This is a genomic window from Nesterenkonia alba DSM 19423 (assembly GCF_000421745.1).
In the GTDB taxonomy this organism is placed as follows: Bacteria; Actinomycetota; Actinomycetes; order Actinomycetales; family Micrococcaceae; genus Nesterenkonia; species Nesterenkonia alba.
In genome coordinates this window covers 115,344-171,998 of record NZ_ATXP01000005.1, presented here as the reverse complement: position 1 = coordinate 171,998, position 56,655 = coordinate 115,344, and the positions used below count along the sequence as shown (strand labels likewise).

General features: G+C 63.7%; 55 protein-coding genes (2 of these 55 running past the window's edge). 18 read left to right on the top strand and 37 right to left on the bottom strand.

Annotated features, from left to right (window positions below):
* From H578_RS0105880 to H578_RS0105865, 4 genes are all read right to left on the bottom strand, one after another.
* Positions 1-380, bottom strand: partial view of a dihydrodipicolinate synthase family protein gene (locus H578_RS0105880; RefSeq protein WP_245554925.1) — the 5' end (the start) only. 511 nt of this gene lie to the left of the window's left edge; the window shows 380 of its 891 coding nt (coding positions 1-380); the start codon lies at positions 378-380; its stop codon lies off the left edge, out of view.
* 133 nt (positions 381-513) lie between these two features.
* Entirely contained in the window at positions 514-1,353 is an 840-nt protein-coding gene (locus H578_RS0105875; RefSeq protein ID WP_022872765.1) for a carbohydrate ABC transporter permease, read from the bottom strand.
* Positions 1,343-2,296: a carbohydrate ABC transporter permease gene (locus H578_RS13670; protein ID WP_022872764.1), complete on the bottom strand. Its 954-nt coding sequence runs from the start codon at positions 2,294-2,296 to the stop codon at positions 1,343-1,345. Before H578_RS13670 ends, H578_RS0105875 begins: the two co-directional genes overlap by 11 nt.
* A complete protein-coding gene (locus H578_RS0105865) occupies positions 2,296-3,456 on the bottom strand; it encodes an ABC transporter substrate-binding protein (protein WP_156837228.1) in 1,161 nt (386 codons plus the stop codon). The genes H578_RS13670 and H578_RS0105865 overlap by 1 nt, the downstream gene beginning before the upstream one ends.
* A 375-nt stretch (positions 3,457-3,831) precedes the next feature.
* Between H578_RS0105865 and H578_RS0105860 the strand changes: the two genes are divergently transcribed.
* On the top strand, positions 3,832-4,518 hold the full coding sequence (locus tag H578_RS0105860; RefSeq protein WP_022872762.1) for a GntR family transcriptional regulator: 687 nt from the start codon (positions 3,832-3,834) through the stop codon (positions 4,516-4,518).
* A gap of 10 nt (positions 4,519-4,528) precedes the next feature.
* Here the strand turns inward: H578_RS0105860 and H578_RS0105855 are convergent, their stop codons facing one another.
* From H578_RS0105855 to H578_RS0105845, 3 genes are all read right to left on the bottom strand, one after another.
* Positions 4,529-5,437, bottom strand: coding sequence for a glycoside hydrolase family 43 protein (locus H578_RS0105855; protein WP_022872761.1), 909 nt, complete (start codon positions 5,435-5,437; stop codon positions 4,529-4,531).
* Positions 5,438-5,485: 48 nt separating this feature from the next.
* On the bottom strand, positions 5,486-6,952 hold the full coding sequence (locus tag H578_RS15230) for an MGH1-like glycoside hydrolase domain-containing protein (protein WP_425411256.1): 1,467 nt from the start codon (positions 6,950-6,952) through the stop codon (positions 5,486-5,488).
* 326 nt (positions 6,953-7,278) lie between these two features.
* Complete coding sequence (locus H578_RS0105845) at positions 7,279-8,583, bottom strand: ABC transporter substrate-binding protein (protein ID WP_022872760.1); 1,305 nt, start codon at positions 8,581-8,583, stop codon at positions 7,279-7,281.
* A 187-nt stretch (positions 8,584-8,770) separates the two neighbouring features.
* On the opposite strand from H578_RS0105845, the gene H578_RS13660 reads away from it, so the two are divergent.
* Positions 8,771-9,355 (top strand): LacI family DNA-binding transcriptional regulator, encoded by a 585-nt coding sequence (locus H578_RS13660; RefSeq protein WP_022872759.1) that lies wholly within the window; start codon positions 8,771-8,773, stop codon positions 9,353-9,355.
* 200 nt (positions 9,356-9,555) lie between these two features.
* The gene (locus H578_RS0105835; RefSeq protein WP_022872758.1) at positions 9,556-10,848 is read left to right on the top strand and encodes an ABC transporter substrate-binding protein; all 1,293 of its coding nucleotides are present in this window, start codon (positions 9,556-9,558) and stop codon (positions 10,846-10,848) included.
* Positions 10,849-11,022: 174 nt separating this feature from the next.
* On the opposite strand, the gene H578_RS0105830 is transcribed toward H578_RS0105835, so the two are convergent.
* Entirely contained in the window at positions 11,023-12,483 is a 1,461-nt protein-coding gene (locus H578_RS0105830; RefSeq protein ID WP_022872757.1) for a sodium:solute symporter family protein, read from the bottom strand.
* 92 nt (positions 12,484-12,575) lie between these two features.
* Between H578_RS0105830 and H578_RS0105825 the strand changes: the two genes are divergently transcribed.
* Positions 12,576-14,105 (top strand): amidohydrolase family protein, encoded by a 1,530-nt coding sequence (locus tag H578_RS0105825; protein ID WP_022872756.1) that lies wholly within the window; start codon positions 12,576-12,578, stop codon positions 14,103-14,105.
* A gap of 67 nt (positions 14,106-14,172) precedes the next feature.
* Here the strand turns inward: H578_RS0105825 and H578_RS13655 are convergent, their stop codons facing one another.
* From H578_RS13655 to H578_RS0105805, 4 genes are all read right to left on the bottom strand, one after another.
* Positions 14,173-15,066 carry an NAD-dependent epimerase/dehydratase family protein gene (locus tag H578_RS13655; protein WP_022872755.1) on the bottom strand — a complete coding sequence of 298 codons (894 nt, stop codon included), beginning with the start codon at positions 15,064-15,066 and terminating at the stop codon, positions 14,173-14,175.
* Between the two features lie 3 nt (positions 15,067-15,069).
* Positions 15,070-16,425 (bottom strand): Gfo/Idh/MocA family protein, encoded by a 1,356-nt coding sequence (locus H578_RS13650; protein ID WP_022872754.1) that lies wholly within the window; start codon positions 16,423-16,425, stop codon positions 15,070-15,072.
* Positions 16,426-16,584: 159 nt separating this feature from the next.
* Entirely contained in the window at positions 16,585-17,433 is an 849-nt protein-coding gene (locus H578_RS0105810) for a carbohydrate ABC transporter permease (protein ID WP_051130809.1), read from the bottom strand.
* 130 nt (positions 17,434-17,563) lie between these two features.
* A complete protein-coding gene (locus tag H578_RS0105805) occupies positions 17,564-18,499 on the bottom strand; it encodes a carbohydrate ABC transporter permease (RefSeq protein WP_022872752.1) in 936 nt (311 codons plus the stop codon).
* A gap of 352 nt (positions 18,500-18,851) precedes the next feature.
* Between H578_RS0105805 and H578_RS0105800 the strand changes: the two genes are divergently transcribed.
* Positions 18,852-20,009, top strand: coding sequence for a mandelate racemase/muconate lactonizing enzyme family protein (locus H578_RS0105800; protein ID WP_022872751.1), 1,158 nt, complete (start codon positions 18,852-18,854; stop codon positions 20,007-20,009).
* Positions 20,010-20,045: 36 nt separating this feature from the next.
* On the top strand, positions 20,046-20,606 hold the full coding sequence (locus H578_RS15520) for a DUF4190 domain-containing protein (protein ID WP_022872750.1): 561 nt from the start codon (positions 20,046-20,048) through the stop codon (positions 20,604-20,606).
* On the opposite strand, the gene H578_RS0105790 is transcribed toward H578_RS15520, so the two are convergent.
* A complete protein-coding gene (locus tag H578_RS0105790; RefSeq protein WP_028463988.1) occupies positions 20,603-21,154 on the bottom strand; it encodes a gamma carbonic anhydrase family protein in 552 nt (183 codons plus the stop codon). The two genes, H578_RS15520 and H578_RS0105790, sit on opposite strands and share 4 nt — an antisense overlap.
* A gap of 95 nt (positions 21,155-21,249) precedes the next feature.
* On the opposite strand from H578_RS0105790, the gene H578_RS15515 reads away from it, so the two are divergent.
* Positions 21,250-21,561, top strand: a complete 312-nt coding sequence (locus H578_RS15515; protein WP_022872748.1) for a hypothetical protein — start codon at positions 21,250-21,252, stop codon at positions 21,559-21,561.
* A 92-nt stretch (positions 21,562-21,653) separates the two neighbouring features.
* On the opposite strand, the gene H578_RS15225 is transcribed toward H578_RS15515, so the two are convergent.
* Complete coding sequence (locus H578_RS15225; protein WP_022872747.1) at positions 21,654-22,886, bottom strand: pirin family protein; 1,233 nt, start codon at positions 22,884-22,886, stop codon at positions 21,654-21,656.
* 123 nt (positions 22,887-23,009) lie between these two features.
* On the bottom strand, positions 23,010-23,435 hold the full coding sequence (locus H578_RS0105775; protein ID WP_022872746.1) for an organic hydroperoxide resistance protein: 426 nt from the start codon (positions 23,433-23,435) through the stop codon (positions 23,010-23,012).
* A gap of 172 nt (positions 23,436-23,607) precedes the next feature.
* Here H578_RS0105775 and H578_RS0105770 point away from each other — a divergent pair, with 172 nt between their 5' ends.
* From H578_RS0105770 to H578_RS15510, 4 genes are all read left to right on the top strand, one after another.
* Positions 23,608-24,966: a galactokinase gene (locus tag H578_RS0105770; RefSeq protein WP_022872745.1), complete on the top strand. Its 1,359-nt coding sequence runs from the start codon at positions 23,608-23,610 to the stop codon at positions 24,964-24,966.
* A gap of 173 nt (positions 24,967-25,139) precedes the next feature.
* Positions 25,140-25,355 carry a hypothetical protein gene (locus H578_RS0105765; protein ID WP_022872744.1) on the top strand — a complete coding sequence of 72 codons (216 nt, stop codon included), beginning with the start codon at positions 25,140-25,142 and terminating at the stop codon, positions 25,353-25,355.
* Between the two features lie 42 nt (positions 25,356-25,397).
* Positions 25,398-25,811 (top strand): hypothetical protein, encoded by a 414-nt coding sequence (locus tag H578_RS0105760; protein WP_156837227.1) that lies wholly within the window; start codon positions 25,398-25,400, stop codon positions 25,809-25,811.
* Between the two features lie 594 nt (positions 25,812-26,405).
* Entirely contained in the window at positions 26,406-27,254 is an 849-nt protein-coding gene (locus H578_RS15510) for a hypothetical protein (protein ID WP_022872742.1), read from the top strand.
* A gap of 88 nt (positions 27,255-27,342) precedes the next feature.
* Here the strand turns inward: H578_RS15510 and dnaB are convergent, their stop codons facing one another.
* Positions 27,343-28,704 carry a replicative DNA helicase gene (gene dnaB / locus H578_RS0105750; RefSeq protein WP_022872741.1) on the bottom strand — a complete coding sequence of 454 codons (1,362 nt, stop codon included), beginning with the start codon at positions 28,702-28,704 and terminating at the stop codon, positions 27,343-27,345.
* A gap of 447 nt (positions 28,705-29,151) precedes the next feature.
* On the opposite strand from dnaB, the gene H578_RS13625 reads away from it, so the two are divergent.
* Positions 29,152-29,331, top strand: a complete 180-nt coding sequence (locus H578_RS13625; RefSeq protein WP_156837226.1) for a hypothetical protein — start codon at positions 29,152-29,154, stop codon at positions 29,329-29,331.
* A gap of 206 nt (positions 29,332-29,537) precedes the next feature.
* Here the strand turns inward: H578_RS13625 and H578_RS0105740 are convergent, their stop codons facing one another.
* The gene (locus tag H578_RS0105740) at positions 29,538-30,392 is read right to left on the bottom strand and encodes an alpha/beta fold hydrolase (RefSeq protein WP_022872739.1); all 855 of its coding nucleotides are present in this window, start codon (positions 30,390-30,392) and stop codon (positions 29,538-29,540) included.
* A gap of 66 nt (positions 30,393-30,458) precedes the next feature.
* On the opposite strand from H578_RS0105740, the gene H578_RS13620 reads away from it, so the two are divergent.
* A complete protein-coding gene (locus H578_RS13620) occupies positions 30,459-31,871 on the top strand; it encodes a condensation domain-containing protein (RefSeq protein ID WP_022872738.1) in 1,413 nt (470 codons plus the stop codon).
* A gap of 123 nt (positions 31,872-31,994) precedes the next feature.
* Complete coding sequence (locus H578_RS13615; RefSeq protein ID WP_022872737.1) at positions 31,995-33,128, top strand: LLM class flavin-dependent oxidoreductase; 1,134 nt, start codon at positions 31,995-31,997, stop codon at positions 33,126-33,128.
* Here the strand turns inward: H578_RS13615 and H578_RS0105725 are convergent.
* The 15 genes from H578_RS0105725 to H578_RS15900 all read right to left on the bottom strand — a co-directional run bounded on the left by H578_RS0105725 (position 33,105) and on the right by H578_RS15900 (position 47,175).
* Entirely contained in the window at positions 33,105-33,794 is a 690-nt protein-coding gene (locus tag H578_RS0105725) for a GntR family transcriptional regulator (protein WP_022872736.1), read from the bottom strand. The two genes, H578_RS13615 and H578_RS0105725, sit on opposite strands and share 24 nt — an antisense overlap.
* 47 nt (positions 33,795-33,841) lie before the next feature.
* Positions 33,842-35,578: an acetyl/propionyl/methylcrotonyl-CoA carboxylase subunit alpha gene (locus H578_RS0105720; protein ID WP_022872735.1), complete on the bottom strand. Its 1,737-nt coding sequence runs from the start codon at positions 35,576-35,578 to the stop codon at positions 33,842-33,844.
* Positions 35,575-37,227 (bottom strand): 5-oxoprolinase subunit B/C family protein, encoded by a 1,653-nt coding sequence (locus H578_RS13610; protein WP_022872734.1) that lies wholly within the window; start codon positions 37,225-37,227, stop codon positions 35,575-35,577. Before H578_RS13610 ends, H578_RS0105720 begins: the two co-directional genes overlap by 4 nt.
* Complete coding sequence (locus H578_RS0105710) at positions 37,224-38,360, bottom strand: DUF2891 family protein (RefSeq protein ID WP_022872733.1); 1,137 nt, start codon at positions 38,358-38,360, stop codon at positions 37,224-37,226. The genes H578_RS13610 and H578_RS0105710 overlap by 4 nt, the downstream gene beginning before the upstream one ends.
* Positions 38,357-39,007, bottom strand: coding sequence for a pyroglutamyl-peptidase I (locus tag H578_RS13605; protein ID WP_022872732.1), 651 nt, complete (start codon positions 39,005-39,007; stop codon positions 38,357-38,359). Before H578_RS13605 ends, H578_RS0105710 begins: the two co-directional genes overlap by 4 nt.
* A gap of 27 nt (positions 39,008-39,034) precedes the next feature.
* The gene (locus tag H578_RS13600; protein ID WP_022872731.1) at positions 39,035-39,970 is read right to left on the bottom strand and encodes an ABC transporter permease; all 936 of its coding nucleotides are present in this window, start codon (positions 39,968-39,970) and stop codon (positions 39,035-39,037) included.
* Complete coding sequence (locus H578_RS0105695; RefSeq protein ID WP_022872730.1) at positions 39,967-40,899, bottom strand: ABC transporter permease; 933 nt, start codon at positions 40,897-40,899, stop codon at positions 39,967-39,969. Before H578_RS0105695 ends, H578_RS13600 begins: the two co-directional genes overlap by 4 nt.
* Before the next feature lie 114 nt (positions 40,900-41,013).
* Entirely contained in the window at positions 41,014-42,612 is a 1,599-nt protein-coding gene (locus H578_RS0105690) for an ABC transporter substrate-binding protein (RefSeq protein ID WP_022872729.1), read from the bottom strand.
* A 48-nt stretch (positions 42,613-42,660) separates the two neighbouring features.
* Positions 42,661-43,689 carry an ABC transporter ATP-binding protein gene (locus H578_RS13595; protein WP_022872728.1) on the bottom strand — a complete coding sequence of 343 codons (1,029 nt, stop codon included), beginning with the start codon at positions 43,687-43,689 and terminating at the stop codon, positions 42,661-42,663.
* A 10-nt stretch (positions 43,690-43,699) separates the two neighbouring features.
* Entirely contained in the window at positions 43,700-44,728 is a 1,029-nt protein-coding gene (locus H578_RS13590) for an ABC transporter ATP-binding protein (RefSeq protein WP_245554919.1), read from the bottom strand.
* Positions 44,729-45,056: 328 nt separating this feature from the next.
* A complete protein-coding gene (rplI, locus tag H578_RS0105675; protein ID WP_022872726.1) occupies positions 45,057-45,512 on the bottom strand; it encodes a 50S ribosomal protein L9 in 456 nt (151 codons plus the stop codon).
* Positions 45,513-45,543: 31 nt separating this feature from the next.
* Complete coding sequence (gene rpsR / locus H578_RS0105670; protein ID WP_022872725.1) at positions 45,544-45,786, bottom strand: 30S ribosomal protein S18; 243 nt, start codon at positions 45,784-45,786, stop codon at positions 45,544-45,546.
* A gap of 73 nt (positions 45,787-45,859) precedes the next feature.
* Positions 45,860-46,438 (bottom strand): single-stranded DNA-binding protein, encoded by a 579-nt coding sequence (locus tag H578_RS0105665; RefSeq protein WP_022872724.1) that lies wholly within the window; start codon positions 46,436-46,438, stop codon positions 45,860-45,862.
* A gap of 51 nt (positions 46,439-46,489) precedes the next feature.
* Entirely contained in the window at positions 46,490-46,789 is a 300-nt protein-coding gene (rpsF, locus tag H578_RS0105660; protein ID WP_022872723.1) for a 30S ribosomal protein S6, read from the bottom strand.
* Between the two features lie 173 nt (positions 46,790-46,962).
* Positions 46,963-47,175: a helix-turn-helix domain-containing protein gene (locus H578_RS15900; protein ID WP_245554917.1), complete on the bottom strand. Its 213-nt coding sequence runs from the start codon at positions 47,173-47,175 to the stop codon at positions 46,963-46,965.
* A 216-nt stretch (positions 47,176-47,391) separates the two neighbouring features.
* Here H578_RS15900 and H578_RS0105650 point away from each other — a divergent pair, with 216 nt between their 5' ends.
* From H578_RS0105650 to H578_RS0105635, 4 genes are all read left to right on the top strand, one after another.
* Positions 47,392-48,405 carry a Bug family tripartite tricarboxylate transporter substrate binding protein gene (locus tag H578_RS0105650; protein WP_084709963.1) on the top strand — a complete coding sequence of 338 codons (1,014 nt, stop codon included), beginning with the start codon at positions 47,392-47,394 and terminating at the stop codon, positions 48,403-48,405.
* Positions 48,402-48,902 (top strand): tripartite tricarboxylate transporter TctB family protein, encoded by a 501-nt coding sequence (locus H578_RS0105645; protein ID WP_084709961.1) that lies wholly within the window; start codon positions 48,402-48,404, stop codon positions 48,900-48,902. The genes H578_RS0105650 and H578_RS0105645 overlap by 4 nt, the downstream gene beginning before the upstream one ends.
* A 3-nt stretch (positions 48,903-48,905) precedes the next feature.
* Positions 48,906-50,456 carry a tripartite tricarboxylate transporter permease gene (locus H578_RS0105640; RefSeq protein WP_022872719.1) on the top strand — a complete coding sequence of 517 codons (1,551 nt, stop codon included), beginning with the start codon at positions 48,906-48,908 and terminating at the stop codon, positions 50,454-50,456.
* 83 nt (positions 50,457-50,539) lie between these two features.
* Positions 50,540-51,808, top strand: coding sequence for an ATP-binding protein (locus tag H578_RS0105635; protein WP_028463982.1), 1,269 nt, complete (start codon positions 50,540-50,542; stop codon positions 51,806-51,808).
* A 164-nt stretch (positions 51,809-51,972) separates the two neighbouring features.
* Here the strand turns inward: H578_RS0105635 and H578_RS0105630 are convergent, their stop codons facing one another.
* From H578_RS0105630 to H578_RS0105610, 5 genes are all read right to left on the bottom strand, one after another.
* The gene (locus H578_RS0105630; protein WP_022872717.1) at positions 51,973-53,310 is read right to left on the bottom strand and encodes a M18 family aminopeptidase; all 1,338 of its coding nucleotides are present in this window, start codon (positions 53,308-53,310) and stop codon (positions 51,973-51,975) included.
* 13 nt (positions 53,311-53,323) lie between these two features.
* A complete protein-coding gene (locus H578_RS0105625) occupies positions 53,324-54,100 on the bottom strand; it encodes a response regulator (RefSeq protein ID WP_022872716.1) in 777 nt (258 codons plus the stop codon).
* A complete protein-coding gene (locus H578_RS13585) occupies positions 54,097-55,542 on the bottom strand; it encodes a sensor histidine kinase (protein ID WP_022872715.1) in 1,446 nt (481 codons plus the stop codon). The genes H578_RS0105625 and H578_RS13585 overlap by 4 nt, the downstream gene beginning before the upstream one ends.
* A 72-nt stretch (positions 55,543-55,614) precedes the next feature.
* The gene (locus tag H578_RS0105615) at positions 55,615-56,463 is read right to left on the bottom strand and encodes an ABC transporter permease (protein ID WP_022872714.1); all 849 of its coding nucleotides are present in this window, start codon (positions 56,461-56,463) and stop codon (positions 55,615-55,617) included.
* On the bottom strand, positions 56,460-56,655 hold the end of the coding sequence (locus H578_RS0105610) for an ABC transporter ATP-binding protein (protein ID WP_022872713.1). 740 nt of this gene lie beyond the right edge of the window; only the last 196 of its 936 coding nucleotides appear in the window; its start codon lies beyond the right edge, outside the window — the gene reads right to left on this strand; the stop codon is at positions 56,460-56,462. Before H578_RS0105610 ends, H578_RS0105615 begins: the two co-directional genes overlap by 4 nt.

Here is a 56,655-nt window from a genome sequence, read left to right as displayed (position 1 = left end):
TCCGGTACCACCTCACTCACGGCGACGTTGTATTCCACCCATCCACGGCCCGAAAGGTACGGATTAACCGGTTGGTGGATCATCACGGCATCAACACCGAGATCTCTGGCTCTCTGGGCCTCCCTGCGGGCCGTTCCGATGTCTAGACCCACACCGGAGACCAGGAAGCCATCCGTACTCATACCCGCTCGTGCTGAGACAACGACTTTCTCGCGCTCTTCAGGGGTCAAAGTGTAGAACTCACCTGTATTGCCGTTGATCGTCAGAGTCCTGATACCGGACTCGCACAATCGCCGCACGAGAGATGACAAGAGACTGTGGTCGATTTCCCCGCGCTCATCGAAGGGGACCACGGGAATCCCGACGACACCAGAAATCATGCTGCGAGCCCAGCTAAAGTCCATGATCTATTTCCTCACCATTCTCTATGCTTTGTCCCTCAGCTACGAGGACACCATCAGTTGATGACATTCCCCCTCCTGGGGTGCAGTCGTTCGCTCTGCTCGAGACGATCTACCCCTTCACTGAACCCCCTGTCAGGCCAGCGATCAGATGCCGCTGCAAGAAACCAAAGATGAGGAGCATCGGAATCAACGCCACCAGGGATGCCGCCATGAGGTCGTTCCAGAAAATACGGTCCTCACCGACCAAGTTCCCGATCCCGACTGACACTGGACGAACGTCGTCGGTCTGCGTCAGCACGAGAGCGAAGACATACTCGTTCCAGCCTTGAATGAAGGCGTAAATAGCTGTAGCTGCGAGACCCGGGAGTCCAAGCGGGAGAATAATGCGCACAAAGGCACCCAGGCGCCCCAAACCATCAATCGAAGCGGCTTCATCGAGCTCCACCGGGATTCCCTTAAAGAAACCCCACATCATCCATGTACACAGCGGGATAGTGAACGTGCTGTAGGTGACGATAAGAGCCAGGAGCGTATTGATGAGCCCCAGGGACTGCATGATGCTGTAGTAAGGAATCAGGAGCAGAATCGAGGGGAACATCTGGGTCATGAGCAGGAACAGGAGAAACGCGCCACGGCCTGGAAACGTGAACCGAGCAATCCCGTAACCGGCAAAGGATGCAAACCCCACCGCAATGATGGTTGCACTGAGCACCACAATGATGGAGTTCTGAAAATACTGCAGGAACGGGTACTCGGTCCAAATCCGCAGAAAGGACTCGAAGGTGAACTGCTCGGGGAACACCGATGGCGGCGTAGAGAACAAGTCAGTGTCATCTTTGAAAGCCGTCGAGATGAGCCACATCAAGGGAAGTAAGACGACGACCAGAGCAGCACTCAGCACAGCATACGAGAAGTAGCGGAAGGCAACTCCGCCAACGTTACTTGCCATCTCGAACGAACCTCCAATAGAAACCCGCAAAAATTATGCACAATATGAATACAATGGTGGCGTATGCTGCGGATTGGCCGAAGTTGAAGTATTGGAACGCTTCTCGATAAATAGATATCGATACAACGTTCGTTGCATTCACAGGACCGCCGGCTGTCATCAGCCAGACGATAGTGAAGTGCTTGAAAGACCACACTGTCTGCAAAATCAAGGTCACAACAAGCACAGGCGCCAGACCCGGGAGCGTGATGTGAATGAATGATGTGATCCGTCCGGCTCCGTCAATACTCGCGGCCTCATAGAGCTCTGCTGGAATGGACTGCAACCCTGCCAGCAGCAGCACCATGACCAGAGGGAAACTCGTCCAGACCGATGCTCCAACAACCCCCATGAGGGCCAGACGCGACTCTTCCAACCACACCAGCGGCTGACTCACGATATTCAGGGACATGAGAATGTGGTTAAGGATCCCGTACACCGGGTTCAGGATCCAGGACCACAGCAGTGCGACCACGACCTCCGGGAAAAGCCACGGCAGGATCAGCAGCACTCTGAAGACCGAGAATGCTCTCCCTTGTCTGTTGAGAAGTAAGGCGAGGCCAAGCCCCACCACATGTGTTCCGAGCACCACCAGCCCTGTATAGATCGCGGTGATTCCGATGCTGCGCAGGAAGGCCCCTGAGGTAACCGCCGCCTCATAGTTGGCGAGCCCGATGAAATCCCAACGATTGATGAGGTTGGTATTGAAGAACGAGATGTACAGGCCATAGCCCAACGGGTAGGCAATGAGAAGGCCCATAAAGATTGCGCCCGGGGCCACGAACGCCATCCCGGCTCGGCGGTCACGTGCACTTTTCCTGGTTCGCCGCGTGGTGAGCCTCATGCGCCGGCTGATGGGGGGTTGCGTCGTCGTCTTCTTCTTCTGATCTGCCGCGACCGTCATCACTCGTTACTATCAATCAGTTGTTGGGTCGCATCGGCGGCATCCTGGGCTGCCTCCTCTGCCGTCTTCTGGCCATCGATCACTGCTTGGTAGTTCTCTGCAGCGATGGTCTGGAGACGCTCGTAATAAGACACAGTGGGCATGGTGAAGACATACTGCTGTGCTTCGAGGAACCCTTCGAATTCCGGGTTATCGGACACCACGTCTTCCGCGGCGTCTGTTCGTGCAGGAAGGCGTCCGGTGGCTTCATTCCACGCGACTTGGCTCTCGTAGTTCAGGACGTACTCGATCCACAGCGCCGCCTCCTCTTGATACTCGCTACTGGAGGACACAGACATACCCAGCATTCCAGACGCTGATACCGGCTCGTTGTCTCCGTCGATGGGAAGCGGAACAGCCGCAAGGGTGCCTTCTAAGTCTGGGTTCTGATCCACAATGGCGCCCATGGAGTGCGAACCTGTGACAGTCATGGCGGTGGTGTCGTTGGCCATGTAGTTCATCGACTCGGAGTACGAGGTCTGCAGGGGGCCAGGCGGCACCACGCCTGAGTCAACGAGATCCTTGTACAACTGGAACGCCTTGGCGGCTTCGTCCGTGTCGAACTCGGTGACCCAGGTGTCACCGTCTTGACGAAGTTCTGCAGCCCCGAAGGTTCGCATGATGGGAAGGAAGCGCGATCCGCCGGACCCATCGTTACTGCCAACCAGGGCGAAGCCGTAGCGCTCATCAGTAGTCAGCTCTTCTGCGACCTCCTTGAACTCGTCCCAGGTCTCCGGGGGTTCGAGCCCGGCTTCTTCGAAGAGGTCTGCCCGGTACAGCAGGGCCAAAGGAATACTGAAGTGTGGGACAAGCTGGAGACTGCCGTCCAAGCGCGCCTGTTCAACGAGATTGGGATCAAGCGCCTCGATGAAGTCATCGTCCAACAGGTCATCAAGCGGCTCCACAATGCCCATATCTGCTGCCTGCGCAAAGAACTCTGGCGTATTGGTGAACACATCGGGCACATTGCCGCCGGTTGCCATCGTTGTGAGTTCGGAGTACAGCTCATTCATGGGGGTGCCGAGGAACTCAATCTCGATGTCCGGGTGCTCTTCCATAAACCCCTCGGCAATCTCCTCCATCACCCCTGCCTCGGGATTCTGCACTGTGGCAGTAGTCATCACTCGCAGAACAACGGGACCTTCGTCCGCCTGGGCCCCACACCCACTCAAGAGCAGTCCACTGGCGAGACCTAAAGCAACGAGCTTGGCTGGCCGGTTGTATTTCACGTTTGCCTCCTTCAGTCCGGCGTGGCCGAAAGATCAGATTTCATATCTGATATACCACGCATGGTGTGAAGTCTGTCACGGCATGTGATGTGCGTCAACTACCTGAGGGGAAGGCGCCGGGAGGCTTTCCGCACTTTCGAGGCGAGCAACGAGGCGTCCACAAGAGAGCTAAGGATGAAGCTGCGTATCATGTATGAGATAAGAGTTTCGACCCGGGTGCTACCGTGACTGGAGCGGCGTTGGACCCAGCACAGAAGGAGCAAGTTTATGGCTCTTGGCGAATCTGCAGTCCCTCGTATCACGCTGCCAAGCTCACGAATTGACATCGTTCTCGACGAAATCCGAAAGTCCATATTGACCCGGCATTTCGAGCCCGGCCAACCGCTGGTCGAGGCTGAGCTTGCCAAGAACCTCGGAGTATCAAAGACCCCAGTGCGCGAGGCGTTGAAAATCCTCGCCTCATCCGGGCTCGTGACATTCGAACCTTATAAGGGCGCCAAGGTACGTTCTGTTAACGAGGGATTTGCCCGAGATGTCTACGAAGTCCGGCTCTCCCTTGAACCAGAAGCCGTGCGGCGGTCGGTGTCGAATGCCTCTCAAGCTGATTTGGATGCAGCCGCGGTGCTTCTCGAAGACGCTCGGCGGGCAGGTGAATCGGGGAACTACGGCCAGATGAGTATCCTGAACCGGAAGTTCCACGCCACCTTGTACTCCGCGTGCGGCAACGAACTCCTTGTCGACCTTCTTGATAATCTCCGTGACAGATCCGCCCTCATCAGCCTTGCCGCCTGGGAGCAAAAACCCACGTGGGGGAAGGAATGGAGCGAGCACCAGCGAATGCTCGATGCCGCGATGCGCGGAGAGGCCGAAGAAACAGCCCATCTCGTCAAGCAGCACATCGAGGATTTCCTCGAAAGAGCAGTGCTTGCGCTGCGGGAGTCCGAGACGGTCTAGGTCCCCTCCTTTAGGCAGGCGTGACCCGAAGGGAGCCCTGGTGCTCTTCCACAGGGATGAAGATCGCGCGTTCCTCGGGGGTGCGGTTAGGGGTGTGGAGGGTCAGCATTAACTCGCCCTGCAGCGTCCGGAAGAGCATGCCGTGGCCACCGTCGGAGGCATAGAGCGGTTCCGGCTCGTGCCGCCAGGGGCCGGTGATTTGTCCACTGTCGGAGACAGCGATCCCTTGAGCGTAGCGTCCGCCACGGAAACTGGCCCACAGCATCAATAACGTGCCCTGCGTGGTCCGATGCAAGTACGGCCCGTCGGTCACCCACGCTTGCTCCCCTTTACTGGTGGTGAGCTTCTCCACCCAGGGAGCGGAAGAGGCTGCAAAGAGCGTGACCGGGTCCCCGTGGGCAGCGCGGAGGTCGTCGGTTAACCGCACAGCGCAGACTTCGCCATCGGTGATCTGTTTCCACTCATGGCAAAAGACCATCCAAGGGGCGCCGTCGTCGTCGATATGTAGCGTTCCATCCAGACACTCCCACTCCCGGGGGGTCACCGGACCATCACTGTGGGGAACGAACGGACCCACCGCGGAGTCCGACGCCAGGATGGCGGTGCCGCGGCGGGGCACACTTCTGCCAGGGCCGAAGGTGGCGAACATGTAGAACCGATCCCGGTAGGGGTGCACCTCCGGGGCCCAGTAGTTCGTCTGCGACCAGAACCCCTCCGGGGGGCGGAACGCCGGATACGGCCCGGTCCACGTACGCAGGTCAGTTCCCCGATAGACGTTGAACCCGGTGGCCTGCCCTCGCCAGATGTTCGGATCGGTGGACCCGTAGAGGTAGTACTCGCCGTCGTGGGTGAGTACATAGGGGTCGCGGACCTGGATCTGCTCAGTGTCGACACGCTCAGTGGTGACGGTGTTGGTCATGGTGTCCTTTGCTCTGAAGTAGCTGAAGTAGGAGGCGTAGTTGACCGCTCAGCCGGTCTGCGGGGGTACGAAGCCGATGCTGCGCCGGGAAGTCTCCCGCATGCCCTCCAGCTCGACACGGTCGTTGGGACCCAGGGTGAGACCGATGCGCTGCCCCGCGTATGTCAGCTCGCCGCTGACCGGGCGGGGAGTCAGCCCGACGACGGCAGTCGGCTCACCCAGCCGGTCGGTTTCCACTCGCCACCCACGCGGGAAGCTCAGATGCTCGACGCCGTCACGGAAGGTAAGAGTGTGCTCATCATCAGCTGCGAGCTCGAAGTGGTGCTCCCCCACCGTGCGCGCATACGCCACCGCCTCCGCGGCATCAGCATGACCATCCGTTGGACGAGTGGGAGGCAGCCCAGTGAACCAAATACCATTCTCACCATCTTCATCGGTCCAGCTCCTAGCAACCCCGGTCACGGGCAGAATGCCGCAATACCGCTCAATGGCGTCGAGATACCACAGAATCGCCGGTGAGTAGACAGAGGTATAACCGTCTGTTCCACTCCACGGGTCCAGGCACTGCGGAAAAGTCTCTGCATGGGCGAAGGCAGCAAGGACGGGTCTGCTCGCCGCAGCCAACTCCGCTGTGCGCCCCCGATGTTCAAAGGCGTGGGGAGCACGGATTAAGCTCAGCGCATTGACTGGGCCGCCCCACGAATTCCGGGTGTGGTCGGCGTCGAACCGAGGATCGTCCATGGCGATCGACGTAAACCCATAGTGAGCGAGGAACTTCGAGGTATTCATCAAGTACTTCCGCAGCACTGTTTCGAAAAGCTCCTCATCACCCACTTCGCTGGCGACGACTCGCAAGAGAACATCGGACTGAACCCTCACGAGGTGCCCAGCGGCATCTCTGTCATAGAAGAAGTCGTGGTCCGGATCGAAGCAATACTCGAAGAGCGCGTCAATCGACGTCTCCCATTTGGTTTTCCACGGGGATGGATCGCCTCCAAGCTCTTCGGTGATCCGACCCAGGTACTCCCGCTGGCAGGCAATATTGGCGGTGAGATCAGGGGCCAGGTACGGAATCGTCGGAGATTCCGGATCGTACTTCGTCGCCTCGTTATCCCGACACCGGTCAGGCGCAAACCAGAAGCGGGGAGAAAGGTCATGTCCGGTATCAAAGGTGCAGAACGCCTCAACCGCTCCTGTACCCCGCGTGTTCCGATACTCCATCAGCCAATCGTCGTAACGCGCCATGGCCAGGTACATCGTTTCCAACCATTCCCGACCGGGCTGATTGAGCTGATAGTGATTCCACACGGCGCGGGCTAAAGGGCTGACCAGCTGGATCTGGCTGAAAGCCGGTCCCGTGTCCGCCAGTTTGTATGGAATCATCCCGTCGCTGCGCTGATGTTCGGCAAAGAGTGACAACGTAGCCGAAGCAACCCCAGGGGCAAATCGAGCCAACACCTCAGTACTGACCGTGCCCGTGGATTCTAACCACGTCCCGTAAGGGGCCGCCTTCATTGAGCACTGGGACAGACGACGTCGCCCCCTCGCCCTGACCCAGAGGCTTGACGCACTCCTGCAATTCCTTGAGCGCTTGTAGCCATCGCTGCTCGTACGTGCTGCCCAGCGCAGCGAAGTTCACTCCCGAGGATGCAAACTCTGCTGCCAGCGTCTTGCCCAAGCCAGCACGGCCAGCCGCCGACCCAGCGTTCCTGAGGCGGTCCAGGACCGCCGGGATGTTCCCCATCGATTCGTCCTCTGCTCTTTTGTCTATACGTATTGGCGACACAGCGGTGGGACGGAGCTGTGGCTCCGTCCCACCATCCTTGCAGGGTTAAGCGTTTCTATTCGATAGCCGCTTCCATCTCTGCCTTGACCTGGCTAGCGGCTTCCTCAGGGGTCAACTGCTCGAAGTAGAGCTGATCCTCGTACCGGAACATAATGTCCTGCAGTGCGGAGAATCCCAGTGCGGGCACCGGCTCCGGACCAGCGAGTTCGTCTTCGATTTCAGCGATGAACTCGGCCGACTTCAGGTCCTGTCCTTCGATCTCTTCAAGCACAGCATCCCGGACTTCCTGGTTGGAGGGGAGCCCACGGTCGGTCATACCCAGCAGCCCAGCATCGACATCGTTGACCATGAAATCGATGAAGAGCTTAACCTCCTCCGGGTGGTCTGTCTCAGCTGCTGCGGAGACGAACATCGAGGATTTATACCAGAGGCCGTTGTCCTCCGCCTGGCCGGTCTTGGACGGGAACCGCAGCAGCTCCATTTCCACGCCGGCAGACTCAGAAATGCCGGCCAGCGAACTGGTCCACATAGGGGCCAGGGCCACGCGTCCGGTGTGGATCAGCTGCTGCTCCGGGTCAGCGCCTCGGTTCTCCGACATCACATCGGCCGGGGGCATACCGCCGGCATGCATCAGATCGAGCCAGTACTCGTAGTATTCGACGAGGTCTTCTTCATCGAATCCGAGCTCACCTTCGTCCGTGGTTAAGTGCTTGCCATCTTGGCGCAGCCACACCTGAAACCCACCCGGCTCGTTGGTTTCGTTCGTGCCGTAGGCGTCGTCGAGGTTTTCACTTAGTTCCGTGGTGATCTCAGCGAAATCGTCCCAGGTCCACGTGGTGTCATCCGGGATCTCCACCCCAGCTTCTTCGAACAGGTCTGGGTTCAAACCGAGTGCCAGAGAGTTGATTCCCGTTGTGATGCCGAAGAGTCCATCTTCGGTGCGGCCGTTATTAATAGAGTCTTCATCGAACTGGGAGACATCGACATCGGAAAGGTCGAGCAATGTCCCACGATCGGCGTACTCACGGAGGTACTTGTCGTCCATCTGGATGATGTCCGGAGTATCACCTCCGGCCGTTTGGGTAGCCAACTGGTCCCAGTGGGCGCCGAAATCAGAGTACTCACTGGAGATCGAAATGTGCGGATATTCCTCTTCAAAAGCTTCGATGATCGCGTCCGTCTGCTCGACACGGAGGCCGCCACCCCAGTAGGCGAAGCGCAGTTCCACCTCTTCCTGGGCTTCTTCCCCGTTGCCATTGGTGTCGGCATCGGCTTCGTCATTGCCACTACACGCTGTAAGGGCCAGAAGCGCGGCAGTTGCTGCCGCTGCTATGGGGGTGGCCTTGAGCCGGTAAGCCATGAAATTCTCCTTGGTCCGAGTGGTGCTGGTAGCACGACCTATGCGAGTCCCCTCGTAGTGTCGTAGCTCACAGACTAATCGCGAGAAACCGGTTTCTCAAGGGGGTTGTGGAGGCGAGTTTGGTGCCATGGCTCCAGTAGCCCAGGTAGTCTCTGGGCTTGGATGAGGGATGAAAGGGCGCTGAGACATGGCACGAGCGAGGAAAAACGGCACCACTATCGGTGATGTCGCCACCGAGGCCGGGGTCTCGCGTGCCACCGTTTCCCGGGTGATGAACGGCGCCTCCAGTGTGGATCCCGCCATCGCCGAACGAGTTCGCGCCGCCGCAGAGAAACTCCACTACCGACCCAGCACGCTGGCGCGCAGCCTGTCGTTAGGCACCACCGGCAGCATCGCCGTCTCCGTCCCCGACCTGGAAGACCCCTGGATCCGCCAGTTGCTCACCCGGTTGAACTCCGCCGCCGAGACCGATGGTTACCACCTGCTGATTTCCATCACCGGCCGACCCCCCACCGGTGAAGCCCAACACAGCCTGCAGGCCCGCACCCGCTGCGACGGACTCATCCTGGTGCGCCCGGCCATGGATGAGCCCACCCTGCAGGGCACCCTGGAGGCGGCAACCCCCGCCGTGGCAGTCATCCCCAACTCGCACCAGTCACCTGCAGCGGACCCCACTACCCTTGCGGCGGGGGCATGGTCGGCTCTCCATGCCCAACTCCACGGCAAACCCCCGTCACCCTCTGCCGGCATCGTGCTCGCCACAGCGATCTGACTCCCAGGACCCGCTGAGCCACCCGATACGCCCGCAATCGGCCAGCACCTCACCCATGCAGCGCTGACCGGGGACCAGTCCTTCACCGCATCGCTCGATAACACTCCCATAACGGTTCACTGAAACAGTAGCCGTGACGTAGATCACGCATTATGTTGTGTCATGCACCACAAAGACGTGTCACCACTTGAGGAGATCGCATGTCACGAATCACTGCACCGCATCTGCGCACTGTCGGCGTCGTCGGCATCGCCGCACTGACCCTGACCGCCTGCGGAGGCGACGCCGACGGCGAAACCAACGGCAACGGAGAGGAAGACGTCAGCCTCTCCTTCACCTGGTGGGGCGGGGACACCCGCCACGAATACACCCAAGAGATCATCGAGATGTTCGAAGCCGAATACCCGCACATCTCCGTCGAACCGCTCTACGGCGAATGGGACGGTTATTGGGACCAGCTGGCCACCCAAACCGCAGCCCAGGACACCCCGGATATCGTCCAGATGGACCTGATGTACTTACGCGAGTACATCGAAAACGGCATTCTGCTGGAACTCGACGCCATCGACACCGGCGAATTCACCGAGGAACTGCTCGACACCGGCCGGCTCGACGGCGCCCTCTACGCCATGCCAGTGGGTCAGACCGCTCTGACCTTCGCGGCCAACTTAGACCTCTTCGAAGAAGCCGGCCTCGAGCGGCCCGACGACGAATCCTGGACCTGGGACGATCTGCTCGAGGCCGCCACCGAGGTCTCAGAAAACACCGACGCCTACGGTCAAGCCGGGTCCTTCGGTGACGCCGGCTTCGAAATCTGGCTGCGCCAAACCTACGGCGTGAGCAACCTCGACGAAGACGGCCAACTCGCTTGGGAACCAGAGGACGCCGTGCCGTACTTCGAACTGCTCGAACAGTTCCAGGAAGCCGGGGCGATCCCCTCCGCCGCTGAGATCTCAGAGGAACGCGGCATCACCCGCGAACAGACCCTCATCGCCACCGGCGGGGCGGCACTCAGTGAGGCCTGGGATACCACCCTGGTGGCCCTGTCCTCCAATGAGGGGGTGGACCTGCACCCGCTGATGCTGCCCAGCGAGACCGGCAACGCCGCTGACGCCGGCATGTACTACAAGGCCTCCATGTTCTACTCCGTCTACGCCGGAACCGAACACCCGGAGGAGGCCCAGCTGTTCGTTGACTTCCTGGTCAACAATGAGGAAGCCGGCCAGCTGCAGTCCCTGGAGCGCGGCATCCCGGGCAACGAGAGCGTCCGTGAACTCATCCGCGACGACCTCGACGATGTCCAAACCCGAATCCTGGAGTTCTCCGAATCCCTGGAAGAGGTCGTCGGTGACTCCCCGCCGCTGCCCCCGGAAGGCTTCGGGGCGGTGCAGGAGATCATCTGGCGCTACGAGGAGGAGTTCCTCTTCGGCCGACTCTCCGCGGAGGAAGCCGCCGAGGGGATGCACGGTGAGATCGACAGCTCCGTGAACTGAAGCCCCAGCGGGTTTCCGGCCCCTCTCGACGCGTGTTTCCCACGGAATGGACGCGTGTTTCCCACCGAAGTTGCTCCTTCCCACTGGAATTCCCGTGGGAAACGGTAATTTCGGTGGGAAACACGTGGGGGTGGGGTGGGGTACGACGGCGCCACCTCACCGGGCGGGGAACCTCTAGCCCGAGCGGGTCTCACCCTCAGCGGCGGAGGCTTCAGCCGCGGAGTCGGCGTCGTCGGTTGCCAGCTCGTCCGGCAGCACCGTGGTGGCCGGCTTGGTCACCAGGCTCACCACCACCAAAGCCACCAGCGCCACTGGCAAGGAGACCACTACGGCGTTGAGATCACTGTCGGCAGCCTGCTCCCACACGATGGTGACAATGACACCCAGGGCCATCGAGGCCAGCACCCCCGGGGTCGTCGCCCGGCGCCAGAAGAACGCGGAGAACAGGGCGGGCACCAGCGCCACCCCGTAGACGGTGTAGGAGTACATCTGCAGCTCCAGCACGGTGGGGAAGAACGTGCCCAACACATACGCGATCACCGCGATGACCAGGATCGTGATCCGGTGAATGGTCACCCGGGCCTTGTCTCCCAGCTCCTTGCCGAATCGGTTGAACCCGTCGTAGACGATGTTGCCACCGACCGACAGCAGGAACGACGATCCGGTGGTGATGATGAACGCCAGGGCGCTGGCCAGGATGATTCCACCCAGCACCACCGGGAGGATCCCGTGGCCAGCCAGGCCGAGGACGGCGTCGTCGGCGGTCTCCAAATCCGGCAGGATGCTGATCGAGGCGGTCGCCAGAACCACCACTGGCAGGTAAATCAGCCAGGAGGCGAAGAACATCCCGGCCATGGATTTCCGGGCTGCAGCGGCGTCACGGGAAGCACCCAGACGCTGGTACATGTTCTGATCGGCCAGGATGAGCAGGAAGGTCGGCAACAGGTACCCCAGCATCGCCAGCCAACCCAACCCACCGGTGGCGGTGGTCTGATCCGGAGCCAGACCGTCCCACCAGCCGGTAAACCCATCGGTCTGCCCCAGCACCAAGGGGATGGCGATCAGCAGTCCGGCAATGATGACCCCCGCGGAGAAGAAGTCTGACCAGGCCACCGACTTCAGTCCACCGCCTAAGGCGAGGAAGGTGATGATGACCGCGGCGATGATCGCCCCGGTGCCGGCGTCGAGCCCGGTGACCATCCCGATGATGTTCCCACCGCCGGTGAACTGGTAGGCGGTGATCCCCACGTAGGCCAGGATCGTCACCACCGCGGCGAGCATGCGCACCGAGACCCCGAAGCGCGCTTCGAGGATCTGCGGCACGGTGTAAGACTCCGCGTTGCGGATCCGCTGGGCCAGGAAGTACAGCACGATCATGCCCACCGGCGCGGAGGCGAAGTAGATCAGCCCGGCCACCGGACCGTAGGCGTAGACGAAGCTGGCTCCACCGATGATGGTGCCTGAGCCCACCCATGTGGCGATGAGTGTTCCGACCATGACGATGACCGGCAACCGCCGCCCGGCGAAGACGAAGTCGTCACCGGTAGCGACCTTTTTCGAGCGGCTGAACCAGATGCCGGTAGCCACCAGACCGAGTAAGTAGAGAACGAGGATGACGACGTGCGTGGTTTCCACTGGGGCCCTCCAAGGTGGTCGGCGTCACTCAGGTAGTGTGTGACATAGTACGCCTGAGCGATGTCGCCTGTGTTGCGCGAAAGGAATCAATCATGCCCTTCGCATCCAAACCTCAAATCGCCGCGCCGGATCGCACGGCCGGAGAAGGACCCCACGAGCGGCTCATTCTCCGTGGCGCCACGGTGATCGACGGTACCGGTGCCGCTGCCTACGGACCCGCCGACATCGTCATCGAACACGGCGAGATCACTGGCATCTGGGAGGCCAGCCACTCCCGCACTCTGCTGGAACCGCCCTCCGGTGAGGGTGCGGTGGAGATGGACCTGACGGGGAAGTATCTGCTGCCGGGTTTCTGTGATTCGCACGCCCATATCGGCAACTGGTACCAGGCCCCCAATGCCGAGTACGTCTACAAGCTCTGGCTGGGCCACGGGGTAACCACTGTCCGCGAGCTGGGTTGCTTCAACGGGCTCGACTGGACAGTGCAGGAGGCACGCCGAGCCGAACGCGGGGAGATCACCGCCCCGCGGATCCACCCCTACCCCGCCTTCCAACCGGGCCCAGCCGGTGAGGACCCGATTCTCACCGCCGACGACGCCGTCGCATGGGTCAATAACGTCGCTGAGCGGGGTGCCAAGGGAGTGAAGTTCTTTGCCCCCACACCGGAGGCCTTCCGCGCCGGACTCTCGGAGATCAATTCCCTGGGGCTGGGCAGCGCCTGCCACCACGACCAACGTCGCGCTTCACAGGTGCACGCGCTGCAGTCGGCCCGGTGGGGTCTGGCCAGCATCGAGCACTGGTACGGCATGCCGGAGGCCATGTTCCGCGACCGGACCGTTCAGCACGTGGGTCCGGGCTACAACCACAACGACGAACCGCAGCGCTTCGAGCAGGGTGCCCATCTGTGGCTGCAGACCGCTGACCGAGGCTCTGCCGCCTGGGAGGAAACCCTTGAGGAGTTCCTGTCCTTGGGCACCACGCTGAGCCCCACCCTGAACATCTACATTGGCTCCCGCGACGCCGCCCGGGTGCGCACCTCCGAATGGCACCAGGAGTACACCGCCCCGCAGCTGTGGGAGTTCTTCCAGCCCTCGGCGGTGAACCACGGCTCGTATATGGGCGACTGGGGTACCGAGCAGGAGATCGCCTGGCGCCACGCGTACCAGAAGTGGATGAGCTTCGTGAACGACTACAAGAACCTCGGCGGGCGGGTCACCGCTGGCTCGGACTCCGGGTTCATCTACAAGACCTACGGGTTCGGGTTCATCGAGGAACTCGAGCTACTACGCGAGGCCGGCTTCCACCCGCTGGAGGTCATCCGGGCCGCCACCTTGGACAGTGCCGCTCTGATGGGGATCGACGCCGAGGTCGGTTCCATCGAGAAGGGCAAACGGGCTGATCTGCAGATCATCGACGAGGACCCGCTGGCCAATCTCAAGGTTCTCTACGGCCATGGGCACCTGCGGCTGACCCCCGAGGGTCTGCAGCGGGTCGGCGGGGTCAGCCACGTGCTGCGCGACGGGGTGGTGTACGACGCCGTCCAGTTACGTGAGGATGTCAAGCACCTGGTCACCACGGAGAAGGAAGCGATCGCCGAGGGTCGGCCGCTGCACGCGCACTGACCCTCACAGGCCCAGTGCGCGGCTTCCGCGATCCGAGGTTGGTGCCCATGGGCCCATGCCAGCACCGTCAGTGGTTCAGCTCAGTCCTCCAGGAACGTTTCGGCTCCCATCCGAGCACCTCTTTGGCCTTCTGGATGGAGAACGCCGGCGCATCCCCGGTGAGCCCTTCGGCCAGATGAGCCAGCTCCGGGAAGTGCTCAGGCACCAGTTCGGCCAAGGGCCGACGTGCCAGAGCATCCTTGGCGCCAACGAAGAACACCGCCCCGTTCTCCACCCGGTGGATATTCGCCAGGGCGGTGAGCAGGAAGTCGGTGACATCCCGGGCGTCGACGTAGTTGAACAACGCCACCGCGGACAGCGCCGGGTCGTCGAGCCGCTCCCGGACGGTATGCCCCTGCTGGGTCGGAGCACCGTCCCACTCTTCGGGGGCGATGACGTAGCAGGGCCGAAAACTGATGAACGTCACCTCGGAGGTCTGCTGGGCGAACATGCTCGCCACCTGTTCGGCGACGTACTTGCTCAGCCCGTAGGCGTGCCACGGTGTGGGAGTGACCTCCTCGTCCAGCGGCAGTCGGGGCGGTACCCACCCGGCCGGGGAGCCATACCCCATGATCGACGGTGAGGAGGCAATGATGACCTTCTTAGCCCCCGATTCGACGGCCGCGGCGGTGACGTTGTGCGCAATCGCCGCATTGGTTTTCAGGATGACGTCCTCCGGGGCGCTGAACGGCACTGCGATCGCCGCCAGGGAGACCACTGCGGTGGGTTGCAGCTGCTGAAACAACGACGACGTCGCCTCGGCATCGAGTAAGTCGATGCTGCGGTAGTCGACCACTTCAGTGGGGTGTTCAGGAAGCTCCCGGTCGATGCTGATGACCTCGTGCTCGGTCTCAGCGAAGCCGGCGACCACGCTGCGACCCAGCCGACCGGAGCCTCCGGTGATGATGACGCGCTCAGCCATGCGCTACTCCGCAGCCTCGGCGGCAGCACTCAGACCGAGGTCGACGTTCTTGACCTCCACCGGTCCGCGGGAGATGAGTGACTTGTTCCCGCAGATACCCACGGCGATGGCGTGAATACCGTCAACCAGCCCGGCGGGTCGCTTGTACGGGTCGTTGCCGGGGCCGTAGAAGATGTCATCGAGCAGCAGTTTGTCACCGCCGCCGTGGGAGCCTTCGCCTTCGACGATCTCAATCTCCTCAGCCTCCTGCCAGTGGCGCTGCAGCACCAGGCGCTCACCCTTGGCGCGCACCTGGTTGGAGCGTGCGTCATCGGTGATGGAGGGGTCCACCGGCACGCCGCCGGTGGTCAGCGGCTGCACGGCGGCTCGCTCGACGACCTCAAGTTCCAGACGACCTTCGGTGCCGTTGACGGCCACCTGGTAGCCCTCCCAGGGGGCGTGGGCGTTGAGCGAGTAGTTCAGCACTGCACCGCGGGAGTAATCGGCGATGATCGCCAGGTTGTCCTCCATGGTGATTCCGGGGCCGAAGACGTCCTGGTCACGGAGGTAACCGTCGTGGTGCTCGTTGTCGAGGTAGAGCTTCTTGATCTTCTCGTCGGTGCGCATGTCCAGGGCGAAGGGGTCCTTCTCCGCGTCATCGCGGGTGCCGCGCAGGTGCGGGGTGATGCCGCGCTTGGCGGCGTTCTCCGCGCCGTAGAACTTCAGCCCACCGGAGGCGTAGATCCGTTCGGGGGCATCGGCCAGCCACCAGTTGACCAGGTCAAAGTGGTGGCTGGCTTTGTGGATGAGCAGTCCGCCGGAGTTCTCCTTCTGGCGGTGCCAGCGGCGGAAGTAGTCCGCGCCGTGGACGGTGTCCAGCACCCAGGAGAAGTCAATGGAGGTGACCTCCCCGATCTTGCCCTCTTGGATGGCGGCCTTCAGCGCGGTGTTCCGGGGGGAGTAGCGGTAGTTGAAGGTGACAACAACTTCCTTGCCGGTCTCCTTGACGGTCTCAGCAATACGGGCCGAGGACTCGGCATTGACCGTCAGGGGCTTTTCCACCACGACATCGGCGCCAGCCTTCAGCGATTCGACGATGTAGTCGGCGTGGGTGAAGTCCGGAGTGGTGATGATGACCCGGTCGATGTTCTTCGTCTGGATGTATTCGGTGAGTGCGGCGGGGTCGAAGGTGTCGACGTCGACGTCGTAGTCAGTTTTGGCCTGGTTGACGTAGTACTCCAGCCGCCCAGGGTTGATATCCGCCAGGGCGACCAGTTCCCCGGCGTCAGCGTGGGTGGTGCACAGGGCGGTGATGTACATGGTGCAGCGGCCACCGGTGCCAATGACGACGTATCGGGTGCGTGCGTTCTCCGTGCTCACAGTGAGTCACTCCTCTTGAGGATCCAGTGCCTCCCACCGGGTGCGGGCGGCGCGTCGGTATTGCGTGATGTGGTCGGGGCATAGGCCCCGAGCGCGCCGAAAGCGGCTGCCCGCCGGGAGTTACCCGCGGACAGCCGCTTCCAGCTGTGGCACCAAGGACTACTTGATACCGGTGGTCACCATTCCCTTGATGAGGAATCGCTGACCCACCAGGAAGATAATGAACAGCGGCAGGATCGAGATGATCGACATCGCGAACATCCCACCCCAGTTCGATTCACCGGTGGAGTCAATGAAGGCTGCCAGCGCCAGCGGAACGGTGTAGTTGTCCGGGCTGGTCAGGTAGATGAGCTGGCTGAAGAAGTCGTTCCACGTCCACATGAACGTGAAGATCGTCGTCGTCGCCAGCGCCGGGGTCATCAACGGCAGGATGATCTGCACGAAGATGCGGATATGCCCGGCCCCGTCCACGCGGGCCGCCTCGTCCAGGTCCTTGGGGATACCGCGGATGAACTGGACCATCAAGAAGATGAAGAAGGCGTCGGTAGCCAGGATCTTCGGCACGATCAGTGGCAGGAAGGTGTTCACCCAGCCGAAGTTCGAGAACAGGATGTACTGGGGAATGATCACCACGTGCACCGGCAGCATGATCGACATCAGCATCAGTGCGAACGCGGGGATCTTGAACCTGAAGTCCAACCGGGCGAAGGCGTAGGCCGCCATCGAACAAGAGACCAGGTTCGCCAGAATGGAGCCGAAGACCACGATGAACGAGTTCAACAAGAAGTGGTGGAACGGGTGGCTCAGCGCGTTCCAGCCGGAGATGTAGTTATCGAAGTGGAACGTGGTCAGCAGGATGCCTGCTTCGCGGAAGATCAGCTCGTTGGGTCGTAGCGAGGAGACGACCATCCACAGCAGCGGGTAGATCATCACCAACGAGGCGATAATCAGCAGCAGGTGCTTAATGGTCGACTTGACCGCCTTCTTGGCCGGCGTCTCGACCTTCATCTCCTCCGGTTTGGTGGAGATGAGGACCTCTTCGTTCGCCAGCGCGGCGGCGGCGTCGCGCTTCTCCTTGTTGATGCCCTGAGCCATGCCGACGGTCTGGCCGTCAGTGGGGGTCTGCGTCTTGGGGGAATCAGTCATCGTAGTGAACCCAATACTTTGCGAGGAAGAAGTTAATGGCGGTCAGCGCGGCGATGATGATCACAAGCAGCCAGGCCATAGCCGCGGCGTAGCCCATGTCGAAGCGCCCGAAGCCCTGTTGATAGAGATACAGGGTGTAGAACAACGTGGAATCTGCCGGCCCTCCTGACCCGCCGGAGACGATATATGCCTGCGTGAAGTTCTGGAACGCACCGATCAGCTGCATGATGAGGTTGAAGAAGATGATCGGGGTCAGCAGCGGGATGGTGATCGTCGCGAACTGCTTGATCTTGCCGGCACCGTCAATGGAGGCAGCCTCGTAGTACATATCCGGGATCTGCCGCAGACCGGCCAGGAAGATCACCATCGGGGCACCGAAGGTCCACACGTGGAGGATAATCAGCGTGCTCAACGCGGTGTCTGGACTGGAGACCCAGCCGCGGCCTTCAATTCCCACCATGGCCAGCAACTGGTTAATCAGTCCGCTGTGGCCGAAGATCTGGCGCCACAGCACGGCGATGGCCACCGATGAACCGAGCATCGAGGGCAGGTAGAAGACTGACCGGTAGAAGGCCAGACCCCGCATACCGCGGTCGAGCAGCATCGCCACCGCCAGGGAGACGACCAGCTGCAGCGGCACACCGACGAAGACGTAGGTGAACGTCACCTCAAGCGAGTTATGCAGCCGCGAGTCGCTCACCATGCGGGAGAGGTTGTCCATCCCGATCCATTCGGGCGACTGCAGCAAGTTGTAGTTGGTGAAGGCCAAGTACAGCGTGGCCGTCATCGGGATCAGCGTGATCGCGAAGAACCCGACAGTCCAGGGCAGCAGGAAGAGGTGGCCGGCCAGGTTGTCCTTGTACCGGCGCTTACCCTTTTGGCTCTTGGCCTGCTTCCTGAGCTTGCCCAGCTCTGCTACGGCGCTCATGGGGCCGCCTTTCTGCCCTCAACGCCGCTGGGCAGCGAGCGGTCGGGCGTGCTCATCTGGGGCATTACTGCCTCCTCAAGGTGGGAAAACACTTTCCAGCGCGATGCGTCAACAGTAAGTAGGGTCACATTGTGACGTCAAGCACAAGACACACCGGTTTGGGTCGAATGCCCGCGGTTCGGCGGCGTGGCGCGGGTAAAACGATTCAATGGACAAGGCGCTCGATCCGCCATTTGGCGCGCCTTCCGGGCCTAGACTACACCCCGGCCACAGCCAGTGATACCTGTTATGCATCACTGAATGCGACTTTTCGCGTGGACGGTATGACTCGGCTCACATAGGGTCGGGGAGCGTGACGACGCCGCCTGTTTCCTCGCCCTCCCCTGTCCCCTCGATCGCTCGTATCGAGCTGCTGCTGACGACGATGCCGTTCTCCGCCGCCCGGCGGGTCATCGGCGAGGAGAGCATCGATGAGTACAACGCCTCCTCCCATACCTTCACCCAGATGCAGGCGCTCATGGTCAAGATCACTGACGCTGACGGCGTCGTCGGCTGGGGGGAGGCCTTCGGCCACAAAACCAATCCTGCCAGTTGGGCGGCCGCCGAAGAGATCGTCGGCCCGTTCTTTCTAGGCAAACCCGCTGAACCAGCCGCCGTGCGGGCTGAGGCCGAGTACGCCTTCCATGCCTTCGGCCGGACCGGGCCGGTGCACTTTGCGCTCTCCGCAGTGGACACCGCCCTCTGGGACCTCGCCGCACAGCGGGCCGGGGTGCCGCTGCGCAAGCTCATCAGCCCCGAGGCGGCCGACACCATCGACTGCTACGCCTCCTTGGTGCACTACGGGGAAGATCCGGTGGAGGTGGCCCACCACATCAGCCGGGCCCAGGATGCCGGCTACCGGGCGTTCAAGCTGCACGAGTCCACACCGGCGGCCATCGCCGCGGCCCGTGAGCAGGCCGGGCCACAGGCCGATCTGATGACCGACGTCAACTGCGCCTGGGATGAAGCCGGTGCCGCCCAGGCCCTGCGGGACTTCGCCGCTGCGGATCTGCTGTGGCTGGAGGAACCGGTGTTCCCGCCCGATGACACCGCCGCGCTGGCACGTCTCAACAGCGAATACGGGAAGATCTCCGCCGGGGAGAACGCCTCCGGGGTCTATGGGCTCATCGAACAGATGCGGGCCGGTGCCTTGGCATTCGCCCAGCCCAGTGTGGGCAAAATCGGCGGGATCTCCGGGATGCTCGACGTCGTCGCTGCGGGGAAAGCACACGCGGTCACCGTGGTGCCACACTGCTTCTACTATGGACCGGCACTGAACGCCTCCGCCCACCTGTGTGCCGCGATTCCCGGGGCTCGGCTGGAGGTCCCCTTCCTGCAGTGGCCACAGCAGTTACACGCACTGCATGGGGCAGGACCCCAGATCACCCTGGATGAAACCCCCGGGCTGGGCTTCACCCCGGATGAGCAGGTACTCAGCGACCACCTGGTCCGCAGCGTCACCCTGGGGTGATATCCAACCGGTCAGTACCCACGGTAGGGTGAGGCCGTGAGCGAATACCCCTCCCAGCGACCCGAGGACCGCGACCGGGCAGCCAACCCCGGCGAGTCGGCGTCGTCGTACCCCAGCGCCCCACACTCGCCCGACCAGGCGCCCTCCCCCGACCACGCCGGACCGGGCAGCTATCCCAGCCAAAACCCTTCCGGCTACAACCAGGCCGGCCAACAGCAGGGCTACCCGCCGCAGCATCCAGGGGCCGGGCAGTATCCGCCCCAGGGTCAGCACCAGCAGCCCTATCCGGTGTACAGCTACAGTCCGCCCGGTCAGGGCAATGCGACCACTGGAATGGTGTTGGGGATCATCGGCCTGGTCAATGCGGTATTCATCTCTCTGTTCCTGTGGATCACCGGGCCGCTGTCCATTGTGTTGGGCTGGATCGCCGTGCATCAGGGCAATAAGGCCTCCCGGTTAGGTGCCAATGGGATGGCCGGTCAGGTCATGGGGTGGATCTCCATCGCGCTGGGCGGCCTGTGGCTGCTGGGGTTGCTCGGGTTCCTCATTTTCTTTGTGTGGATTTTCTCCGAGGCCACCACCCACCAGGGCTTCTAGCCGTGATCTGGCCCTGAGGTCTGGTTGTGCTCGTTGAGTGCCTGCCGGTGGGCCTCTTTGAGCCTGAGGTAGCGCTCGGCGTTGGCGTGCAAAGACTCGATTTCCTCGTGACTGAGTTCGCGCTTGACCTTCCCCGGCACACCCATCACCAGGGATCGGTCGGGGATCTGTGCGCCTTCGGGGACCACAGTGCCGGCCGCGATGAGGCACTGCGACCCGACGACGGCACCGCTGAGCACTGTGGCGTTCATGCCCACCAGGGTTCGATCCCCAATGGTGCAGCCGTGAACCACTGCCCCGTGTCCCACAGAAACCCCGCTGCCGATGTGACAGGGGTTGGCGGCGTCTACATGAACCACCACATTGTCTTGCAGATTGGTGCGCTCCCCGATGACGACCCGGTTGGTGTCTCCCCGCACGGAGGCCCCGTAGAACACACTGACGTCATCACCGAGGGAGACCTCTGCGGTGATCGAGGCGCTCGGCGCCAGAAAGACGCGCTGACCCACCTGGGGAACCGCACCATTGACGCTTAAAACGTACGCCATGCCATCAACCTCCATCACTGGTAGTCTCCCGTGCCACGCGATAAGGTAATCACCGTCCATCGTGACGGAACATAGAGAGAACGGGGAAAACCGCCATGACGCAGTATCCATCCTCCGACCCCTACCATCAGGGAGGACAGCCCGAGGACGCCGCCGGTAGCGCACCGACACTGGCGCTGGTCTTCGGAATCCTTGCCATTGTGGTGTTCGGTCTGATCTTCGGCCCGCTGGCTATTTGGCAGGCCAACAAGGCGAAGAACGCCGGGGTGAACAATGGAATGGTGACCGCCGGTCTGGTCCTGGGGTGGATCGGTCTGATTCTGTCGGTGGTCGGTATTCTGTTCATCATTTTGGCTGCCTGCGTGGCTGTCGTGGCTGAGGCCGGGCTGGCCCTGCCGCTGGTCTGAATCCGTCACACGCAAAGAGCCCGCCGTCCACATCAGTGGGGCGGGCTCTTTGCGTGCCCAGGATACGTGGCAGACGGCAGGTGGCCAGCCGCTCAGCCGCGGGGCTTCATCCGGGTATTCGGCAGCGCAGGCGCCGGCAGCGGGGGGTGCTGACCGGGCGGGAAGTCGCCGAACTGCGGGAAGGGCCGCCCGTCGCTGTACTGGGCGCCACGTAACTGATCGCGCAGCTGGCCGCTGAGCGGTTCACCGAGGGCGCCGGGTTCGACGTCGACCTGGTGCTGGGTGCCATCGGCGTGAGCAGCTCTTTCCTGAAGTGAGGTGGTCTCTGCCGGGATCTGACCCTTCAGCGGAGAGGCGTCGTCGGGCGCTTCGAATCCCATCTCCGACTGGTAGGCGGCACGGTAGGCGGCAATCTCTTCATGGCTGCGGCCCACGAAGTTCCACCACATCACGATCTGCTCGCCGAGAGGCTCGCCACCGATGAGCAGGGCGAGGACGGGTTCACCACCGGCGGTAATGCGCAGGCTGGTGGCTCCGGGGTCGACGACGGCTAGGTGGTCAGCAGGGACATCACACCCGTTGAGACTGACCGCGCCGTTCACGTGGAGCAGACCGTGTTCGTGCTCGGCGGGGACCTCGATATCCAGGGAAGTACCGGGCTCTAGCCGCAGCTCCACCCCGGTCAGGGGAATGTAGGTGTGCACCGGGGAACGCGAGCCCAGTAGTTCACCGAGGAACACGGTGGCCTGCCAGCCAGGACCGGTGACCGGTTCGGGGGTGTGGGTCTCCAGGCTGGGCGGGCTGAAGCGGTGAGCCTCGGGGAAGGCGTACCAGAGCTGGGCACCATGCAGCGTGCGCGTATCCGCAGTGGAGTATTCGGAGTGGCTGATGCCCCGGCCGGCGTTCATCAGAGCGACCTCTCCGGGACGGACGGTAGCCCAGTTCCCCGCGGAGTCGAGGTGGTCGATCCGTCCGGAGAACAGCCAGGAGCAGGTGGCCAATCCGGTGTGCGGGTGACGCGGCACCCGCATGGGGGTTGACTCGGTGAGGTCGTCGGGACCGTAGAAGTCCAGGAAGCACCAGGCCCCCACCAGTGAGCGGGCCCGTTGAGGCAGGGTGCGGCGCACAGTCATGGCCCGGGGGCCACCCAATGGCACCTCACGGGGTTCCAACAGTTGCACCCCGGCATCAGTGTGGGTGATGCCGGGACTCAATTCCCCGGAGGCGGGCACCCGTCTGGCGCGGGCAGGGCCGGGCAGATTATCCGGCGTGTAGGGCCCGTTGATGCACACCTGCTCTTCGGGCTGGGTCTCGGTGCTGCTCATCAGCCCTCCATCCGGCGTGGGGAACGGTGACTCGCCCTAGTCTTTCAATATTGAACGATTCCGTACAGGGCCCGTGCTCACCGAGCGCCCGCTGACCGGACTGGCCCTTCACTGCCTGACAGCTCAGTCCTCGGCGACGATGACCTCGACGTCGATATTGCCGCGGGTGGCCTTGGAGTAAGGGCAGAAGTCGTGGGCCTTGGCGGCCAGCTCCTCGGCCGCAGCCTTCTCCAGGTTCGGCAGGATCACCTCAATCGTGGCTGCCAAACCGAATCCGCCGGCGTCGTCGGCTCCAATGCCCACTTGCACGCCGATGGAGGCGTCTGTGGTGTCGTAGTCATCCCCAGCAACCTTCTTCAACGCACCCAGGAAGCAGGCGGCCCAGCCAGTGGCGAAGAGCTGCTCAGGGTTGACCCCTTCCCCGGAGCCGCCCATCTCCTGGGGCGGGGCCAGGGTGACATCGAGGGCGCCGTCCTTTGTCTTGGCCTGACCCTCGCGGCCGCCGCCGGTGGCCAATGCCTCTGCGGTGTACTTCACGTCAACTGCCATGATCGTGCTCCTCTCGATCGGGACCTTACTGCCACTGTTCTGATACCACTCGTCAGTGATCCCACTGTCCGGTGCCAGTGTTTAGGACACCACATGCAGCTGAGAGTTTCCAGGGTTCCGGCCCACCCGTTGCTGGTCTTCTCTCCTGTGTTCAGGTGGCAGAATGGGCCCAATGTCAATCAGCAGCTCACGGTGGGTCTCGGCGGGGGATCCGGCATCGATCGCCACCATGTTGACCGATCAGTTCCGCGTTGAATACGGCAGGGACTCCCACGGGGTGTGGTTCGCCCCGGGTCGAGCCAACCTCAACGGCGAACACATTGATTTCCATGGAGGCCGGTGCCTACCCATGGCTCTGGCCCATGGCACCTATGTGGCCGCGGCCCCACGCACTGACGGCGTCCTGCGCCTACGCACGCTGGAATCCAGCCTGGACTCCGGTCCGGTGGAGATCGACGCGGATGCGGTCACACCTGCCGCTGACCGTCAGCAGCACTTAAGCCGCGCTGAGGACCACGACGACGCCCACAGCTGGACCCGGTACGTCTCCGGAGTGTTCTGGGCGTTACGTCAGATCGAGGACCCCCAGCTGCGCATCGCTGCCGGCTTCGGCGCCGATATCCTCATCAGTTCCACCCTGCCCATCGGCGGGGGGCTGTCCTCTTCTGCGGCTTTGGAGTGCGCTACCGCACTGGCCTGCGTGGCTCTCGGCGCTCCCCTGGGCACCGACCATCCGGAGGAAGAGCTCACGCGCGCGTTGACCGATGCCCGCCGGGCGGCCCTGGCGGCTGCGTGCATGCGCGCTGAAGTGGAGGTCGTCGGGGCCGGCACCGGGGGACTGGACCAGACCACCAGTTTGCGCTCTGCTGAGGGCAAACTCATCTCCTTGGACTGCCGGGACTTCACCCTGACCCGGGTGAATATTTCCTTCCTGCTGCGCGGCTACCGGTTGTTCGCCGTGGACACTGGACAGCCCCATCAGCTGGCCGCCGCTGCCTTCGGTTCTCGCCGAGCCGACTCTGAGGTGGCTATGCGGATTCTCTCGGCCGACCGGCTGCGGGACACTCTGCCGGCACGCCCGACCCTCAATGACGTGGACCTCGTTCTGGCCCGTTTCGATGAGCTGGCCGGCACCGCTGACTTCGCAGGCCGTGAGCCGCTTGCGGTGCGGCGTCGGCTACGGCATGCGCTCACCGAGATGGTCCGCTCCGAACGGCTGCACCGGCACTTCGCCGATGAAGCCCGCGGGGTGGACCACACCGCCGCGGATCTGGGGGAGACGATGACCGCCGGGCACAACAGCATGCGCGAGGACGCTGAGGTCAGCTTCCCTCTGGCGGACCGGATTGTCGATGCGGCCTTACGCCGCGGAGCCACCGGGGCGCGACTCATCGGCGGGGGATTCGGCGGCTCCGTACTGGTCCTGGCTCCGGAGGCCTCCGTGGAACAGATCACGACCACACTTGCTCACCTTGATGCCGGTATCCGCTTCATCGAGGTGGTCCCCTCCGGTCCCGCTCACGCGCTCTGACCGGGCCTGCCACCAGGCTCACTCCGGCAGCGCTCTCAGAGCGTTTCCAGGCTGAATCGAAGGCCGAGGGGAAGTTTTACCTGTTGCCAAGGTGTCTTCCAGCGTAGGTACTTACAGTCAACTCAGACCAGACCGCAGACGAACGACCCTATACCGCAGTAGCGGAGGTCCGCATGACGTCCCAGGAGTCCGAACACGACACCCGCCTTGAGTTCCGCTCCCCGCCGCGAGCCCGGGAGCGGCAACCGAAGCATCCCCCGTCCCGCGACGGTGCCGAGGATCTGGACCTTGGCCTGTCCGCATCCAACCGCGCCGTAGGCATCACGCTGGCCATCGGCGTGGGGCTGATGTTGCTGGTGCTGATGCTGCCCTATCTCAGCGGGTACTGACGCACCGACCGTGTCACCGCCGGGCGATAAGCTGGCCCGGCGATGAGCAGGAAAAAGAAGAAGCCCACGGCGTCTCCACGCCGACAACGCACTGCGGCGGGCTCAACGAACCCGCGGAATACCAGCCCACGCAACCCTCAGCACCAGGGCCGCAGCAAGCTCACCTACGCCCGCTACCTGTGGGCGGTGGTCACTGCCCTCATCATCGCTGCCCTGCTCTTTGAGGCCACGATGATTATGTGTATCGGCCTGGGTGTCTACATGCTCAGTTACTTCGAGTGGACCGGGCTGTGGTTCTTAGTCGGCGGTTATATCTTGGCCTGCTTGCCGGCCGCCTTTGGGATGCTCATCGCCACTGGGCAGTTCTGGCGCAGCCTCACCCATGCCCTGTGGATCGGTTTTCTCTACGGAGCCCTCGGTTTTCTTTTTCTTGACCAGATCATCGCCGCCCTGTAAATCGTTACCTGCCGTCCAGACCGCATCCAGTAACCGTTCAGTCCCGTTAATAGGGTTGCTCATAGCTCCCCGTGAGTAACGAGCACCTAGAACGGAGTACTTCAGATGACCGAAGAGTACGGAAGCAGCGGATCTGCCAACCCTCAGCAGGGCTCCGGCCCGCAACACAACGGGGAGCAATCCTTCGGGGCCCAGCGCCCAGGCCCTGGCCAGTCCCCCCAGGGTCACGGACAAAACCCCCCAGCTGAGAACCAGAACCCCCAGGGACAGAATCCTCAGGGCCCCAGCGGGCCTCAGGGTCCCGGGGGCCCAGCGCACAGTGGGCAACCACACAGTGGGCAACCCGGCCCGCCGACTCAGGGACCACCGCAGCATCAGCCACCCCAGGGGCAGCCGCCGTATCCGCAGCCGGGTCAGCCCGGGTATGGCAGCCAGCCGCACGGAGCCCCTCCGGTCGGCCCTGGCGCTCCGCTGGGTCCTCCTGGCCCCTACGGCCCGGGCGGGCCAGGGGGTGGACCCGGCGGGCCCACCGGACCGGATGGTCAACCCGGTGAGCCGAAGAAGAAAAACAACCTCGTCTGGATCCTGGTCGGCGTGCTCGTGGTCGCCCTCATCGGCGTCGTCGGGCTCATCATCGCGCTCTTCGCCTTCCTCGGCGGAGACGACGAGGAAGACGGCACCCCGGTGGAGGAGGGTCCCGCCGAACCCGTTGAGGAGGACGACGAGGACGACGACACCGACGAGCTGCCTGATGACGAGGATGACAACGGCGACGAGGATGACGAGGATGAAGGCGGCTTCGGTGATGATGAAGACGAGGACCAAGACGACGGTGACGAGGACATCGACACCAATGAACCGCTGACCCAGCAGCAGATCGAAGAACTGCTGCTGGAGGAGAACGAGATGCCCTCTGACGTCACCAGCCACCAGATCAACACCGGCACACAGTGGTTCCTCAACTGGGTTGAGGGCTGGCCCGACCAGCAGACCGTCGATGACGCCCGCGAGGGTGCTGAGCAACTCGGCGACCCTGACGCCGAGCAGTTCGTCGACTGCAGCGACACCACAGTCCCGCTGGGTGATATGAACACCAGCGAGTCCGCCGCAGCCGATGTCGACGCCTTCTACGAGGGTGACAGTTACATCAACATCGGCATTGTCAGCCTCAACGAGGCACCGGAGACCGACGCCATCTGGGATGACGCCGCTGAGTACTGCGATGTCTCCGTCGACGAGCTCGATGTGGAAATCGGCTTCATCGAGATCGACGGGGTGCGAGGTGTCGCCGAACGCGAGCCCGGTGCCGATGTCTGGGAATACGTCAGCCTCTCCATGGACATGGGGGAGAACCTCGTGTGGGTCACCGCAGTGGATGTCACCGACGAGCAGCTCGAGGACGTCATCGGCGAGCAGATGGACAAGATCGAAGCCGCCAGCTGAGCAACACCCAGCCGCATGGCTTAAGGCCCAGCGGGAATGGTCCGGGACATCCAAGCCGGCATAGGAGCCAGTCTCCTTATCAGTCGGCTCAGAAGTCCCGGGCCATGTCCTGGAAACGCTGGTAGTGACCCTGGAAGGCGACGACGACGTCACGGGTGGGCCCATTACGGTTCTTCGCCACGATGATGTCGGCCTCCCCGGCCCGCTCGGTCTCCTTGTCGTAGACCTCCGGGCGGTGCAGCAGCATGACCATATCGGCGTCCTGCTCGATGGAGCCTGATTCACGCAGATCCGAGACCTGCGGTTTCTTATCCGGACGCTGTTCGGAACCGCGGTTGAGCTGGGAGAGCGCGATGATCGGGACGTCGAGTTCCTTGGCCAAGAGCTTCAGCGTTCGGGAGAACTCCGCGACTTCCTGCTGGCGGGACTCCACCCGCCGGCCGGAAGCCATCAGCTGTAGGTAGTCGACCACCACCATCTTCAGCCCGTTGCGCTGTTTGAGTCGGCGGCACTTGGCCCGGATCTCCATGAGCGAGAGATTCGGGGAGTCGTCGATGTACAGCGGCACGGAGTCAAGCTTGTCCACCGCCTGGGAGATCTTCTCCCAGTCAGCGTCCTGGAGGTTGCCCTTCCGTAGGTCTCCAAAGAGCACTCGGGATTCGGCGGCGAGCAACCGCATCACGATCTCCGTTTTCCCCATCTCCAAGGAGAAGAACGCCGTGGGCAGGTTATTCGCCACCGCCGCCGAGCGGGAGAAGTCCAACGCCAGTACGGATTTACCCATGGCCGGGCGAGCGGCGATGACGACCAGCTGCCCACCGTGGAAACCGTGGGTCAGCTCATCGAGGTCCCGGAACCCGGTGGGAATCCCGGTGAGCATCCCATCGGAGGCGGCGTTGGTCTCGATTTCCTCGATGGTCGGTGCCAACACCTCAGAAAGCGGCAGGTAATCAGTGGCCTGCCGGTTCTCCGCCACACTGTAGATCTCAGCCTGGGCCTGGTTGACGATCCCCTCGACCTCACCATCAGCGGTGTGCCCCAGCTGCACGATCTTGGTCCCGGCCTCCACCAGCCGCCGCAGGATCGCCCGATCCCGGACGATCTCAGCGTAGAAGGCCGCGTTCGAGGCCGTGGGGACAGTCTGCGAGAGGTTGTGCAGGTACGCCGGGCCGCCAATGCGCTGCAGCTGCTGCTTCTTTGTCAGATCATCGGAGATGGTGACGACGTCGGCGGGTTCCCCCCGCCCGTAGAGGTCGACAATCGAATCGAAGATCATCTCGTGGGCCGGACGGTAGAAATCCCGACCCCGCAGAATCTCCACGACGTCGGCAATGGCGTCCTTGGACAGCATCATCCCGCCGAGCACTGACTGCTCGGCAACAATGTCCTGTGGCGGAGTGCGGGACTCCGCCCCAGCTCCGGTGGAGGGATCGTAGGTGTCCAGGCTCACGCGGCGGTGACCTCCTCGAAGCAGTGTGGTGGGCTCAAGCTGAAGGGACTGTCCAATGTACCCCCGCAGCCTGAGACACCTCCGGGTCGGCGACTGATGGGGGACTGACGTGGGGCGTTGCTGGTACACCCGCGGACAGAGCGCGCTCCCCAGCATGTGGATTGCCTGTGGAAAACTTTCCGGGCCGTGGTGTCCCTGAGGAATCTATACACCCCCGAAGCCCGCTGAGCAACTGTCTGACACCTGGCGAAATCTACCGCCAAAAAAGTTGAATGCACAGGCGCGAGCCCGCAAAACTGCTGGTCAGCGCCAGATATCACCTATCTGTGGATAGTGGTCCACAGGTGTTCCCCCAGGTAGTTCACAGGACACGCCGCGCAGTTCACATTTTCTCCACAGGGCGTGTGAGATGAGGTATTGCTCCAGTGCCGGAAGTGGACCTACAGTGTGAGGCGTCCCTCCACTGGGCGGGTATTGGCTGGCACCATCTGCCAGCGCGCATCCGCCCCACTGGTCGAGCCTCATGACCGGACTGAGAGCCATCAGATGGCGGCTCTCGAGGGACAGGGCAGCTGTGGCGCCCACGATGAGGACGCCACGATCCGGATCGCCGGGGACTCGGCGTAGGGAAGGGGATCACGGCCCCGCCCACACACCGGCGTCGTGATCCTGCCGGGTACGCCGGACCTGTTCGCGGGCCTCGGCGGCCCGGCGATCCGGCCCGCCTCAGCCTGGGCTCTGAACCCCGGCGGCGTACCCCTGCCGTGCACTGAGCCGATCTACACATTCCTCTGCAGAGCCCTGTGCGGCGTGCCGGCTCAGGCGCTGGTGCATCAGCTGTACTGTTCCACGAACCGGGCAGTCCGCCGTGGCCAGGTCTGCAGATCCTCTGGGGTTTCGGCGATGCTCAGCTGGGACACCGGCAGCAGCCGGTGCAGTTCCTCCGCCGTGGAAACCGGGTGGGCGTGGTCATCGACCCACGCAAGGATCTGAGCCGGAATCCGAAGACCGGCCACCTGCTCCTTGGGCGGCAGATCGGTCATCGCCGCCCCCCGGAAGATCGAAGGCAACAGTTCCTGACTCACCGCAGGGACTTTCTCCTTGGGCCGGTCGGCCAGTGCCGGGGGCGGCAGCACACTCTGACTCACCCGCACAAAGGCACCGATCCCTTCCTCCTCCACCAGATCCGCTGAGGCCCGGTAAGACTCGCTTTGAGCGAGCCGGGTCTCCCAGGCGGTGGGCGGGACCATCAGGGTGACAGTGGCAAAGCGCTCCGGGTCCGCCAACGCGGCGTACAGCAGAGTCGCGGTCCCCATCGAGGGCCCGGCAGCATGGACCCGCTGATCGGGGGCCACGTGGTCCAACAGAGCAAGCAGATCACTGGCCAGACGCGGCCACACGTAGTCATACGGCACCGGGCGCCCGGTGGAGAAACCATGGCCACGGGCGTCGTAGCGCAACACCCGGCAACCGGTCAGCTCCCCGGTGACATCGAGCCCGGCCCGGTGTTCCCGCCAGGCCGAGGAGGTCAGCCCGTGCATCTGCACAAAGACCGGCGCAGAGTCCCCCAACCCTCGGGAGTCGAGCTCATAGGCCAGCTGGGCACCCTCAGTCTGGAACATCCCCACAGTCGGTGTCACCTTCTTCAGCACCCGCACCGGCAGCTCCGGTGCAGTGGTTCGTCCCACAGAGTGTTACTCCGGCGTTGCACGCCGGTCATGTTCACGTCGTTGTCTGCATCTACACTACGCCGCATGCGGCTGACCAACGTCTCCCAGATGCGCGTCCAGCCCGGGAGGTTGTTCAGCTACGCGCTCAGCACCACGGCCCCGGGACCCGACTCAGTGCGCCTGCCAGTCTCCTTCGACCAGGCCCGGCACGTGGGCTTCGGCTCCCGGCATGCCTCCTGGATGGCAGTCTCCTTCAAACTGCCGGTTCACGCCCCCCTCGAGCTGATCGCCGAGGCCTGGCATCATGTCCTCTCCCGCCATGGCACGTTGCGGACGGTGTTTTTACCCGGCGAGGCCTCGGCGTCGAGCGCTCCAGCAGCTGCGCAAGCCCACGACGACGACCCCGGCACCCAGTGCGGTGGCCCGCAGACCGATCTGCAGTTGGTCGGGGTTGAGGTCCTCGGTGGTGCCTGGGAAGAACTTGCCGATGACGAGCCGCTCACCCCGGATGAGATTCGCCGCACGCTGCAGGAGCACTTCGACACCGCCTGTGACTGCTTCGCCCGACCCTCCCACCGGTTGTGCGTGGTACTGGATCCGGCCGGACAACGCAGCCCGCAGATCGTCATCGGTTCCGACCACGCCCATGTGGATGCCTGGTCCTTGTTGGTGCTGGCCCGGGATCTCTCCGCCTGTGTGGAGGATCTACGCGCCGGCCGGCGTCCCGGGCGTGGGCTACCGGCCGCAGAGTCCTTCGCCGCGCATTCGGCCCATCTTCAGCAGCGGCCCTTCCCGCCGGTTGAGGTGGTCACCCGGTGGCGGGAGATCCTCGATGCCGGGGGAGGCTCCATGCCGCAGTTCCCCCTGGAGCTGGGGGCGCTTACCCCTGCCCCACCGGAGGTGGTGGAGATCCGCGATGTCTTCGATGCCGAGGAGCTGGCCCATGTGGAGGCCTACGCGGCTGAACATCAGGTCCGGCTCATCGCCCTGGCGGTCTCGGTGATGACCCGGTTGGCCGCAGAGCTGAGCGATCAGCCGTTGCGGGCGGTTTTCCCGGTGCATTCCCGCGACGATGCCCGCTGGTACGACTCAGTGGGGTGGTTCATTACCAATTCGGTCTTAGAGAACGACGACGCCGGCTACCGCGCCTCATACGCCGCAGTGAAGGAGGCGATCCGGCTGGGATCCTACCCCCTGGCGCCCATTATGCGGCCCTATGGCGGGATGCCGCAGTCGCCAGGGATGTTCGCCATGTCCTGGCTGGATCACCGCAAACTGCCGGTCAACGTCGATGAGCACCTCGAGCCCCAGCACGTCTCAGCGGTGACACATACCGACGGGGTAATGATTTGGTTTGTCATCAACGCCTCCGGTCTGCATTTGCGCTGCCGCTACCCGGATACTCGGCAGGCCCGCCGGTCGATTCGCACGTGGCTGGCCGGGCTGGTCTACGGGTTGCGGGCTCCGCTGGAGCGCAGCGGCTTCCCCGGCAGTTAAAGCCAGGGTGAGGCGGTCGCGTCTCAGGCGCGCTGGTAAGTATTTCAAATTTGAAGTACTCTGGTGGGGCGACGTCGTCGTCCTCTCCCTTTCTGTCTCCCCTCACCTTCTCAGGAGCGTTCTGTGCAGTTCGGCATCTTCTCCATCGGTGATGTCACCGAAGACCCCACCACTGGGCGCGTGCCCACTGAGCACGAGCGCATCCAGTCCATGGTCGCCATCGCGAAAAAGGCCGAAGAGGTTGGGTTGGATGTTTTCGCCGTGGGCCAGCACCACAACCCGCCATTCGTGGCCCCGGCCAACCCGCCGATCTTCATGGCGCATATCGCCGCGCAGACCGAACGGATCATTCTCTCGACGGCGACTACACTCATCACCACCACTGATCCGGTGCGCATCGCCGAGGATTACGCCTATGTGCAGCACCTGGCCCAGGGGCGGATTGACCTGACCCTGGGGCGGGGGAACACTGGGCCGGTCTACCCGTGGTTCGGTCAGGACATCCGGGCCGGTATCCCCCTGGCCGTGGAGAATTACGCCCTGCTGCACCGGCTATGGCGTCAGGAGGAGATCGACTGGTCGGGCCGGTACCGCACCCCGCTGCAGGGCTTTACCGCCACGCCCCGACCGCTGGATGGCACCCCGCCGTTCGTCTGGCACGGTTCGATCCGCTCCCCGGAAATTGCCGAACAGGCTGCTTACTACGGCGATGGGTTCTTCCACAACAACATCTTCTGGAACAAGGAACACACCGGCCGGATGGTGGACCTCTACCGCCAGCGGTTCGAACACTACGGCCACGGCACCGCCGAGCAGGCGATCGTGGGACTGGGTGGGCAGGCGTTCATGCGGCGCACCCGGGAAGAAGCCGTGCGCGAGTTCCGTCCATACTTCGACCGCGCCCCGGTCTACGGTGGGGGACCGTCCCTGGAGGAGTTCACCGAGATGACCCCGCTGACAGTGGGCACCCCGGAGGACGTCATCGCCAAAACCTTAAGCTTCAGTGATTACGCCGGGCACTACCAGCGTCAGTTGTTCCTCATCGACCACGCGGGCCTGCCGTTGAAGACGGTCTTGGAGCAGATCGACATGCTCGGCGAGGAGGTCGTACCGGTGCTGCGCAAGGAGGTCGCCGCCCGGCAGCCGGCCGGTACCCCGGCCCCACCGACCCACCAGTGGCTCACCGAACGCCGGGCTGCCGGTGAGGAACCCGTCCCGGGTGGGAAGCAGCAGTCAGGGCGCGACGTCGCCGAGTAGCTCGTTCTCCGCGGTGACGAGGTAATCGATGAGGTAGTCCTGAGCGGTGTCCCGCCGGCCGGCGGCCAGCAGCTCGGTGAGTTCACCGTTGCGACGGACGTAGTCGGTATGGAAGTGCGGCTCGGAGTGCATCCCGGCGAAGGTCAGCCGCATCCGGGCCAGGATCTGTTCCATGAGCCCGGAGAGCAGCTGGCTGTGGGCGGCACTGATGAGCGTGCGGTGGAATTCCTGATTGGCCTGCGCCATGGCGGTGACTTCCCCCGCGTCCCGGGCCGCACGGGCCCGGGTGACGATGCTGCGCAGTTCATCGAGGGTCTCATCGGTCAGCTCCACGGCGCGGACCGCACCGGTTTCGATGATCCGCCGGACCCGGTAGAGCTCCCGGATGTCTTCGACCGTGGGCTGGTGCACGAACACTCCCCGGTTGGGGACCCGGTCCACCAGTCCTTCAGCGGCCAGGATCTGGAAGGCCGAGCGCAAGGTGTGCCGGGAGACATCGATGCCTTCACAGATCAGCACCTCGGGTAGTTTCTGCCCGGGCAGGATCTGGCCTTCGGCGATCGCCTGCCGCAGGGTCGCGGCAGCGCGTTCGGCGGCATGGCCGTGGTCCTGGGCCTCACTGACCGGCCGCAATGCCGCCCAGGGGTTGTGGGGTCTCTCACGCACAGGACTTAATGTAGCCCTCCCGGGCGCCTCCGGGAATGCGGAGGTCATCATGCGATATGCCCCAGGGTGGCTCCGCGCTCCACGGCAGCTCCGATCTCCACCTCTGCCCGGTGGAAGGTCCCGGCCCGTGGTGCGGTGACCGTGGATTCCATCTTCATCGTCTCCAGCACCGCCACCGGGGTGCCGGTCTCCACGACGGTGTCGTCCTCAGTCTGCCAGCTGATGAGGGTGCCGGAGAAAGGGGCGGTGACTGTCCCGGCGTCGGGCGCGGGTTCTACAGGTGCCTGGCTACTGGCGGTCCCGAACAGGGAGGTCAACGCACTGGGCAACCCCAGCTGGACGACTCGGCCGTCGATCTCCACCACGGTGCGGCGGATTGCGGTGTCCCGGTGCCGCACCGCGCTGGCTAGATGCTCGGAGGCGGCCAATTCGGCGGCGAAGTCAGTCTCGATCCACCGGGTGTGGACGGTGAAGCTCTCGGCTCCTGCGGCGGCGATGAACGCGGCCGACTCGACCGCTTGCCGGTGGAAGCTCAGCACCGTGGGGATGCCCTCGATCCGTAGTTCGGCCAGGGCACTGCGGGCCCGCTGCAAGGCCTGATCCCGGGTGTCCCCGGTGACGATGAGCTTGGCGAACATCGAATCGAAGGCTGCGGCGACCTCATCCCCGGCGTGCACCCCGGTGTCGATGCGCACGCCGGGACCGGTGGGCATCCGGAACTGTTCGATCCGGCCGGGTGTGGGCAGAAACCCCAGGGCCGGGTCCTCGGCGTTGAGCCGGAACTCGAAGGCGTGCCCGCGGGCCAGAGGATCGGTGGTGAGGCTCAGCGGGAGGCCTTCGGCGATGCGCAGTTGCTCGGCCACCAGGTCCACCCCAGTGGTCTCCTCGGTAACGGGGTGTTCGACCTGCAGCCGGGTGTTGACCTCCAGGAAGCTGAGCAGCCCGTCCCCGGAGAGCAGGTACTCCACGGTGCCGGCGCCGGTGTAGCCGGTGGCGGTGAAGATCGCCCGCGCGGAGGTGTAGATCCGCTCCTGCTGCTCGGCGGTGAGGAAAGGGGCCGGGGCCTCTTCGATGAGTTTCTGGTTGCGCCGTTGCAGAGAACAGTCCCGGGTGCCGACGACGACGACGTTGCCGTGGGTATCGGCGAGCACCTGGGCTTCGACGTGCCGGGGACGGTCCAGGAACCGCTCCACGAAGCACTCCCCTCGGCCGAAGGCCGCCTCTGCCTCCCGGACCGCGGAGGTGAAGGCCTCCTCGATGTCTTCGCTGCGGCGGGCGACCCGCATCCCGCGGCCACCTCCGCCGTGGGCGGCTTTGATCGCCACGGGCAGGCCGTGTTCGGCGGCGAAGGCGCGCACCGCCTGCGCATCGGCGACCGGCCCGTTACTGCCCGGCACCAGGGGAGCGCCGGCCTCTACGGCGATCTGCCGGGCGGTGACCTTATTTCCCAGCTGGGTGATGACCTCCGGAGGGGGACCGATCCAGGTCATGCCGGCCTGCATCACCGCCCGGGCGAAGTCGGCGTTCTCGGAGAGGAACCCGTACCCGGGGTGGACGGCATCGGCGCCGGCGGTGCGGGCTGCGGCGATGAGTTTCTCCGCGTTGAGGTAGGTCTCCGCCGGTGTGCTGCCCTCCAGCGCGACCGCGGTGTCGGCGAGTTCGGTGTGCAAAGCAGCGATGTCCTGGTCGGCGTACACAGCCACGGTCTGGTAACCGGCCACGTGGGCACTGCGGATAATGCGGACCGCGATTTCGCCGCGGTTGGCGATCAGGAGACGTTTCATACATCAGCTTTCGTGGTCGGACTCTGCTCCGCGGGGCGTAGCCAGATGGTGTCCCCCGGGGCCAGCTGGGCGGCGGCGGGGAGGTCCTCATCGACGACGACGCCGATCACCGGGTAGCCACCGGTCACCGGGTGATCGCGGAGGAACACCACCGGCTCACCCGATGGCGGCACCTGCAAGGAGCCGGGCATCACGCCCTCACTGGGTAGTTCGCCCCGGCCGGTGCGGTGCAGACCCCGGCCTCCCGGATCGCCGGGGTCGGGGCTCAGGCGCAATCCCACCCGGTCGGCGGCGGCACTGACGGTCCACCGCTGCTGGGCCAAGCGCTGCTGCTCCGCAGCAGGGAACCAGTCATCCCGCGGGCCGTAGGTAAACCGCAGCACTGTGATGCCCTCCTCAGCGGGCTCCGGCAGGGTGCTGGGTTCTGGGTCCGTGACCGGAGCTACCGCGTCATCGGCGGCACTCAACTGGTCCCCGGGCCGCAGGGGGGCTGGACCCAGTCCGGAGAGCGTGTCGGTGCTGCGGCTGCCGAGGACCTCTTCGGCGGCGAACCCGCCGCGCAGTGCCAGCACCGAACGCAGGCCACGGCGAGGCGGAGCCAGGGTCAGCGTCTCCCCGGCGAGCACAGCGAACGGTGTGCATCGCTGCGGATGGCGCGTGGCGCCGTCGCCGTCGGTGATCTCCAGCTGTGTCTGGGCACCTGTCACCGCGAGCACCGCGGTGGCCTCGGCCTGCAGGGTGATTCCCCCGATGATTTCCAGCACGGCCGCCTCCGGGGCGTTGCCCACCAGCCGGTTGGCTTGTCCAGCGGCGGGTGCATCGGCCACCCCGGAGACGGGTACCCCCCATCCGGTGTACCCCGGCCGTCCGCAGTCCTCGATGAGAGCCTGCAGTCCACAAGCGAGCACCCGCAGCACCGGTGCTGCTGTCGGTTCACCGGCTGGTCCGCCCGTCCCTGGTGCCGGGGTAGGTGGGCGCTGTGTGGTGAGGTGTTCGCGCACCGGCCGGTAGTGGACCCGGTCCCCGGGGGCCACGAGCGCCGGCTTGGTCCGCGTGATGTCCCACATGCTCGCCGCAGTGTGGCCGATGAGCTGCCAGCCGCCCGGGGAGGATCGGGGGTAGACGGCGGAGAACTCCCCACCGAGGGCCACTGACCCCGGCGGTACCGCGGTACGGGGGCTCTGGCGCCGTGGCATGCTTCGGGGTGCTTCCTCAGCCACGGTGTAGGTGAATCCCGGGGCGAAGCCACCGAAGGCGCCCCGCCAGCTCTGCCGACTGTGCCAGTCAATGAGCGCTTGGGGGCTCATGGACAGTTCACCAGCTAAGGGAACTAAGTCTTCACCGTTGTAGACGACCTCGATCGTCACCTCATCGGCTTCTGTCGGCGCATAGGGGGCCGTGGCCGTGGTGGCCAATTGTGTGGCGGCCTGTGCCCGGGCCTCAGGCGAGACGAACCGCAGCAGCACGGTGCGGGCCGCAGCAACAGCGTCCTGCTGGCCGGTCAGCGGATGACGGCTGAGTTGCTGGTGGGCGGCCATGACCTCCTCGAGGCTGCCGAACTCCAACAGGATGCCGCGGGTTCCCGCCGCACGCAGCCCAGCTGCGGTCTCCAGCAGTGTGGTGGCCACCGGGTGTTCTCGGGTTCTCACCCCACCTCCGCTGCAGTCTGGCCGCCTCGGCGCGGGGTGGGCTGACTCCGCTGGGACTGGCTGTCCTCCGGTTGGCTCTTCTCCGGCTGGCCCTTCTCAGGCCGACTCTGATCGATGGCGATGATTCCGAACTGTGGTACCCAGTGGGAGACGTCGTAACCGCCGGAGGAGTGCTGGTCGAAGTCGGGGTGGGCCAGCACCTGGTCCTGAATGAGCCGGACATAGTTCTGCTGCAGCTCAGTGCGGCCGGTGCTGGCTCCCAGGTGCCACAGGGCGTAGGCGCGGCTGAAGGTCAGCCCGTAGGCGTGGACCGTCTGCGGGTCACGGACCGGCTCCACCTGCAGTGCCGCGGGCAGACGCTGCGTGAGGTAGTCGGCAATCTCCCCCGCTGTATGCCCGTGCCCTGCGGCACGGGCTTCTGGTGCGAAGATCTCGGCGATGGCGGCCAGGCGCATCAACGCCGGGGAGAAGAACTCCCGCGGCGGGGAGTCCAACTCGCTCTGCACCGAGAGCACCGCGTCGGTCTCCGGGTCGAAGAGGATCTCAGCGGCCCTCTGCCGCAGCCAGCCGGCCAGCTCAGTGTCACCGGTGTGCCCAGCCCAGTGGTGCAGGCGAATGAGCGCCCAGGTGAGGTTTCCGTGGCTATCGATGAGCACCCGGCGTCGTGCCTCATCCCGGTCCAGTGAGTCGATCAGTGCCCGCAGCCGGGTCTCGGCGAAGGCCGCCAGCGGGGCCAGGTCGTCACGTCCTGCTGTGGTCTGCCGTTCGGCGGCCAGGGCGAGCAGCCAGGCGAAACCGTAGGGGTTCTCCCGGGGTTCCACGGTGCGCATGTACTCAGCCTCGGCGGCCACCGCACCGGGACGGTTCTTGGTCTCAAAGACCTCAACGAACCGCGTCTGACCGGTCTGTCGGGTCAGGATGTGCAAGCACAGGGCGGCGTGAACAGCCGAGTGCCAGTCGAAGGAGCCGTCAAAGAGCGTGCTGCCGGCGTCGAGTTCGTCGTGCTGGAGGTAGGAGTGCTCCACCGGGGGGATCAGCCGGCTCAGCAGCCGGTTGCGCTGCTGACCGAAGGGGTCACCTGCTGTGTGGTTTTCGCCGACGACGCCGGCAGCGGCAGGGATCTGGGCACTCACCAGGCGGCCCCCGAACCTGAGGCGGGGTGGGCGGCGGACTCCGGGTCGCTGAGGGTTTCTAAGCACACCCGAATCGCAGTGGTGAGATCCGCCTGGCTCCAGCTGGGAAGGTTGCCGTGCCGTACGGCGAGGTCGTGGGAGGCCGGCACGTGGATGAACCCACAGGGCCCGGTGTTACCGGTCTGCTGGAAGCTGCGCAGCCCCCGGTACATCACGTGGTTGCACAGGTAGAGCCCCGCGGTGTTGGAGATCTCCGCGGGCAGCTGGGCTTGCCGCAGTCGGGCGACCATCCCACCGATCGGCAGGCGGGAGAAGATCCCGTCGGGACCGGTGGGGTCGATCTTCTCCCCGGCGGGGACCCGACCGGTGTTGTCCGCCGGACCGTCATTGCAGTTGACTGCGATGCGTTCGGGGGTGATGTGCTGCCGTCCGGCTGCTAATCCAACCGACACGAGGGCCTCCGGTTGGATGTTCTCCAGGTGTTCTTCCAGCCGCTGGCCGCTGGTGCTGTAGTCCACCGGCAGCACGCGCGCGACGACGTCGTAGTCGCCGATGCGCGTACCGTCGAGTTCTTCAGCGATCACCGCGGTGGGGTTGGTGGGGTAGTCGAGGAACGGCTCGAAGCCGGTCAGCAGCACAGTGGGCACGGGACTTCTTTCGTTCAGGTGGTTCTCTCAGGCTTTGATGTTGGGGTCCAGGCGGTCGCGTAGCCAGTCACCGAGGAGGTTGAACCCCAGTACGGTCAGCATGATCGCCACACCTGGGAAAACGGCGGTCCACCAGGCGGAGTCGATGTAGTTGCGACTATCGGAGAGCATCCCGCCCCAGGAGGGGATCGTGGGGTCCACCCCCAGCCCGAGGAAGGTCAGGGATGCCTCCAGCAGGATGAACTCGGCGGTGAAGAGAGTGGCCAGCACCAGCACGGAAGAGAACACGTTGGGGAAGATGTGCCGCAGCACGATGCGCAGCCCGGTGGAGCCGGAGGCTTTGGCCGCTTCGACGTATTCGAGTTGTTTCAGCGCCACAACTTGTCCGCGGACGATGCGGGCGAAGCCGACCCAATAGGTGATGCCCAGCAGGACGACGATCACCCAGATCCCCCCGCCGAGCACGCTCATGATGATGATGGCGAAGAGGATGAAGGGAAAGGCCAACTGCACATCGGCGGCCCGCATGATGAAGTCATCGAACCACTTGCCGACGTAGCCGGCGATGAGCCCGAGGATGGTGCCCAGCACTGCGGCGATGAGCACTCCGAAGATCCCGACCTGCAGGGAGATCCGGGCTCCGTAGATGATCCGGCTGAGCAAATCCCGGCCCAGCGGGTCACCGCCGAGCAGGTAGCGGGATTCGCCGGTCTCATCGGCGAAGATCGGGTCGGCGAGGCGTTCGCCGAGGCTGGCTTCGGTGGGGTTGTAGGGAGCGATCCACGGGGCGAAGACCGCGCAGATGACCACCGTGCCCACCAGGATCATGCCGAGCACTCCCGAGGGGTTCTTGCGGATGAACCGCCAGAATCCTCCGGCACGGAGTCGTTGGCGGGCCGGCACCTCGGTGCCGGTGCTATCTTTGAGGTCCTCGGTTCCGGGGACGGTCTGCTGAAGACTCATGAGTCGCTCCCTCCGGCTTTGATGCGGGGGTTGAGGATGCTGTAGCTGAGGTCGACCAGCAGGTTGACCGCCACGGTGATGAGAGCCAGGACGATGACCCCGCCCTGGACCACTGGGTAGTCGCGGGCGTTGATCGCGTCAATAATCATCCGTCCCAGTCCCGGCCAGGAGAAGACTTGCTCGATGATGACGGTTCCGGCCAGCAGTCCGCCGAACTGCACACCCATGAAGGTCACCGTGGGGATGAGTGCGTTGCGCAGCCCGTGCCGGAAGATGACCACCCAGCTGCGCAGGCCTTTGGAGTGCGCGGTGGCGATGTACTGCTGGTTGAGCACCTCGAGCATGGAGGAGCGCACCAGACGGGAAAGGATCCCGGAGAGGATCAGCCCCAGGGTGATCGCCGGTAAGACGAAATGCTGCGGGGTGCCGTAACCGGAGGCGGGGAACCAGCCGAGCATGACCGCGAAGATGAGGATGAGCATGATGCCCAGCCAGAAGTTGGGGAAGGAGATCCCGATCAGGGAGAACATCCGGCCGCCGAAGTCCAGCACGGTGCCGCGTTTGACCGCGGAGACGATGCCCACGGGGAAGGCGATGAGGATCGCTACCGCCATGCCGGCGGCGGCCAGCAGTGTGGTGGGGCCGATGGTGGCGGCGACCATGGAGCTCACTGATTGTCCGGTGCGGAAGGAGGTGCCCAGGTCGAAGGTGATGAGGTCGCGCAGAAAGATCCCGTACTGGACCCAGATGGGCTGGTCGAGTCCGAGTTCTGCGGTGAGGTTGTCAATCGCCTGCTGACTGGGCTCTCCGGCGGCGAACATCACGGCGACGGGGTCACCGGTGAGCCGGATGGAGAAGAAGATCAGCAGGGAGATGACGAAGACCACGATCACGGCGTGGAAGAGGCGCCGAAGGATGAACTTCGCCACAGGGTCTACCCCCTCTTGGGAACGGCTGGCGGGTCAGGTGCAGTGAGTGGACTTTCCAGGCGGGGCAGGCCGGTGTGCCGGTGCCCCGCCTGGAAAGTGCCTGATGTGCGGGCTTTAGTCGACGGTGACGTCTTCGAGCTGCAGGCGGTCATCGTGCGGGGACTGCCAGTTCTGCACCCGCTCGTTGATGGCGTACAGGTAGACGTCGGCATAAAGCGGCGCATCCGGGTTCAGTTCCTGCAGCACCTCGGTGAGCTCGTGGAAGATTTCCTCGCGCTCCTCTTCGGAGACGGACTCCCGCTGGGCGTCGAGCAGTTCCTGGACCTGGTCGTCAGCGAAGCTCGGGTTGTAGAACTCGCCTTCGGAGTAAAGCAGCCACGCGGTGTTGTGGAAGTCCAGGGTCCAGCCGCCCCATCCGAACCAGTGGATGTGACCGGCGTCGCCGGCGGGCACCAGCTCGGTGTTCAGGGTGTTCTGCTCGGCGGATTCGATGTTCACACTCAGACCCACGTCTTCTAAGAAGTAGGCGATGGCCTGTACGGCTTCCTGGGCGTTGCCGTCGTCACCGGGGACGTAGAGGTCGAGTTCTTCGCCTTCGACGCCGGCTTCTTCGATGAGTTCACGGGCCCGGTCCGGGTCGTAGGGGTAGGGTTCCAGATCCGGGTTGAACCCGAAGGACAGCTCGGACTGGAAGCTGGCCACCGGCACACCGTAGCCATCGCGGAGGTCGTCGATGAGGGCGTTGCGGTCGATGGCGTAGTTGATTGCTTCGCGCACCCGCGGGTCGTCGACGGGTTCACGGTCCACATCGAAGCGCAGGGCCCGCACCGTGGGGGTTTCGACTTCGTCGAGCTCGAGCAGGTCGTGGTCTTCCACGGTGCCGATCTGGCTGATCTCGACTTCCTTCATCACATCGATGCCACCGGTCTGCAGTTCGGCCAGGCGGGTGGAGGCCTCGGGGATGATCCGGAAGGTGACCGTGTCCAGCTCGGGAATGCGGTCCTCGTCCCAGTAGTTCTCGTTGCGTTCCAGGACTGTCTGGTTATCCCGGCTGTACTCGGTGACTTCGAAGGGGCCGGTGCCCACCGGGTTCTCACTGAAGTGCTCGGGGCCGTGTTCTTCCATGTACTCCGGGGGCACGATCACCCCGCCGTATCCGGAGAGGTTGGTCAGCAGCACCGGGTCGGGGGTGTTGAGGTGGAAGATGACGGTGTAGTCATCGACGACTTCGACTTCCTCAATGGCGGTGTAGTTCTCCTGCTGGGGTCCCTGGGCACCTTCTTCGCCGAGGAGGCGGTCGAAGGTGTAGGCCACAGCGTCGGCGTTGAACGGCTCACCGTTGTGGAACTCGACGCCTTCGCGCAGCTGGAACTCCAGGGTGGTGTCGTCGTGGTACTCCCAGTCCTCGGCCAGGCCGGGCTGCAGCTCCAGGTCGAGGTCCCGGTGGACGAGGCCTTCGAAGACTGAGGTCGCCTGAGTGCTCCATGCCAGAGCGAAGGTGGCGATGGGGTCCCAGTCCTGGACATCGAGCGGCACGCCGATGACCAGGTCGTTGTCACGACCGTCGACTTCGGCCTCGGCCTCGTCGATGTCTTCTCCGCCGTCAGCGGATCCGTTGCCGCCGTCGTCGCCGTTTCCGCAAGCGGACAGGGCCAGGGTCCCGGCCATGCCCAGCGCCAGCAGGCGCCAGAGCGGGGTGTGTTTCTCCGACATGGGGTTTCTCCTCTGGTGTGTTCTCAAGGTGATCGAGTGGTGGGGTTTTCACACGGCGGTGGGTTGCTGTTGCCCCGCCTGTGGGTCGTCGGCCGGATAGAGGTGGCAGGCCACCTGGCGTCCTTCCCGGCTGATGAGTTCGGGCACGATCTCAGTGCAGTCGCTAAAGGCCGCCGGGCACCGGGGGTTGAAGGGGCAGCCCGCCGGGGGGTTGGCCGGGGAGGGCACATCTCCCTGCAGCACGATCCGTTGTTTGGTGCTGCCGGGGACGGTACGGGGGATCGCTGAAAGCAATGCTTGGGCGTAGGGGTGCATCGGCTTGGCGTAGAGGTCCTTCTTCTCAGCGACCTCGACGAGCTTGCCCAGGTACATCACTCCAATGCGGTCGCAGAAGTGCTTGACCACGCTGAGGTCGTGGGAGATGAAGACGAAGGAGAATCCGTACTCCTTCTGCAGGCTCTTCATGAGGTTGAGCACCTGGGCTTGGATGGAGACGTCCAGTGCGGAGACCGGCTCGTCAGCGATGATGAGCTTTGGCTCGGAGGCCAGGGCCCGGGCGATGCCGATCCGCTGGCGCTGCCCACCGCTGAACTCGTGGGGGAAACGCTCCATGTGGTTCTCCCCGAGTCCGACTTGCTCCAGAATCTCCCGGGCCCGCTGACGGGCCTCTTTGCGGCTGGCGCAGATCCGGAAGTTCATCAGGGGCTCTTCGACGATCTGCCGTACCCGCATGCGGGGGTTCAGGGAGGCGAAGGGGTCCTGGAAGACGATCTGGATATCTTTGCGCAGCATCCGCATCTCCCCGGCGCTGATCTGGGCGATATCCCGGCCCTGGTAGATGACTTCCCCACCGGTGGGTTCCAGCAGACGCAGCAGCATCCGCCCGGTGGTGGATTTCCCGCAGCCGGATTCCCCGACGATGCCGAGAGATTCGCCCGGATAGACGTCAAAAGAGACACCGTCCACGGCTTTGACGGACTGCTTCTGGCCACCGAAGAGCGTGCTCTTCTTGATGGGGAAGTGCTTCTGGAGGTTGCGCACTTGCAGCAGCGGCTCAGCAGTGGTGGTGGTCGTCATCGTGGGCTCCTCACGCCGCGGTGTGCTCGGGGTGGTGCTGGGCGACGACCTCGGGGTCGTAGAGCCAGCATTTGGCGGCGGATGTGTCATTGACGCGGATCTCCGGGGGTGTGTTCTCCCGGCAGTAGTCGAAGGCTTGGGGGCAGCGGGAGGCGAACCGGCATCCGGTGCCCATGGACTGCGGGGTGGGGACCGTGCCCGGAATGGAGGGCAGCACGTCGACTTCGGTGTCGATGTCCGGGATGGATTCCAACAGCCCCCGGGTGTAGGGGTGTTTGGGTTCGGCGAAGAGCTCTTCGACGCGGGCGCGCTCGACGATTTCCCCGGCGTACATGACGACGACGTCGTCACAGGTCTCTGCCACCACGCCGAGGTCATGGGTGATGAGGATGATCGACATCCCCAGTTCGGCTTGTAGCCGCTTCATCAGTTCGAGGATCTGCGCCTGAATGGTGACGTCCAGGGCGGTGGTGGGTTCATCGGCGATGAGCAGAGTGGGCTCATTGGCCAGTGCCAGGGCGATCATGACGCGCTGGCGCATTCCACCGGAGAGCTGGTGGGGATAGTCGTCAACGACCTCCTCAGCCCGGGGGATGCCCACTAGCTTGAGCATCTCAATGGCGCGCTTCCGGGCCTCGGCGCGGGAGACATCTTGGTGGTTGCGCACCATCTCCACGATTTGCGCACCGACCCGGTAGGAGGGATTCAGGGAGGTCATGGGCTCCTGGAAGATCATGGCCATCTCTTTGCCGCGCAGCCGACGTCGGCGGTCTGTGGACAGCGTGGTCAGTTCCTCACCGTTGAGGCGGATACTTCCGGAGGCGAGCTTGAGGTTCTTGGGCAACTGGCCCATGACGGTCAGGGAGGTCAGGCTTTTGCCGGAGCCGGATTCGCCGACCACGCCCAGGGTCCGGCCGGCGGGCACAGTGAAGGAGATGCCGTTGACGATGGTGACGTCGCGTTTCTCCTCCGGGATGGCGACTTCGAGGTTCTCGACCACGAGCAGATCACCGGTGGGTGCCTGGTTCGATGAGCTCAACAGCACATCCCCTCATACGGTGCGGTGTACACGGTGCGTGACGTGCTCGCGGGGAGCTCGCCAGTTGTTCAACAAAATCTTGTTCAACAAAATGTACCGGGCGACTGTTTCACGGGTGTTACGTGTCACGCCTGAAGGCAGCGTTGAAGGCGGTGGATCGGTTCACTGACCGGCGATGATGCTTTCTGAGGCTCTTTTCATCCCTAGAAGTGACTCCCGTCACATCGTGGCAGGGATGCGGGAGGGTTTGGGGTCCTCGGAAGACGCGAAAGGGCCCCGAGGAGTGTGTACTCCTCAGGGCCCTTGAGCGCTCAGTGTGGGCTGGGGCTTAGCTGCCGGCCGGCACCACGTTGAGGTCCAGGCTTGCGGTGACGTCGCTGTGCAGCTTCACCGTGGCGGTGTAGCTACCCACGGCCTTGATCCGCTCGGGGATCTCGACAGTGCGCTTGTCGATGGAGCCCAGGCCTTCGGCCTCGACGGCCTCGGCGATCTGGGCCGGGCCGACGGTGCCGAAGAGGCGGCCGGACTCGCCGGTCTTCACGCTGACGGTCACGGGCTTGGACTGTAGCTTCTCGGCGATCTGCTGGGCTTCTTCGATCGTGGCGATCTCGCGGGCTTTGCGGGCCGCGCGGATGCGCTCGACGTCTTTTTCTCCGCCCTTGGTCCAGGTCATCGCGTAGCCACGCGGCAGCAGGTAGTTGCGCGCGTAGCCGTCTTTGACCTCGACGACGTCGCCGGGGGCACCGAGACCGGTCACTTCCTGAGTCAGGATGAGCTTTGCCATATCAGTGGTTCCTTTCCTTCCTCAGTGTGGATCAGCCGCGACCGGCGCCGGAGTAGGGCAGCAGGGCCATCTCGCGGGCGTTCTTGATGGCCTGGGCGATCTTGCGCTGCTCCTGCACGGAGACTCCGGTGACCCGGCGGGCGCGGATCTTGCCGCGGTCGGAGATGAACTTCCGCAGCAGCGCCGTGTCCTTGTAGTCGATGTGGGTGATGTCCGCAGCCTTCAGCGGGTTCGCTTTGGGCTTGGGCTTCTTGGTGATGTCAGGCTTTGCCATCGTGGTGCTCCTCTTTCATCTGGAGCCCGCGCACGCGGGTGCGCGGGATGGGGATCAATGGTCGGTGAGTCTCTTAGAACGGAGGCTCGTCGTTGTTCGGGGTGTCCCAGCCGCCGCCGGAGGAGGGCTGACCGCCCCAGGGGTCGGGCTGCTGTCCCTGGCCGCCACCGGGGTTACTACCCCAGCCGCCGCCCTGCTGCGCTCCGCCGCCGAAGGAGTCTCCCCCTCCGCCGAAGCCTCCGCCTTGCTGGGGGCCGCCACCGAAGCCGCCGCCTCCGCCGCCACTGCGACCCTGGCGGTTGACCTGGGCCGTGGCGAAACGCAGGGAGGGGCCGATCTCGTCGACATCGAGTTCCCAGGAGGTCCGGTTGTTGCCTTCTTTGTCCTGGAAGCTGCGTGCCTTCAACCGCCCCTGGGCGATGACCCGAGTGCCCTTGGTCAGGGATTCGGCGGCGTTCTCCGCGGCTTCCCGCCACAGCGAGCAGCGCACGAACAGCGTTTCGCCGTCCTTGAATTCATTGGCCTGACGGTCGAAGTACCGTGGGGTGGATGCGATGACGAAGTTGCTCACTGCTGCACCGGAGGGTGTGAAGCGCAGCTCCGGGTCCGCGGTGAGGTTCCCGACGACGGTGATGATGGTTTCGTTGGCCATAGTGGTGTACCTAGTTTCTTTCTGTTCGTGTACCTAGATGTGGTGGGCCTATCAGGCCACCCGCATTTCTTCGGGACGGGTGATCTTGGTGCGCATGATTGTCTCGTTCAGGCGCAGCAGTCGGTCCAGCTCCTTGGCGGAGTCCGGTGTGGAGTGGAAGTCGACGACGGCGTAGATGCCTTCAGACTTCTTGTCGATCTCGTAGGCGAGCTGACGACGTCCCCAGACGTCGATGTTGTCCACGGAGCCGCCTTCTTTCTTCACCAGCTCCATGTACTTGCCGAGAGTCGGCTCAACGGTGCGCTCGTCCACCTCGGGGTCGACGATCACCATCAGTTCGTAGTGACGCATGAATGAACCCACCTCCTCTGGTCTTGCGGTCACGGGCTTTCCGTAACAGGAGGTTCTACTGCGTACGTGCGCTCAAGTGCGCACAACTCGCCTATCTTACGGCTTCAGCCCCAAGACCGCCAACCAGTGGTAGTGGGCCCCTCAAGCGTGTCAGCAGAAGGGCTGTTCGAACACTATCGGGTGTACTCGTGGGGAGACCCAGGGGTGAGCAACTCGAGGGGGTCAAGTCCGAGACGCTCAGCAATCGATTCCACGGATTGCAAGGTGAGGTTACGTTCACCGCGCTCGACCCCTCCCATATAGGTGCGGTGTACGTCGAGGACCTCTGCGAAGGCTTCCTGAGAGAGCCCACGCTCCAGACGATATCGGCGGAGGTTTGCCCCCACTCGTCTTTGCAGGTCTCCCTTTGCCACGCATTCAACAATGAGAGTCTGCTACTCGAAGATCTACACACTCATAAGTAGCAACGGGTGTGAATCTCGCTAACTGTCTTCCCTCACCCAAGTTCTGCACCTTGAGAGACGCACTGAGTTGCTACTTTTCAATCTACACACTTATAAGTAGCATGTGAGCGGAATCACTATCTGTCGAAGGGGACAACGATGAACGTACGCACGACTTCTCTAGGCATACTCTCGATCGCCGCAATGGGCGCGGTGGCCGCCTGTGGGACTGGAGGGGCCGATGACGCCGATTGGCCGGAGGACCCGGTACAGTTCGTCATTCCCACTGCTGCCGGAGGCGCACTGGACACGGTCTTCCGCGAAGTGCAGCCCTACGTCGAAGAGGAGTTGGGGCAACCACTGGAAGTGGAGTATCGCGAAGGCGGACAGTTCACCGTCGGAACCACGTATGTCGCGCAAAACGGCGGTGACTGTGAACCGTTCATGATCCACGCTATCCCGGACGTGATCTTCTCCTACCTGACTCGCACCGTGGAATACACCTACGACGACTTCGAGCCACTGGCCGGATTCACCATCGAACCCTCCGCCTTGTGGGTGGCCGACGGTGCGCCCTGGCAGACGATCGAGGAGTTCATCGAGGAGGCTCAACAGCGTCCCGGTGAGCTACGGGTGAGCGTATCCAACCTAACCAACGCCAACTACATCGCGCTGCTGAGGCTCCAGGAGGAGACCGGCGCAGAGTTCAATATTGTCTCCTACGACGGCGGCGGACCCGCCCGGAATGCCCTCGTCGCCGGAGAAGTCGAAGCCACGATGGCCGGGGTCTTCTCCGGTCAGACCATCGCCGAGGACGCCCACCCCCTCGGTGTTTTCCAAGAGGAGAACCAGTGGGGAGACCTCACTCATGATGCCCCCACCGTCAACGACGCCCTCGGTCTGAATCTCGACGAAAGCGCCGAACGATACGGCTTCCTGGTAGCGAACGAGTGCCGCCAAGAACATCCTGAGCGCTTCGAGACCCTAACTGGCGCCGTCGAACGCGCCGTAGAGAACGAGGATTACCGGGCCATGCTCGAAGAGAACGGAGAACTCGACAAGCTGGCCTATGAAACCTCAGAGGAGTTCGACGCCTACATCCTGGACGAGATCGACATCATCACCGAGATGATCGACGAGAATCCAGAGCTCTTCGGGGTCGAGGCCCCATGAGCGAGCCGGCACAGATGACACACCCGCCGGTGGTCTCCCAGCGTTCCTGGCTGCGACTGGCGCTGTTGATATCGGTTCCTGCCTCTGTTGGGGTCTACGCTGTGGCGTTTCATTTCAGCGTCGCCGACCTCGGACTCGATTCGCGGGCCTATCCGCAGGGCATCATCGCCGTACTGCTGGTTCTTCTTCTGAGCCAAGCGATCACCGAGATGGTGCGGTGGTGGAAAACCCCCGATACAACCACCTTCTCCACACTCTGGCGCCCGTGGCACCGCACCGCACTAGCTGCTTTGTGTACTGCCGTGTTCCTCTGGGGCATCGGCACCATCGGTTTCTACGAGTCCTTGGCACTCTACGGACTCGTGCTGCTTCCTGTACTAGGTGTCCGGCGACCGCTGACGGTGATCGCTTTCAACGTAGGTTTGATCGCCGGGGTTTACCTTCTCTTCGATCTAGTGCTCAATGTGCGGCTGCCCGGCGGATTGGTGGTGGGGTGAGCTATGGAGAGCATTCTTGCAGGAGCGGAACTCCTTCTTCAGCCCGAAGCGCTGAGTTGGCTTGTCCTCGGACTGCTCATCGGGTTCCTCGTCGGCGCGATTCCCGGGGTCGGGGCCCCTAACGCGGCCGCACTGCTCCTGCCCTTCGCCGTGGGATTGGCTGTAGAGAGTTCGCTGCTTCTGATCTGCGGGCTCTATGCCGGCGCGCTCTTCGCTTCTGCGATTCCGGCGATCCTCGTCAACGCCCCTGGCGAGCCGGGTTCCGGGGCCACTGCCCTCGACGGGTATCCACTGGCCATGCAGGGACAGGCCGAACGAGCCATCGGTATCGCCCGCATGGCCTCGGTTATCGGCGGAGTGCTCGCCGGGCTAGTAGTTCTGATGGTCATCGGCCCGCTGGGAAACCTAGCCTTGCGCTTCGGTGCCGCCGAGATCTTCATCGTCGCGCTTTTCGGACTGACCGTGATTGCAGTAACCGTTGGGGATGACATCCGCAAAGGACTCATCTCAGCAGGTCTGGGGCTGCTGATCGCCAGTATGGCTGCGAACCCCTACACCGGCGAGCCTCGGTTCACCATGGGCTTTCCCGAACTCTATGGAGAGGTGCCTTTCGTTCCGGCTGTCATCGGGATCTTCGGTGTCGCTCAAATGCTCATGATCGCCAGCCAGGATCGCCTCGGTGGGACCCGGGCCTCCGGAGCCGTGGGGAACGCCGAGCGCACTCTGCTCTCCGGGCTGTCGGCGGCCCTGCGGGAAGTCGGTGCGGGCATCGCTGCCACGTTCCGCTACCCGATCACTTTGCTGCGCTCCTCGGGTCTTGGCCTGCTCATCGGCATCGTGCCGGGCATGGGGACCTCGACGGCGAACTTCGTTAGCTATGGAGTGGCCAAACAGTTCTCCAAGCAACCCAAGACCTTTGGCAAGGGAAACCCTGAAGGGATTGTCGCTTCCGAATCCTGTGACAACGCGGTGGGTAACGGGTCTTTAATTCCCACCCTGGCCCTGGGCATCCCGGGCAGTGCCACCATGGCAATTGTTCTCGCCGCGCTGTATCTCCATGGCATCCAGCCCGGGCCACGACTCATCGACAACGAGGCGCCCCTGGTCTACGCCTTGGTTCTCGCGCTCATTCTCTGCAGTCTGCTGATCCTTCCCATCGGCGCCGTCCTGGCTGCTCCGATGGCGTTGGTAACCCGGGTTCGCCCACCCTTTCTCGTGCCGGCAGTCCTGGTCTGCTGCATCGTTGGCACGTACAGCTTCCGCAACTCTATGTTCGACGTCGGACTCATGTTGATTTTCGGCGTTCTAAGCTTCGTCATGCAGCGGCTCGGATACCCGATCGTTCCGCTGGTGCTTGGACTAGTACTTGGACCCATCGCCGAGGAAAGCATGCTCCGAGCCCTGCAGTTGGGTAACTACGAACTGTCCTACTTCTTTTCCTCCGGTATCTCCCAAATCCTGTGGGCGGGTCTCTTGGTGACCCTCGTGTTGAGCACTATCCGTAGCATTCGAACCACCCGACAGAGACGTCTCACTGAGGCTGAGGTGTCGTAGGAAGGCTCCATAGCCTGACAGATGGAAGGATAGAAATCCGACAAACGGTAGAGTTGGAGTCCGGCAGACAGTAGAATAGGGGAATGGAGTACCGACGGAGAGTGGTCGACGACGTCCTCGATGAGGTATTTCCATACCTCCCCGCAGTAGCCCTGGAGGGCGCTAAGGGAGTCGGGAAAACTCTCACCGGGCTTCAACGCGCCGCCTCCGTCTTCTCCCTAGACGACGAGCGGACTCAATTCGCCGTGAAGAACTATCCAGCCCAGATCACCGAAGCTGATTCCCCTGTATTGATCGATGAGTGGCAGCTGGTTCCCACGGTCTGGGACCAGGTACGCCGGGCCGTGGACAAAAACCCCACCGCCGGCGGCACCTTCCTTCTCACCGGATCTGCCGATGTGCCGTCCCACGCCCGCATCCACTCCGGTGCCGGTCGGATCATCAGCCTCACCATGCGTCCGCTCTCCATAGCTGAACGGGGCATCGAAGAACCGGTGGTCTCCTTGAAGGAGCTCCTCAACGGAACCCAACCGGCCATTTCGGGAACAACACACGTCGACCTTCCCACCTATGTGGACGAAATCCTACGCTCCGGATTCCCCGGAATCCGAGACCTTCCCCCGCGGGCGCGCAGGCTCCAGCTGGACGGCTACGTGCGCCGTATCGTCTCCCGGGAACTGCCGGAGAACGGCGTTCACGTACGCAAGCCACACACCCTGCAGCGGTGGCTGGAGGCCTACGCCGCCGCCGTCTCGACGAACCTCAGCTACACCAAGTTGATGCATGCAGCGACCGCTGGGGAGGATGACAAACCAGCCAAAGAGACCACCCTGAGCTACCGGGACCACTTAGCCCGCATCTTCGTCCTAGAACCGCTCAATGCTTGGCTGCCCACATTCTCCCCCTTGAAGCGGCTGACCGAAGCACCCAAGCACCACCTCGTGGACCCGTCCCTAGCGGCACAGCTCGCCGGTATTGATGACAAGGGACTACTGCGTGGCGAAGGTCCCGCCACCCACGTCGAGACGTGGCTGGGAGCTCTCTTCGAATCACTGGTCACCCAGTCAGTGCGGGTCTATGCCGAAGCCGCTGAAGCCAGCGTGCACCACATGCGCACCCGCGGCGGGGAACGCGAAATCGACCTCATCATTGAGCGACCGGATCACTCAGTCCTCGCCATCGAAGTGAAACTGTCCCACGAAGTTCAGAATGAAGACGTCAAGCACCTCAACTGGTTGGACCACCAACTGGGAGATCGTCTGCTGGACCGGGTGATAGTCACCACGGGGCCGACCGCATACCGCCGAGATGACGGGGTGGCCGTAGTGCCCTTGAGTCTGCTGGGACCCTAACCGGACGGGGACCGGAACTGCACGAGCACACCACCACCCCATTCCTCACCCCCACCACTCGACAAACGGTAGAGTTGGCGTCCGACAAATGGTCGGGTAGGAACCCGGCAAACGGTCGGCCACACAGAGAGGGTGGCTCCACCGCGGCGGAGCCGCTGTTCCGCTTAGGCGGACCCAGTGGTGAAGAACTCAGCGACAGTGGCGGTGAGGTAGCCGACGTCGTCGACTCCACACATCTCCCGGGCCGAATGCATACTCAGCAAAGGGATCCCCACATCCACCGTCCGGATCCCCAGCCGCGTGGCCGTCAACGGGCCGATCGTCGAACCACAGGGAATGTCGTTATGCGAGACGAACTCCTGGGTGGGCACCCCCGCTGCCCGGCACACCCGCTGCCAGAGGGCGGCCCCTGCGGCGTCAGTGGTGTACCGCTGATTGGCGTTGATCTTCAACAACGGTCCGCGGTTGGGCAACGGACGGTTCGCCGGATCGTGACGCTCCGGGTAGTTGGGGTGAACCGCATGTCCGGCATCGGAGGAGAGGTGCCAGGAAGCCGCCAGGGCCCGTGCCTTCGCCCCGGCAGTAGCCCCGAGCCCCTCATAGATCCGCTCGAGGACTTCTGCCAAGAAGGGTCCGGCCGCACCAGAGCGGGAGGCCGAGCCGAGCTCTTCGTGATCGAAAGCGCCCAGCATGGGGATCACCGCACCAGAGTCAGCCTCTGCGGCCACCTGCTCCAATGCGGCGATACCGGCGAAGACCGAAGAGAGGTTATCCAGCCGGCCCGCGGCGAAGAACTCGTTGTCGGGACCAAACCGTGCCGGGGCCTGGGCGTCAGCGACCACCAGATCGTATCCGTCAATGTCGGCCGGGCTGATACCGGCGGATTCTGCGACCACGGCGAGGACATCACCGTCGCCGCTGTCCACACTGAGCACCGGAGCGGTGTGCTGTTGGCGGCCCAGCTTCAGCCCGTCATTGACCTGACGGTCCAGGTGGATCGCCAACTGTGGGATGCGGGCCACCGGCGCAGTGGCCGCCAGGTGCGTGGCGCCGTCGCGGGTGACGATCCGGCCGGCCAGGCGAAGCTCCCGATCCAGCCAGGAGTTCAGCAGCGGTCCGCCGTAGATCTCGGTGCCGACCTGCACCCATCCGTGCTTGAGCAGAGTCGGTTTAGGTTTGAGCTTGAACCCCGGTGAGTCGGTGTGGGCCCCCAGCAGGCGCACCGGGGTGGTTGAGGTGGCACCCTGCGGCAGGATCCAGGCCAGTACGGCACCGTCCCGGACCACGGTGTACCGCCCGGGCTCGGTAGGCCAGTCGGCGTCCTCGGCCAGTTCGGTAAACCCAGCGGCGCTGAGCCGATCGGCGGCAACCCGCGCCGCATGATACGACGACGGCGAAGCGGCAATATAGTCACCGAGCTGCCCGATCAGGACATCGGTGCTCAGGGTCTCGGTGCTCGGCGGTGTCTGGGCTGGTACGTCACGACGGTGTGGTTCGCTCATGACATCAGGCTACTCACCCGGAGCCCACTAGTCCTGTCTGGTAGACGTAGACCACCGCCTGGACTCGGTCGCGCAGCTGCAGTTTGGTCAGGATACGGCGGACATGCGTTTTCACCGTCGCCTCGGAGAGGAAGAACTTCCCGGCAATCTCCGCATTGGAGAGCCCCTCCGCCACAGCGAAGAGGACCTCGGTCTCCCGTGCGGTGAGCGGCTCCCGGGGCACCCCGTCATCCAAGGCCTGGGCGATCTGCTCCCCGGTGGGGGTCACCGTCTCCGGGCTCTGTGGGGTTGAGGCGGTGTCCTGAGCGACCGCCTGCGCCAGTTGGGAGGGAACCTCCCCGGTGCCTTTGCGCAAGTAGATATCGAGCAGCCGTTGGGTAATCCGTGGGGCCACCACTGCGTCCCCGGAGGCCACCACCCGCACCGCGTTGACCAGCTCGGCCGGTTCCACATCCTTGAGCAGAAACGCGCTGGCCCCGGCCTGCAAGCCGGAGAAGGCATACTCGTCAAGATCAAAGGTGGTCAAGATGATGACCCGGGTCTCACTGTGCTGATCAACGATCCGGCGGGTGGCTTCGATGCCGTCCATGGTGGGCATCCGCACGTCCATGAGCACGACGTCGGGGCGCTTATCCCCCAGCGTATCCATCAGTCGCAGTGCCTCGGCACCATCGGCGGCTTCAGCGACCACCTCTACATCGTCTTCTCCCTCCAGGATCAGCTTAAATCCCATGCGCAGCAGGTGTTGGTCGTCGACCAACATCACCTTGATGGCGTCGTCGTGAGTCATTCCTGTCCTCTCTGCTGCCCGGCCTGCCCGGAACCCTCCGGGTCCGTTCCTGCCGCCCGGGCGGTACTGGTTTTCTCCTCTGGTGGTTCCAGCACCGCCCGGACCGTCCATCCGCGGTACTTACCGGGACCGGCCCACACCGATCCGTTGTAGAAGCTCGCCCGTTCTTGCATACCTTTGATCCCCAACCCTGAGCCTACCGACTTCCGCTGAGTCTCCCCAGGGATCACGACGCCGTCGTCGGCGACACTGATGATGACCCGCGCCGGTCCCGCCAACCCGAGCGCCTCGGCCTCCTTCTCGCTGTACCCCTGCTGTTGGAGTCGCTCCCACTCCTGCTGGGAGGTAGCCGGGTGGTGTTCGATGCTGACTTCCACATCGGTGACTGATTGGCCGTAGCGCAGCACATTGGTCAACGACTCCTGGATAATCCGGTGCACGGTCAACCCGAAGGCGGCATCTTCGGGCAACGCCGGCCCGGAGGTGGTGATCTTCAGCGGTAATCCGGCCTGACGAAACCCCTCGAAGAGTTCCTCCAGACTCTCTTGGACGGGTTTGCGGGCCTCGACGACGTCTTCGCCCTTCTTCAGCACCCCGATGACTCGGCGCATATCCGCCAACGCGGTTCGCCCGGTGGAGGACAACTCATCCAGCACCTCTCCGGCCCGTTCGGGGTCCCGCCGGACCACCACCCGGGCACCGTCAGCTAAGGAGATCATCACCGATAGCGAGTGGGCGACGACGTCGTGCATCTCCCGTGCGATGCGGTTGCGTTCGCCCACCTGGGCCAGTTCGTGGGAACGCCGCGCCCAGTCGAGGATCTCGCGTTCGTGCTCCCGGCCCCGGCGCACCGCCGCACCGATGGCGGCACAGGCCGCGGTGGCGAAAACCATAATCACCACCAGGGTGACCGCCACCACCGGCAGATCCGCCGCGGGCAGACCCGCCTGCACCCAGCGGCTGTCCCCATAGCGGTGCTGCCACTGCTCAATCCAGAAGTAAGTGCTATACCCCACCAGACAGGCCGGCACAGAGGTGCCCAGGCCCCAGACCAGCCCCCGGTGCAGCCCCACACAGTAGGCGATGAAGCAGACTCCCAGCATCTGGGCGGGCTGCCACGGGTAGAGGATGAGCAGTACCGCCTCCGCCAGAGCGATCGGCAGCAGCACGCTCACCGGGGCGGCGTGCCGGAAGCACAGCAACCCCATGATGATGAGGTAGCCGGGGATGAGCCAGAAGGCGTCTTGACCCATATCCGCCATCGCCAAGGGGAACCCCCACAGGGCAACCATCCCGTAGATGGCGACGACGACGCCGTTCATCCACTTCGGATGCCGGCGGAACCAGCCCCGCACTCCCCTGCGGCGCACCAGCCCAAGCTGCTCGAAGCCCTCTGGTGCGCTCCAGCGCGCGGGTGCGGTGGCGTCGTCGTGGGTGCTCACAGCATCAATCGTTGCACGGGCCCCTCAGGGAGTCCGCAGTGGCCGGTGGAGTGGGAAGAACCGGGCCACACATCACGCGTCGCGTTTGATGAAGGTGACCAGGCCGGCGATGTTCGGCACCGCCGCCCAGCCGATCAGCCCCAGCAGCGCCAGCGGTGGGGCCAGGTTCCGCAGTGACTCATCCACGCGGGTGAACTCACCGACGAAGTAGTTGTACTGGAACTGGTTGACTGTCTCCACCCAGTCGGCCTGGGTGAAGCCGAACAGCAGCGCTAGGGCGAAGTCCACCACGAACAGCAGCACCGTCAGCACCACAATCCCGCCGGCGGAGCTGCGCAACAGCAGCCCGAGCCCAAAACCAAGAACCGCGGTGGTCAGCACCGTGACCCAGGTGCTCAGATACAGCATCGCCACCTCTGAATTGGTCACCACAGACAGCAGGGGCAGGTGTTCGGTCAGTACCGCGGTGAGCAGGTGGGTCAACACCAGGATGACCGCGGTGACCGCACCGGTGATCAGGATCAGGGCCAGGAGTTTGGCGGTGTAGAGCACCCCGCGCCGGGGTACTGCGGTCAAGGTGGAGCGGATGGCCCCGGTGGTGAATTCAGTGGTGAAGGCAATCACCCCCAGTGCTCCCAGCAGGATCATCACAAAGTACATTCCGGAGACGGCCGCCTGGGCGATGATGGTGGACTCATCCCCGAGCACGTTGTCCAAGGTGCCGGCGGTGACCCCCACGGCTAGGCCGGCCAGCAGACTGATCCCCAGGCTGATGCTGCACAGCCAGAACGTGGTACGCAGGGTCAGCAGTTTGGTCAGCTCACTGCGCAGCACCCCGAGGAAGCTCACCCCCGGCAGTGTGGGGTCGACCTCAAAGACGTGCGGGCGCCGCTGCACCCCGGTGGCAATGTTCGGATTCATGCCTGACCTCCTGTGGTGGCGGGGCTACGGCCCCCGGAGCGGAATTCGACGTGTTCGCCGGTGAGCCGCATATAGGACTCCTCCAGCGAGGACTGCAGCGGGGTGAGTTCGTGGACGACGACGCCGGCTTCCAGGGCGCGCCGGCCAATGGTGCGGGGGTCCACGCCGGTCGCCTCAAAGGTTTCGGCGTCC

What these genes read in the sequence shown, in the direction of transcription:
- H578_RS0105875 (WP_022872765.1), bottom strand. Translation starts at nt 1,353, where the DNA reads ATGGCAAGTAACGTTGGCGGAGTTGCCTTCCGCTACTTCTCGTATGCT.
- H578_RS13670 (WP_022872764.1), bottom strand. Translation starts at nt 2,296, where the DNA reads ATGACGGTCGCGGCAGATCAGAAGAAGAAGACGACGACGCAACCCCCC.
- H578_RS0105865 (WP_156837228.1), bottom strand. Translation starts at nt 3,456, where the DNA reads ATGACTACTGCCACAGTGCAGAATCCCGAGGCAGGGGTGATGGAGGAG.
- H578_RS0105860 (WP_022872762.1), top strand. Translation starts at nt 3,832, where the DNA reads ATGGCTCTTGGCGAATCTGCAGTCCCTCGTATCACGCTGCCAAGCTCA.
- H578_RS0105855 (WP_022872761.1), bottom strand. Translation starts at nt 5,437, where the DNA reads ATGACCAACACCGTCACCACTGAGCGTGTCGACACTGAGCAGATCCAG.
- H578_RS15230 (WP_425411256.1), bottom strand. Translation starts at nt 6,952, where the DNA reads ATGAAGGCGGCCCCTTACGGGACGTGGTTAGAATCCACGGGCACGGTC.
- H578_RS0105845 (WP_022872760.1), bottom strand. Translation starts at nt 8,583, where the DNA reads ATGGCTTACCGGCTCAAGGCCACCCCCATAGCAGCGGCAGCAACTGCC.
- H578_RS13660 (WP_022872759.1), top strand. Translation starts at nt 8,771, where the DNA reads ATGGCACGAGCGAGGAAAAACGGCACCACTATCGGTGATGTCGCCACC.
- H578_RS0105835 (WP_022872758.1), top strand. Translation starts at nt 9,556, where the DNA reads ATGTCACGAATCACTGCACCGCATCTGCGCACTGTCGGCGTCGTCGGC.
- H578_RS0105825 (WP_022872756.1), top strand. Translation starts at nt 12,576, where the DNA reads ATGCCCTTCGCATCCAAACCTCAAATCGCCGCGCCGGATCGCACGGCC.
- H578_RS13655 (WP_022872755.1), bottom strand. Translation starts at nt 15,066, where the DNA reads ATGGCTGAGCGCGTCATCATCACCGGAGGCTCCGGTCGGCTGGGTCGC.
- H578_RS0105810 (WP_051130809.1), bottom strand. Translation starts at nt 17,433, where the DNA reads ATGAAGGTCGAGACGCCGGCCAAGAAGGCGGTCAAGTCGACCATTAAG.
- H578_RS0105805 (WP_022872752.1), bottom strand. Translation starts at nt 18,499, where the DNA reads ATGAGCGCCGTAGCAGAGCTGGGCAAGCTCAGGAAGCAGGCCAAGAGC.
- H578_RS0105790 (WP_028463988.1), bottom strand. Translation starts at nt 21,154, where the DNA reads ATGGCGTACGTTTTAAGCGTCAATGGTGCGGTTCCCCAGGTGGGTCAG.
- H578_RS15515 (WP_022872748.1), top strand. Translation starts at nt 21,250, where the DNA reads ATGACGCAGTATCCATCCTCCGACCCCTACCATCAGGGAGGACAGCCC.
- H578_RS15225 (WP_022872747.1), bottom strand. Translation starts at nt 22,886, where the DNA reads ATGAGCAGCACCGAGACCCAGCCCGAAGAGCAGGTGTGCATCAACGGG.
- H578_RS0105775 (WP_022872746.1), bottom strand. Translation starts at nt 23,435, where the DNA reads ATGGCAGTTGACGTGAAGTACACCGCAGAGGCATTGGCCACCGGCGGC.
- H578_RS0105770 (WP_022872745.1), top strand. Translation starts at nt 23,608, where the DNA reads ATGTCAATCAGCAGCTCACGGTGGGTCTCGGCGGGGGATCCGGCATCG.
- H578_RS0105765 (WP_022872744.1), top strand. Translation starts at nt 25,140, where the DNA reads ATGACGTCCCAGGAGTCCGAACACGACACCCGCCTTGAGTTCCGCTCC.
- H578_RS0105760 (WP_156837227.1), top strand. Translation starts at nt 25,398, where the DNA reads ATGAGCAGGAAAAAGAAGAAGCCCACGGCGTCTCCACGCCGACAACGC.
- H578_RS13620 (WP_022872738.1), top strand. Translation starts at nt 30,459, where the DNA reads ATGCGGCTGACCAACGTCTCCCAGATGCGCGTCCAGCCCGGGAGGTTG.
- H578_RS0105720 (WP_022872735.1), bottom strand. Translation starts at nt 35,578, where the DNA reads ATGAAACGTCTCCTGATCGCCAACCGCGGCGAAATCGCGGTCCGCATT.
- H578_RS13600 (WP_022872731.1), bottom strand. Translation starts at nt 39,970, where the DNA reads ATGAGTCTTCAGCAGACCGTCCCCGGAACCGAGGACCTCAAAGATAGC.
- H578_RS0105690 (WP_022872729.1), bottom strand. Translation starts at nt 42,612, where the DNA reads ATGTCGGAGAAACACACCCCGCTCTGGCGCCTGCTGGCGCTGGGCATG.
- H578_RS13595 (WP_022872728.1), bottom strand. Translation starts at nt 43,689, where the DNA reads ATGACGACCACCACCACTGCTGAGCCGCTGCTGCAAGTGCGCAACCTC.
- rplI (WP_022872726.1), bottom strand. Translation starts at nt 45,512, where the DNA reads ATGGCAAAGCTCATCCTGACTCAGGAAGTGACCGGTCTCGGTGCCCCC.
- rpsR (WP_022872725.1), bottom strand. Translation starts at nt 45,786, where the DNA reads ATGGCAAAGCCTGACATCACCAAGAAGCCCAAGCCCAAAGCGAACCCG.
- H578_RS0105665 (WP_022872724.1), bottom strand. Translation starts at nt 46,438, where the DNA reads ATGGCCAACGAAACCATCATCACCGTCGTCGGGAACCTCACCGCGGAC.
- rpsF (WP_022872723.1), bottom strand. Translation starts at nt 46,789, where the DNA reads ATGCGTCACTACGAACTGATGGTGATCGTCGACCCCGAGGTGGACGAG.
- H578_RS0105650 (WP_084709963.1), top strand. Translation starts at nt 47,392, where the DNA reads ATGAACGTACGCACGACTTCTCTAGGCATACTCTCGATCGCCGCAATG.
- H578_RS0105645 (WP_084709961.1), top strand. Translation starts at nt 48,402, where the DNA reads ATGAGCGAGCCGGCACAGATGACACACCCGCCGGTGGTCTCCCAGCGT.
- H578_RS0105640 (WP_022872719.1), top strand. Translation starts at nt 48,906, where the DNA reads ATGGAGAGCATTCTTGCAGGAGCGGAACTCCTTCTTCAGCCCGAAGCG.
- H578_RS0105635 (WP_028463982.1), top strand. Translation starts at nt 50,540, where the DNA reads ATGGAGTACCGACGGAGAGTGGTCGACGACGTCCTCGATGAGGTATTT.
- H578_RS0105630 (WP_022872717.1), bottom strand. Translation starts at nt 53,310, where the DNA reads ATGAGCGAACCACACCGTCGTGACGTACCAGCCCAGACACCGCCGAGC.
- H578_RS0105625 (WP_022872716.1), bottom strand. Translation starts at nt 54,100, where the DNA reads ATGACTCACGACGACGCCATCAAGGTGATGTTGGTCGACGACCAACAC.
- H578_RS0105615 (WP_022872714.1), bottom strand. Translation starts at nt 56,463, where the DNA reads ATGAATCCGAACATTGCCACCGGGGTGCAGCGGCGCCCGCACGTCTTT.